Origin of the sequence: Agrobacterium genomosp. 2 str. CFBP 5494 (assembly GCF_900013495.1) — a bacterium.
Lineage (GTDB): Bacteria > Pseudomonadota > Alphaproteobacteria > Rhizobiales > Rhizobiaceae > Agrobacterium > Agrobacterium pusense.
Genome location: NZ_LT009720.1, coordinates 247,915 through 303,151 on the forward strand (window position 1 = coordinate 247,915; position 55,237 = coordinate 303,151).

Annotated in this window: 56 protein-coding genes and 4 pseudogenes; 22 read left to right on the top strand and 38 right to left on the bottom strand. The window is 58.2% G+C overall.

Annotated features, from left to right (window positions below):
- Nucleotides 1-935 (top strand): transposase (locus AGR2A_RS25655; RefSeq protein WP_080823516.1); only part of this gene is annotated, 935 nt, incomplete at its 5' end.
- Nucleotides 936-1,857: 922 nt separating this feature from the next.
- Nucleotides 1,858-2,751 carry an IS481 family transposase gene (locus AGR2A_RS25675; protein WP_107328055.1) on the top strand — a complete coding sequence of 298 codons (894 nt, stop codon included), beginning with the start codon at nt 1,858-1,860 and terminating at the stop codon, nt 2,749-2,751.
- Nucleotides 2,752-2,926: 175 nt separating this feature from the next.
- Here AGR2A_RS25675 and AGR2A_RS25680 read toward each other — a convergent pair whose 3' ends face one another.
- From AGR2A_RS25680 to AGR2A_RS25705, 6 genes and pseudogenes are all read right to left on the bottom strand, one after another.
- Complete coding sequence (locus tag AGR2A_RS25680; RefSeq protein ID WP_234825394.1) at nt 2,927-3,346, bottom strand: autoinducer binding domain-containing protein; 420 nt, start codon at nt 3,344-3,346, stop codon at nt 2,927-2,929.
- A 46-nt stretch (nt 3,347-3,392) separates the two neighbouring features.
- Nucleotides 3,393-4,739 (bottom strand): annotated as a pseudogene (locus AGR2A_RS25685) (ISL3 family transposase); the annotation flags it as partial.
- Between the two features lie 26 nt (nt 4,740-4,765).
- The gene (locus tag AGR2A_RS25690) at nt 4,766-5,746 is read right to left on the bottom strand and encodes a L,D-transpeptidase family protein (RefSeq protein ID WP_080823519.1); all 981 of its coding nucleotides are present in this window, start codon (nt 5,744-5,746) and stop codon (nt 4,766-4,768) included.
- 109 nt (nt 5,747-5,855) lie between these two features.
- Nucleotides 5,856-6,767, bottom strand: coding sequence for a PhnA-like protein (locus tag AGR2A_RS25695; protein WP_080823520.1), 912 nt, complete (start codon nt 6,765-6,767; stop codon nt 5,856-5,858).
- A 141-nt stretch (nt 6,768-6,908) separates the two neighbouring features.
- Entirely contained in the window at nt 6,909-7,763 is an 855-nt protein-coding gene (locus AGR2A_RS25700; RefSeq protein WP_080823521.1) for a YsnF/AvaK domain-containing protein, read from the bottom strand.
- A 32-nt stretch (nt 7,764-7,795) separates the two neighbouring features.
- A complete protein-coding gene (locus tag AGR2A_RS25705) occupies nt 7,796-8,167 on the bottom strand; it encodes a YsnF/AvaK domain-containing protein (RefSeq protein WP_080823586.1) in 372 nt (123 codons plus the stop codon).
- Nucleotides 8,168-8,222: 55 nt separating this feature from the next.
- On the opposite strand from AGR2A_RS25705, the gene AGR2A_RS25710 reads away from it, so the two are divergent.
- Nucleotides 8,223-8,717, top strand: coding sequence for a response regulator (locus AGR2A_RS25710; protein WP_107328122.1), 495 nt, complete (start codon nt 8,223-8,225; stop codon nt 8,715-8,717).
- Nucleotides 8,718-8,741: 24 nt separating this feature from the next.
- Here the strand turns inward: AGR2A_RS25710 and AGR2A_RS25715 are convergent, their stop codons facing one another.
- Nucleotides 8,742-8,984 carry a hypothetical protein gene (locus tag AGR2A_RS25715; protein ID WP_080823522.1) on the bottom strand — a complete coding sequence of 81 codons (243 nt, stop codon included), beginning with the start codon at nt 8,982-8,984 and terminating at the stop codon, nt 8,742-8,744.
- Between the two features lie 180 nt (nt 8,985-9,164).
- Nucleotides 9,165-9,293 (bottom strand): hypothetical protein, encoded by a 129-nt coding sequence (locus AGR2A_RS30215; protein ID WP_259030689.1) that lies wholly within the window; start codon nt 9,291-9,293, stop codon nt 9,165-9,167.
- 195 nt (nt 9,294-9,488) lie between these two features.
- On the opposite strand from AGR2A_RS30215, the gene AGR2A_RS25720 reads away from it, so the two are divergent.
- From AGR2A_RS25720 to AGR2A_RS25730, 3 genes are read left to right on the top strand one after another with little or no spacing between them, the layout of a single operon-like run.
- A complete protein-coding gene (locus tag AGR2A_RS25720; protein ID WP_080823523.1) occupies nt 9,489-9,815 on the top strand; it encodes a hypothetical protein in 327 nt (108 codons plus the stop codon).
- A gap of 14 nt (nt 9,816-9,829) precedes the next feature.
- Nucleotides 9,830-11,137, top strand: a complete 1,308-nt coding sequence (locus tag AGR2A_RS25725) for an Nramp family divalent metal transporter (protein ID WP_080823524.1) — start codon at nt 9,830-9,832, stop codon at nt 11,135-11,137.
- 54 nt (nt 11,138-11,191) lie between these two features.
- Nucleotides 11,192-11,623, top strand: a complete 432-nt coding sequence (locus tag AGR2A_RS25730) for a response regulator (protein WP_234797445.1) — start codon at nt 11,192-11,194, stop codon at nt 11,621-11,623.
- A 26-nt stretch (nt 11,624-11,649) separates the two neighbouring features.
- Here AGR2A_RS25730 and AGR2A_RS25735 read toward each other — a convergent pair whose 3' ends face one another.
- From AGR2A_RS25735 to AGR2A_RS30220, 5 genes are all read right to left on the bottom strand, one after another.
- Nucleotides 11,650-13,203, bottom strand: coding sequence for a response regulator (locus AGR2A_RS25735; protein ID WP_072495252.1), 1,554 nt, complete (start codon nt 13,201-13,203; stop codon nt 11,650-11,652).
- Nucleotides 13,200-13,772, bottom strand: coding sequence for a chemotaxis protein CheB (locus AGR2A_RS25740; protein ID WP_052821349.1), 573 nt, complete (start codon nt 13,770-13,772; stop codon nt 13,200-13,202). The genes AGR2A_RS25735 and AGR2A_RS25740 overlap by 4 nt, the downstream gene beginning before the upstream one ends.
- Entirely contained in the window at nt 13,769-14,602 is an 834-nt protein-coding gene (locus tag AGR2A_RS25745; protein ID WP_072495254.1) for a CheR family methyltransferase, read from the bottom strand. The genes AGR2A_RS25740 and AGR2A_RS25745 overlap by 4 nt, the downstream gene beginning before the upstream one ends.
- Entirely contained in the window at nt 14,599-18,033 is a 3,435-nt protein-coding gene (locus AGR2A_RS25750) for a response regulator (protein ID WP_072495255.1), read from the bottom strand. Before AGR2A_RS25750 ends, AGR2A_RS25745 begins: the two co-directional genes overlap by 4 nt.
- A gap of 339 nt (nt 18,034-18,372) precedes the next feature.
- The gene (locus tag AGR2A_RS30220; RefSeq protein ID WP_225246563.1) at nt 18,373-18,774 is read right to left on the bottom strand and encodes a hypothetical protein; all 402 of its coding nucleotides are present in this window, start codon (nt 18,772-18,774) and stop codon (nt 18,373-18,375) included.
- Between the two features lie 102 nt (nt 18,775-18,876).
- On the opposite strand from AGR2A_RS30220, the gene AGR2A_RS25760 reads away from it, so the two are divergent.
- The 3 genes from AGR2A_RS25760 to AGR2A_RS25770 all read left to right on the top strand — a co-directional run bounded on the left by AGR2A_RS25760 (nt 18,877) and on the right by AGR2A_RS25770 (nt 21,667).
- Nucleotides 18,877-19,230 carry a DUF1236 domain-containing protein gene (locus AGR2A_RS25760; protein ID WP_080823525.1) on the top strand — a complete coding sequence of 118 codons (354 nt, stop codon included), beginning with the start codon at nt 18,877-18,879 and terminating at the stop codon, nt 19,228-19,230.
- A 299-nt stretch (nt 19,231-19,529) separates the two neighbouring features.
- The gene (locus tag AGR2A_RS25765; RefSeq protein WP_072528631.1) at nt 19,530-20,537 is read left to right on the top strand and encodes a sensor histidine kinase; all 1,008 of its coding nucleotides are present in this window, start codon (nt 19,530-19,532) and stop codon (nt 20,535-20,537) included.
- A 92-nt stretch (nt 20,538-20,629) separates the two neighbouring features.
- Nucleotides 20,630-21,667, top strand: coding sequence for a sensor histidine kinase (locus tag AGR2A_RS25770; RefSeq protein ID WP_072495258.1), 1,038 nt, complete (start codon nt 20,630-20,632; stop codon nt 21,665-21,667).
- Between the two features lie 56 nt (nt 21,668-21,723).
- Here AGR2A_RS25770 and AGR2A_RS30405 read toward each other — a convergent pair whose 3' ends face one another.
- Complete coding sequence (locus tag AGR2A_RS30405) at nt 21,724-21,972, bottom strand: DUF982 domain-containing protein (RefSeq protein ID WP_080823526.1); 249 nt, start codon at nt 21,970-21,972, stop codon at nt 21,724-21,726.
- 53 nt (nt 21,973-22,025) lie between these two features.
- Nucleotides 22,026-22,316, bottom strand: a complete 291-nt coding sequence (locus tag AGR2A_RS25780) for a DUF3892 domain-containing protein (RefSeq protein ID WP_137067665.1) — start codon at nt 22,314-22,316, stop codon at nt 22,026-22,028.
- A 252-nt stretch (nt 22,317-22,568) separates the two neighbouring features.
- On the opposite strand from AGR2A_RS25780, the gene AGR2A_RS25785 reads away from it, so the two are divergent.
- A complete protein-coding gene (locus tag AGR2A_RS25785; protein WP_080823527.1) occupies nt 22,569-25,805 on the top strand; it encodes a hybrid sensor histidine kinase/response regulator in 3,237 nt (1,078 codons plus the stop codon).
- Between the two features lie 6 nt (nt 25,806-25,811).
- Here AGR2A_RS25785 and AGR2A_RS25790 read toward each other — a convergent pair whose 3' ends face one another.
- Nucleotides 25,812-26,024, bottom strand: coding sequence for a hypothetical protein (locus AGR2A_RS25790; protein WP_072495259.1), 213 nt, complete (start codon nt 26,022-26,024; stop codon nt 25,812-25,814).
- A 490-nt stretch (nt 26,025-26,514) separates the two neighbouring features.
- On the opposite strand from AGR2A_RS25790, the pseudogene AGR2A_RS30485 reads away from it, so the two are divergent.
- Nucleotides 26,515-26,930, top strand: a pseudogene (locus AGR2A_RS30485) (DJ-1/PfpI family protein); the annotation flags it as partial.
- A 16-nt stretch (nt 26,931-26,946) separates the two neighbouring features.
- On the opposite strand, the gene tnpC reads toward AGR2A_RS30485, so the two are convergent.
- The 3 genes from tnpC to AGR2A_RS25810 form a co-directional block, all read right to left on the bottom strand.
- Nucleotides 26,947-28,539 (bottom strand): IS66 family transposase, encoded by a 1,593-nt coding sequence (tnpC, locus tag AGR2A_RS25800; RefSeq protein ID WP_080823177.1) that lies wholly within the window; start codon nt 28,537-28,539, stop codon nt 26,947-26,949.
- 73 nt (nt 28,540-28,612) lie between these two features.
- On the bottom strand, nt 28,613-28,957 hold the full coding sequence (tnpB, locus tag AGR2A_RS25805; RefSeq protein WP_037095105.1) for an IS66 family insertion sequence element accessory protein TnpB: 345 nt from the start codon (nt 28,955-28,957) through the stop codon (nt 28,613-28,615).
- A complete protein-coding gene (locus AGR2A_RS25810) occupies nt 28,954-29,301 on the bottom strand; it encodes a transposase (RefSeq protein WP_107328138.1) in 348 nt (115 codons plus the stop codon). Before AGR2A_RS25810 ends, tnpB begins: the two co-directional genes overlap by 4 nt.
- A 437-nt stretch (nt 29,302-29,738) precedes the next feature.
- Between AGR2A_RS25810 and AGR2A_RS30415 the strand changes: the two genes are divergently transcribed.
- The gene (locus tag AGR2A_RS30415) at nt 29,739-30,041 is read left to right on the top strand and encodes a helix-turn-helix domain-containing protein (RefSeq protein WP_353615852.1); all 303 of its coding nucleotides are present in this window, start codon (nt 29,739-29,741) and stop codon (nt 30,039-30,041) included.
- Between the two features lie 380 nt (nt 30,042-30,421).
- Here AGR2A_RS30415 and speB read toward each other — a convergent pair whose 3' ends face one another.
- The 5 genes from speB to AGR2A_RS25840 are packed head-to-tail and all read right to left on the bottom strand — an operon-like array spanning nt 30,422 to nt 34,337.
- Nucleotides 30,422-31,375, bottom strand: coding sequence for an agmatinase (gene speB / locus AGR2A_RS25820; RefSeq protein ID WP_080823529.1), 954 nt, complete (start codon nt 31,373-31,375; stop codon nt 30,422-30,424).
- Between the two features lie 19 nt (nt 31,376-31,394).
- On the bottom strand, nt 31,395-32,174 hold the full coding sequence (locus tag AGR2A_RS25825; protein ID WP_072495363.1) for an amino acid ABC transporter ATP-binding protein: 780 nt from the start codon (nt 32,172-32,174) through the stop codon (nt 31,395-31,397).
- Nucleotide 32,175: 1 nt separating this feature from the next.
- Nucleotides 32,176-32,823, bottom strand: a complete 648-nt coding sequence (locus AGR2A_RS25830) for an amino acid ABC transporter permease (protein ID WP_072495362.1) — start codon at nt 32,821-32,823, stop codon at nt 32,176-32,178.
- Nucleotides 32,820-33,473 carry an amino acid ABC transporter permease gene (locus tag AGR2A_RS25835; protein ID WP_072495361.1) on the bottom strand — a complete coding sequence of 218 codons (654 nt, stop codon included), beginning with the start codon at nt 33,471-33,473 and terminating at the stop codon, nt 32,820-32,822. The genes AGR2A_RS25830 and AGR2A_RS25835 overlap by 4 nt, the downstream gene beginning before the upstream one ends.
- A gap of 18 nt (nt 33,474-33,491) precedes the next feature.
- Nucleotides 33,492-34,337 (bottom strand): transporter substrate-binding domain-containing protein, encoded by an 846-nt coding sequence (locus tag AGR2A_RS25840; RefSeq protein ID WP_072495360.1) that lies wholly within the window; start codon nt 34,335-34,337, stop codon nt 33,492-33,494.
- A 113-nt stretch (nt 34,338-34,450) separates the two neighbouring features.
- On the opposite strand from AGR2A_RS25840, the gene AGR2A_RS25845 reads away from it, so the two are divergent.
- The 4 genes and pseudogenes from AGR2A_RS25845 (at nt 34,451) to AGR2A_RS25865 (ending at nt 37,837) form a co-directional block, all read left to right on the top strand.
- Nucleotides 34,451-35,380, top strand: coding sequence for a LysR family transcriptional regulator (locus AGR2A_RS25845; RefSeq protein WP_072495375.1), 930 nt, complete (start codon nt 34,451-34,453; stop codon nt 35,378-35,380).
- 136 nt (nt 35,381-35,516) lie between these two features.
- Nucleotides 35,517-36,234 (top strand): annotated as a pseudogene (locus AGR2A_RS25850) (IS6 family transposase).
- A gap of 263 nt (nt 36,235-36,497) precedes the next feature.
- Nucleotides 36,498-37,163, top strand: coding sequence for an SOS response-associated peptidase family protein (locus AGR2A_RS25860; RefSeq protein ID WP_072495359.1), 666 nt, complete (start codon nt 36,498-36,500; stop codon nt 37,161-37,163).
- Nucleotides 37,164-37,192: 29 nt separating this feature from the next.
- A complete protein-coding gene (locus tag AGR2A_RS25865) occupies nt 37,193-37,837 on the top strand; it encodes an SOS response-associated peptidase (RefSeq protein WP_072495358.1) in 645 nt (214 codons plus the stop codon).
- Nucleotides 37,838-37,844: 7 nt separating this feature from the next.
- Here the strand turns inward: AGR2A_RS25865 and AGR2A_RS25870 are convergent, their stop codons facing one another.
- Nucleotides 37,845-38,201, bottom strand: coding sequence for a hypothetical protein (locus AGR2A_RS25870; protein ID WP_072495357.1), 357 nt, complete (start codon nt 38,199-38,201; stop codon nt 37,845-37,847).
- Between the two features lie 307 nt (nt 38,202-38,508).
- Nucleotides 38,509-41,478, bottom strand: coding sequence for a Tn3 family transposase (locus AGR2A_RS25875; protein ID WP_072495356.1), 2,970 nt, complete (start codon nt 41,476-41,478; stop codon nt 38,509-38,511).
- Between the two features lie 155 nt (nt 41,479-41,633).
- Here AGR2A_RS25875 and AGR2A_RS25880 point away from each other — a divergent pair, with 155 nt between their 5' ends.
- From AGR2A_RS25880 to AGR2A_RS29915, 3 genes are all read left to right on the top strand, one after another.
- A complete protein-coding gene (locus AGR2A_RS25880; RefSeq protein ID WP_072495355.1) occupies nt 41,634-42,227 on the top strand; it encodes a recombinase family protein in 594 nt (197 codons plus the stop codon).
- Nucleotides 42,228-42,451: 224 nt separating this feature from the next.
- On the top strand, nt 42,452-43,345 hold the full coding sequence (locus tag AGR2A_RS25885) for an IS481 family transposase (RefSeq protein ID WP_080823530.1): 894 nt from the start codon (nt 42,452-42,454) through the stop codon (nt 43,343-43,345).
- The gene (locus tag AGR2A_RS29915) at nt 43,305-43,598 is read left to right on the top strand and encodes a hypothetical protein (protein ID WP_072528628.1); all 294 of its coding nucleotides are present in this window, start codon (nt 43,305-43,307) and stop codon (nt 43,596-43,598) included. The genes AGR2A_RS25885 and AGR2A_RS29915 overlap by 41 nt, the downstream gene beginning before the upstream one ends.
- Nucleotides 43,599-43,721: 123 nt before the next feature.
- On the opposite strand, the gene AGR2A_RS25895 is transcribed toward AGR2A_RS29915, so the two are convergent.
- Nucleotides 43,722-45,089, bottom strand: coding sequence for an MFS transporter (locus tag AGR2A_RS25895; protein ID WP_080823532.1), 1,368 nt, complete (start codon nt 45,087-45,089; stop codon nt 43,722-43,724).
- A 26-nt stretch (nt 45,090-45,115) separates the two neighbouring features.
- Nucleotides 45,116-45,778: a flavin reductase family protein gene (locus AGR2A_RS25900; RefSeq protein WP_072495354.1), complete on the bottom strand. Its 663-nt coding sequence runs from the start codon at nt 45,776-45,778 to the stop codon at nt 45,116-45,118.
- A gap of 133 nt (nt 45,779-45,911) precedes the next feature.
- Between AGR2A_RS25900 and AGR2A_RS25905 the strand changes: the two genes are divergently transcribed.
- Complete coding sequence (locus AGR2A_RS25905) at nt 45,912-46,583, top strand: GntR family transcriptional regulator (protein ID WP_072495353.1); 672 nt, start codon at nt 45,912-45,914, stop codon at nt 46,581-46,583.
- A gap of 49 nt (nt 46,584-46,632) precedes the next feature.
- Here the strand turns inward: AGR2A_RS25905 and AGR2A_RS30225 are convergent, their stop codons facing one another.
- Genes AGR2A_RS30225 through AGR2A_RS25915 form a run of 3 tightly spaced genes read right to left on the bottom strand, consistent with a single transcriptional unit; the run spans nt 46,633 to nt 47,790 of the window.
- Nucleotides 46,633-47,025, bottom strand: coding sequence for an integrase core domain-containing protein (locus AGR2A_RS30225; protein WP_107327803.1), 393 nt, complete (start codon nt 47,023-47,025; stop codon nt 46,633-46,635).
- Nucleotides 47,015-47,431: an IS3 family transposase gene (locus tag AGR2A_RS29340; RefSeq protein WP_107327804.1), complete on the bottom strand. Its 417-nt coding sequence runs from the start codon at nt 47,429-47,431 to the stop codon at nt 47,015-47,017. Before AGR2A_RS29340 ends, AGR2A_RS30225 begins: the two co-directional genes overlap by 11 nt.
- A complete protein-coding gene (locus AGR2A_RS25915; RefSeq protein WP_072495352.1) occupies nt 47,428-47,790 on the bottom strand; it encodes a transposase in 363 nt (120 codons plus the stop codon). Before AGR2A_RS25915 ends, AGR2A_RS29340 begins: the two co-directional genes overlap by 4 nt.
- On the opposite strand from AGR2A_RS25915, the gene AGR2A_RS29775 reads away from it, so the two are divergent.
- Nucleotides 47,789-48,148, top strand: coding sequence for a hypothetical protein (locus tag AGR2A_RS29775; RefSeq protein WP_157952819.1), 360 nt, complete (start codon nt 47,789-47,791; stop codon nt 48,146-48,148). The genes AGR2A_RS25915 and AGR2A_RS29775 overlap by 2 nt on opposite strands.
- 73 nt (nt 48,149-48,221) lie before the next feature.
- On the opposite strand, the gene AGR2A_RS25925 is transcribed toward AGR2A_RS29775, so the two are convergent.
- The 4 genes and pseudogenes from AGR2A_RS25925 to AGR2A_RS30230 all read right to left on the bottom strand — a co-directional run.
- Nucleotides 48,222-48,440: an addiction module antidote protein gene (locus AGR2A_RS25925; RefSeq protein ID WP_272936978.1), complete on the bottom strand. Its 219-nt coding sequence runs from the start codon at nt 48,438-48,440 to the stop codon at nt 48,222-48,224.
- Between the two features lie 973 nt (nt 48,441-49,413).
- The gene (locus tag AGR2A_RS25930) at nt 49,414-50,013 is read right to left on the bottom strand and encodes a general stress protein (RefSeq protein ID WP_072495351.1); all 600 of its coding nucleotides are present in this window, start codon (nt 50,011-50,013) and stop codon (nt 49,414-49,416) included.
- A 16-nt stretch (nt 50,014-50,029) separates the two neighbouring features.
- Nucleotides 50,030-50,347 (bottom strand): PepSY domain-containing protein, encoded by a 318-nt coding sequence (locus AGR2A_RS25935; RefSeq protein WP_072495350.1) that lies wholly within the window; start codon nt 50,345-50,347, stop codon nt 50,030-50,032.
- 211 nt (nt 50,348-50,558) lie between these two features.
- Nucleotides 50,559-50,764 (bottom strand): annotated as a pseudogene (locus tag AGR2A_RS30230) (SOS response-associated peptidase); the annotation flags it as partial.
- A gap of 129 nt (nt 50,765-50,893) precedes the next feature.
- On the opposite strand from AGR2A_RS30230, the gene AGR2A_RS29780 reads away from it, so the two are divergent.
- Nucleotides 50,894-51,154: a DUF1236 domain-containing protein gene (locus AGR2A_RS29780; RefSeq protein WP_072495349.1), complete on the top strand. Its 261-nt coding sequence runs from the start codon at nt 50,894-50,896 to the stop codon at nt 51,152-51,154.
- 318 nt (nt 51,155-51,472) lie between these two features.
- Here AGR2A_RS29780 and AGR2A_RS25945 read toward each other — a convergent pair whose 3' ends face one another.
- The 3 genes from AGR2A_RS25945 to AGR2A_RS25960 all read right to left on the bottom strand — a co-directional run bounded on the left by AGR2A_RS25945 (nt 51,473) and on the right by AGR2A_RS25960 (nt 54,612).
- Nucleotides 51,473-52,051, bottom strand: coding sequence for a helix-turn-helix domain-containing protein (locus tag AGR2A_RS25945; RefSeq protein WP_234797450.1), 579 nt, complete (start codon nt 52,049-52,051; stop codon nt 51,473-51,475).
- Nucleotides 52,052-52,607: 556 nt separating this feature from the next.
- Nucleotides 52,608-53,246, bottom strand: a complete 639-nt coding sequence (fixJ, locus tag AGR2A_RS25955) for a response regulator FixJ (RefSeq protein ID WP_080823534.1) — start codon at nt 53,244-53,246, stop codon at nt 52,608-52,610.
- Nucleotides 53,233-54,612: a PAS domain-containing sensor histidine kinase gene (locus AGR2A_RS25960; protein ID WP_080823535.1), complete on the bottom strand. Its 1,380-nt coding sequence runs from the start codon at nt 54,610-54,612 to the stop codon at nt 53,233-53,235. The genes fixJ and AGR2A_RS25960 overlap by 14 nt, the downstream gene beginning before the upstream one ends.
- Nucleotides 54,613-55,237 lie beyond the last annotated feature (625 nt).

Consider the following 55,237-nt stretch of genomic DNA (forward strand, 5'->3'; position numbering starts at 1 on the left):
TCGTCGCAAGAGACCGCGGCGGCGGATATGCACAGGCCGCTGCGCAAGCCCTGCCACATGCCGAACAGGTCGCCGACCGCTGGCATCTCATGGAAAACGCTAGCCACGCCTTTCTTGACGCCGTTCGCAAGTCGATGCGGCAGGTGCGCATGGCAGTTGGAACAGCAACCGTAAACCCTAAGCTTCTGACTGCCGCCGAGCGTTTGCAATATGAGGGCTATCTCCGGCGTGAAGAGACAAACTCTGTCATTCGTGGGCTCGTCGGCGATGGCGTGTCCATCAAGGAAATCGTGCGCAGAACAGGACATAGTCGTAAGCTCGTTCGCAGTGTCATCTGTGGTCAAAGGACCGACATCTTCCGAGTCCGGCAAACTTCGCTCGAACCACACCTCCCGTGGCTCGAAGCGCAATGGGATGCCGGATTACGAAACGGCGCTGAACTTTGGCGGCAGCTTCGGCTGGCTGGTTTTGGCGGCGGTCTCCGCGTCGTCACGGAATGGGCAACACGACGAAGAAGGGGCGAAAAGGCCGAGAACGGGCTTGGCCACGCGCCGGCAGCACGCACCATCGTGCGCCTAATGACCCTTGAGCGCAACAATTTGACCAAGGCGCAAACGATGACGGTCGCTGCGATTGAGGAGCAGCTACCAGACCTTGTCGAGGCAAGAGATGTTGTGGAGAGCTTCCACGAAATGCTGCGGCGCAAGTCTAAAGATGATCTGGACACATGGATCAACCGCGCCGCAGCAAGCTTAATCTCGCCATTCGCGAACGGCGTTATCCGCGACAGAGCAGCGGTTCAAAATGCAATCACTTCAATTTGGTCGAACGGCCAGACAGAGGGCCAGATCACCAAGCTGAAACTCATCAAGCGCCAGATGTACGGGCGCGGGAAACTCGATTTGCTTGAGGCACGTATCGTCGGAGCACCCTGATGTCATCGAAATTGCGTCAGACCCCTTATTCCATGCCTTAATCACAACCGGGAGGGTATCGCCCGATCTAGTCAAACAGATCACCCCGCTCGGGTGGCGACACATCAGGCTCAGTGGCGATTACATTTGGACCTCGACGGAAAGCCTCGATCTCAGGCCGCTACGGCGCGAAACATCCATCCTCGCAGCGTGATCACCATACGTTCTCAAAAGTCGGACAGATTCAACACTTTCGTGTCGTGACGCCGCTTTGGCCTGGTGGTTCAAGCGGCCTTGTCTGATGGTGTCTTTGCATGAGACCTGCTCCGGCGGTTTCTTTTTGGCCGTTAACCCATCATTAACCGCAGTGCCACACTATGAGCGTGCGCGGGACCAGAAGACCGCGCTCCAACGTATGGTAGTGCATCGTGAGGGAACCCGCCGAGAATGGTGGGTTCCTTTGCTTGAAGCGAAGTAAAGTGGCAAGACCATGGCGCCCGAAGAGTTTCGCCGTTGCCTGTGCAATCTCCAGTGGTCACTTCCAGACTTGGCAGAAGTACTCCAATGCGATCTGTCAGTCGTGGAGGCAATGAGCCGAGGTAAAGCAAATGTCCCGCCGCTGCTGGCTATCTGGCTCAGGCTACTCTCAAAAAACACACTGGGGCTGGTGCAGACATACACTTACAACTAGGCCTTGGTGAAGGGCCAGTGAGGTAACGAAAAAATCCAGCTTCGCTCACGTTCGCGCCTTTACAACGACGAACGTAACAAAAAGTTGACTGACCAATGCCACGCTCAGTGCTTACTTGAATCAAAATAAATAAACAGGGATATGTGGAGAGCCGTATGACGGTGCACACCAGCCAAACGTTCATAGTATGTAGAAAAGTAGGGACCTTCGAGACATCCTTGTTTTTGACTTTCGATCACAAGGATAATCGCGATGATGACATTCCGACGGGAAGTTTCACATAAGCTGCGCGTTCTTCAACATGTCGAGCGTCACGGTGACGTATCGCAAACCTGCCGCTATTTCGGTATTGGCAGAGCCAGTTTCTATGGATGGAAATCGGCTTTCGAGCGCTATGGCGAGGCCGGGCTGGAGAACAGATCCTGCGCACCCAAAAATCCAGCCAACCAGAAGCCTGCAGAAGTCATCGAGAAAGTCTTGCATTTGCGCACCAGATATCATCTCGGTCCGATGCGCATTTCTTGGTATATGAGCAGGTACCATGCCGTCACCATCTCCGATGCCTGCATCTATCGAATCCTGAAACGAAATGGCCTCAGTCGGCTTCCCGGCGGTACGCGTGTTAGGAAAATCCATACCCAGAGATACGAGCAGCGGGTGCCGGGGCATCAGATACAGGTCGACGTAAAATTCCTGAAATTCGAAGGCGTTGACGGCAAGGTCGTCAAGCGCTTCCAATACACGGCAATCGACGATGCCACCCGCATCCGGGCCTTGAAGGTCTATGATCGCCACACCCAGGCCAACGCCATAGACTTCATCGACACCGTAATCGCCAAATTCCCGTTCCGCATTCGCGAAGTGCGCACCGATAATGGGCACGAGTTCCAGGCCAAATTCCACTGGCACGTCGAAGACCAGGGCATCCGGCACGCCTATATCAAGCCAGCGTCGCCCCAACTAAATGGAAAAGTCGAACGGTCACACCGCACTGATGATCAAGAGTTCTACCAGCTTTTGTCATATACAGACGACACCGACCTCGTTCAAAAGCTCAGCGAATGGGAGAGGTTCTACAACCTTGCAAGGCCGCATGGCGCTTTCAATGGAAAGGCACCTTACGAAATCCTCCGAGAACGCCTATAATCCAAACAAGGATGTCTCATCGCCCTTCAGAAGATTACACTGGTCAAACCGAGACTTGCCTGAGACAGACACGCCATCTCGCCTTTGGAGAGGCGCAAGTGTTCGGCTGCGAACTTTTCCATCAGCGGCTTCGTGACGACGGTGTGGATCGTTTCAGCAACCAGCGAGAGGAAGGTCAGTTCCTCGTCATCGAACGGCGTGGCCTGGTAACGCCAACCGCTCCGTATGTGACGCTCTCGCGCGCGATTGGGAAAAGAGTCCTATTGTGTACGCCGAATGTGCGCTGAAGATACAGCAAGCGCTGTGGCGGCGAGTGCTCGGCATAGACCTCGTGCTCGACCACCACCGATTTCGCCGCTTTGGCGGCCGCAACAAAAGGGTCCTCGGCGTATAAGCGGTCAGCGTGATAGGCTTCCACGTAACCAGGGGGAAGGTCCGTGTCGATCGAGAAGCCGTTTCCGAAGCGGTAGTGGTCGACGTAAAGACCAGAGATGAAGATGTAGTCAAACGGGACGGCACGGCGCAGTCTTTCGATAATGTCGTTCTTCCCGAAAAAGCGGTGATTGGGGAACAGAACGCAGGTCGATATTGTCAATCGGCATCGAAACGGGGCTCTGACGCAGTTTTGGTGGTGATGGATTTTATCCCGCGCCGATGACGCGGGCTTGGAGGAGATCAATTTTTCCGCGGCCGTACATCTGGCGTTTCACAAGTTTGAGCTTGGTGATCTGCTCCTCCGTCTGGCCGTTGGACCATGGTGAAGAGATCGCTGCGCTGACGGCTGCTCGGTCTCTGACGACACCGTTGGCGAAGGAGGCGACCAAGCCCGATCGAGCGCGTTCCAACCACGGATCGAGATCAGCGAGAGATTTCTTGCGGATCATGGCCTGGAAGGCGGCGATGACTTCCCGCGCCTCAACCAGCAGCGGCACGCCACCCTCAATCGCCGCAACCGTCACGGTCTCAGATTTGGAAAGGTCGTCGCGGCCGATGGTCATGAGACGTGCAATGGTCCTGGCCGAAGGCGCTCGGCTCAACGCGCCCGCATCGACCTTCTCTGCTTTTCGACGGCGTGTGGCCCACTCGGTGACAACTCGAAGACAGCCGCGGAACCCGTGGCTCTTGAGTTGCCGCCATAGCTCCGTTCCATTCCGGTGTCCGGCCGTCCATTGAGCGTCAAGCCAGGGCAGGTAGAGTTCAAGCGAGTTCTCACGGACGCGGAAGACATCCGAACGTTGACCACGCAGTACGCGTCGGACAAGGCCGCGACTGTATCCGGTCCGGCGCACGATCTCCTTGATTGTTGCTCCGGACTTGGCCATGTCGAGAATTGCGGCGTTGGTGTCTTCCCGTCGAAGATATCCCTCGTACTGGATCCTCTCGGCGGCCGTCAGCAGTTCGGGGTTGATCGTGGCCGCTCCGATCGCAGTTCGGATCTGGCGCATCGATTTGCGCACCGCATCGAGGAATGCCCGGCTGGCGTTCTCCATTAAGTGCCAGCGGTCAGCGACCTGGGTGGCGTGTTGCAACGCCTTGGCTGCAGCCGTCGCGTAACCACCGCCGAGGTCGCGAGCGACGATGCTGATCTGAGGTTGGTCCGAGAGCCAGGCCTGGGCCGTCGACGGCTCCCGATCCGGCAGGAGAGCAATGGTTTTGCGCCGTTCCAGATCGCAGATGATGGTCCCATAGCGTTGATTTCGTCGCCACGCCCAGTCGTCGATACCGATCACGGTGGGTGGGACAAAGCGCGGACTGCCGCGTCGCCGCACGACGCGCAGCAGCGTATCGTTGCTGACCGGCAACATCAGCCTTTTGGCAAAGGTGGCCGCTGGCCTGCCACCCAGTGCAAGTCCGAGATGATGGACGATGTGGTCGAGCCTGGCGGTTCGCCGCGCCGAAGGCGCGAAGCAACCCTTTCGGGACATCGAGCGAACCAGTCTTGCTTCGCTGATACGGGTTAACCAGCCGGGCCATCGATAATGGGCTCCGCTCTTCTAATGGCGGTGAGCTGGACCTACTCGATAAATTCGACCATGACGCCCGGCTTGACCATGCCGGCCAGTTCCTCGACGTCCCAGTTGGCCAGCCGAACACATCCATGCGATCCAACCTTGCCTATCAGTTCCGATTCAGGCGTGCCGTGTATGCCGTAGGTCGGCTCCGTCAGGTCGATCCACACGGTACCCACAGGACCGTTCGGCCCGCTCGGCAGCTCAAGGATTTTCTTGTTGTTGCCCTGCTGAAAATTGATCTTCGGGTTGTATGTGTATGTCGGCATCCGCGAGACGCCCTTGACTTTGTGCGTGCCGGTCGGTGAGGGCGAATCCTCACTGCCTATGGTCGCCGGATAAACCGCCAGCAGTGAGCCGTCTTCGGCAAAAGCGAAAACCTGCGCCAGTTTGCGATGAACCTCGATCCGCTTGACCGATCCGGTCCTGGCAGCGCCGGGAATGGCGACAGCGATCGTTTCGCCCGGCTTGAAGGCCGCCGTCGGATTGAGGGCCTTGATCAGCGCGATATGCATGTGGAACCGCTCGGCCAGCTTCTCCGCAATGCTGGTGTAGCCGAGATGCTCCATCCTGGCCTGTTCGGCATAGTCTTTCGGAATGCTCTCGACGATATCCTTGCTGTCTTCCTGAATGATGGCATAGGCCTGGATGGCCGGGGCATCATCGGTCAAGCGGCCCAATACGTCGGGATCGAGCTTCCCATCCACTGGCAGACGTTGAAGCGCCTCGAAGCCGGCGATCGCTTTCGTCAGGTTGTCGCCGAAATACCCGTCGATGACGCCCGGCGAAGAACCAGCCCGGTCGAGCAGGACCTGCAGGTGCACGATGACTGGATCAGGCTCAGTCTGTTTTTCCGCCGGCGCCTCGATCGGAAGGGAAGCGATCGCCGACGTATTGACGGCTTGTGCATCGATCGGCGCTGCCAAAGCCTGAGAACAGAGCGTCAGGGCGGCGGTCAGTGAAAGGTACCGAAGGGCATTTTGCATGAGGCTACCGATAAATTGAGGAGAGCCTCTCCATCGGTGGATGGAGAGGCTTCATTGGATAAAGGTCACAAAAGGAAGAAGGCCGTCGTTTCCGGCGCCCTTGATCTTGTTAAAGGGTGTGGCGAGTGGTGGTTTCTGCCAGCAGCAGAGCCTTCTTGGTGCCGAAGGAGCCACCGAACCAGGCTGCGACGGCGCCGAGCAGGAGGGCGAAGAAGCCAAGGATCGCGCCGGCTGACACTGCCTTGGTGGCCGTCTGGGCGGCATCGAGCGCCTGCTGCTTTGCGGCAGCGATGTTATCGCGGTAGGTCTTCTCGTACTGCTCGACCTGGGTGCGAGCCTGATCGACCGGGATGTTCTGCGCCTTGGCGATCGCATCAGCGGCGCGATTGCGGGCATCTTCGGCCTTTGCCTGATCACCGGTCACCGCGGCCTGGACCGCCGAAACGGCTGCATCACGCAGGGCTGCCGGATCGTTGCCGCCAGACGCGTCACGGATCTGTTGCTCGATCCCGGCCATCGGGTTTGCAGAAGTCGCAAGGGCAGGGGCTGCCGACGTGGCAGCGGTCGCGGCCGTCTGGCCGACACCGCCGACAATGCTCGACAGACCGCTGAACGCGCCGCCGATGAGGGCACCGACCGACGTGGTCAGCAGGTAGAGGATGACAAGAGTGGTGACAGCCCAGGTGGTTACGCCCTGATACCCGCCGGTCGAGCGGCTCGGACGTCCGGAAAGGCGGCTGGCGGCATAACCGCCGACGAAGGAAGCAATGATACCGGCCACAACGAACCACGCGCCACCGGCAATGGAGAAGGTGCTCGCATTCGGGTTGTCGTAGGTTGCCGGATCGATCACGGCGGCGCCAATGCCCACGCCTAGAAGATTGAGGAGAAACTGGACGGCAAGTGCCAGAACGACGCCGGCGAAGATCGCACCCCATGACACCTTATGCAAAGTGGCCGTAAGGGAGGGGTCGACATAGGCCGCTTCGCGCGACACGTGGACGGAGACAGGTTCGGTCATGGTGCATCCTCTTGATCACGGGAACGTGAGTGCCACACTAACGCGGCAATTGCCTTTCGGTTCCCGTACCACAAGAAACAAAAAAGACCGGCGATGGGATCGCCGGTCTCTGCTGCAGTTACATCAAACGAAGAGCCTTGATTAGTCCTTGCGGACGGCGCGGTCGGACCGCTCGTCTTCGACTTCCACCTCGGTACGGCGGACGCTAGCGTTGATGGTCTCCTCGCGCTGCTCGGCGGTCTTGCGCAGCGCGATCTCTTCGACAACGCGCGCATCCTTCGAGACGACAGCCTCTTCATGGTGCTCTTCTGCCTCGATCGTGCGGTCGACGAACGCGTTTTCCGTTCCCGATACAGGGCGGTCGACCGTGCGACGCTCGATGCTGACGTTCTCGTCGCGCAGCGATACCTGTTCGCTGACAGGATTTTCGACCACGTAGGAACGGACACGGACGCGGCCATGGTTGAGGTCGCGCTTGCCGACACGAAGCTCTTCCTCGACCACCGGGATAACCTCTTCACGGCCGGCATCCAGGGCTGCCGTTCCGGTTGCGCCGGCACGATTGGCGGAGGCGCCATACGACCTCACGGTCTCCTGCTGGTTCCAGCCTTCCGAGCGCCAGCTCTCAGCGCGCTGATCGAGATCGATGCTGCCCTCGTCATCGAGGATATCGATAACCTTGTCATAAGAGGCGGCGGTGACGTTGCTGACAGTTACTAGATAACCACCGCGGCGAAGGCCTTCGGAATACACGGCGCGATCCTCGTCGGGAAAGAAGAAGTCTTCCAGCTTCTCCCAGAAGCCCTTGTGCTCGGAGGCAACCTCAGTCGAGGTAGTAGACTCCTTGCCGGCGACGACGCGAATGCCGTCGCGGGCAATCCCGGCTTCGGCAAGGCGTTCGACGGCGGCATCCGCATCGCTGCGGTTTTCGAAGAAGGCCGTCACCGTGTTAGACGAAGAGGCGCCGTGGGACGATGTGGTTTCGCTATAGGTCATGAGTTTCTCCTTTTCTCGGATTAATAATTGGCTTAGGGGTCGTCGCGCTCGATCGTGGCACGTTGCTTGCGCAGTTCGACCGGAATGGTAACGTCCTCGGTGGTGGCGACGCGGCGGATGTGGATCTCTTCGACCAGCATCAGACGCTTCTCGACAACGAGAACCTCCTCCATCACAGGCACGATGGTCACGTCACCGTCCGTGCGAACGGCCGGCGCTTCTGACACTTCACGTCCGATTGCCACACGCGTCACCTCGACATTCTCGCTGTCGAGGCGCGCCTCCGCTGCTTCTGTAACAAACTCGGTTTTGGTGCTGACGCGGACGCTGCCGTCGCGCACGGCGCGCTTGTCGATGACAAGCTGTTCTTCGATCAGCGAGAGTTTCTCGTCAGGCTTGGTCATCCGCATTCCAGATTGTTGCGACCAGCATTGAACGAGCGGAATCCAACTTTGTTCCTTGGAAAAGGTCGCACGTCACCAGCTGCGCAAAAATCGCCCAAGGCCGGAACAAAGTATTGACGCAGTGATTTTGCCGCTCACGAAGAAAGGTTGGATAAGCATGATGAATATCCTGATCGTCGAAGACCAATGGCTGTTATCGAGCGCGGTCGAAGAGGCAGTGTTGTCGCTTGGGCATGAGGCCATCGGGACGGCAACCACGGCAAAGGAAGCGTACGAGCTTGCCGACAAGGCAGAAGTTGCATTTGTCGATGTCAATCTCATCGATGGTGCGACCGGACCGGAAATCGGCCGACGCCTGGCGGCAGACGGCGTCACCGTCGTCTTCATGACCGGCAACCCGGAACAGCTTGGCTCAGGCGTCGATGGCGCCCTCGGGGTGATCTCAAAGCCGGTGATGGACCTTGAATTGGTCGAGGCGATCCAGTTCGCAACGGATCGTCACGCCGGGCGGGACTGTATCGCTCCAAAGCGGTTTATTGCGTTTCATTGACGACGACTACTCGGCGAGACCGTTCTATTCGTCGAGCTCGTTTCGTGTGACGCTCGCCAACTCGTGGAGCCCCTCGGCGCGGCCTGGCTCCTCGTCAGCGGCCAGAATAACCGTGTAGAAGGCGGCCCGAGATATTTCTTTTTTGGACGCAGCAGCGTGTTTCTTTCTGACCGCGTCTACGAGATCCTTCGGTCGCATTCCCGGGAGAGCGAGTTCGGCGATCGTCCGCGCGATATCCTCAATGTCTGATGCCAGTTCTCTTGCCATCACCTTCTCCATTCGAAGATGAGATAGCGAAGGGAGATGACAGCGCGATGTCAGAACGCGTCTGGTCCGCTCAAAGTCGGATTTGCATTCTCAGGCGCGTTTCCGGATGCGTCAGGTCAGGCCTTGCCCCAACGATACGTTTCGCCGCTCAAGCGAGAGTGTGTAGGCGGGTAAATTCCGTCAACTTCCCGACTGAAGCCGCATCTTGCGCAAGCGCTCGGTCTTCAGCCGCCGCTCCTCCGCCTCCGCCTTGATTGACGCCATGGCGCTGTCATGCGTTGCGTCGAAGCGTTGCTTCCTGTCCGCCAAGGAGCTCTTCTCGCGGTTTCGTTTTTGTGGAATGTCGTCATCTTTCCATCACGATGAACTAATGCTCAGCAAAACAGCGACAAGTAGAGGGGGACGTCAACAAGAAGAATGTACGACAGGGTACGGTGCTGATGCACCATCGGAACTTATCGTTTCGGGATGACGTTATCTGGCACCTCATCCTGGAGAGCCCCGATGGCCGACGATCCCAAATCTTCTTCACCCGCAGTTCAGGCTTACGAGTTGGAGAAGGCACGACAGCGGCAAGAGGAGGACAAGGGCGATCTCGATAAAGGCCTCGAAGATACCTTTCCCGCGTCGGATCCTGTTTCTCACACGATCACCTCCGTCCCGGCAGGCCGCACCGATCCACAAGAGGCTGAGCGCGTCAAAGCCAGTGCTCATGAGAACCAGCAAAGCGACGGTTTTGCAAACAGCGTTCGCGGCTGGATCAAGGAAAACCCGCTCACTGCCGTAGCCCTCACAGCTGCGGTCGCCTGGATCTTTGGCGCGACCCGCTAACCGGGACGACGGATGTGAACACCTCAATTGACGGCCCGCTACCCGCTGCCCCTTCCGGGCATGCCACGTCGCGTCCGACATCAGGCTCGGTTCTGAAGAAGCTTGGCCCTGGCCTAATCACTGGAGCCGCCGACGACGATCCAAGTGGGATCGCAACCTACTCCCAGGCCGGCGCGCAGTTCGGCTTCAACATGCTTTGGACCATGTTGCTGTCTTATCCGCTGATGTCGGCAATCCAGCTTGTCAGCGCCAGAATTGGCCGCGTGACCGGATCGGGGCTGGCGGTCAACATGGGTGCCATCTGGCCGAAATGGCTCGTCACCGGGTTGGTCTGTCTGCTATTCGTTGCCAACTGCATCAATATTGGCGCGAACCTCGCGGCGATGGGTGCGTCGGTCGAGCTCGCCACGGGAATGCCGAGCCTGCCGATCACCATCTTCTTCGCCTTTCTGTCCTTGGGGCTGCAGATGTTCATTCCCTATGAGCGATATGCCAACATCCTGAAGTGGCTGACGCTGGTCCTGTTCGCCTACATTGCCGTCCTGTTCGTGGTGAAGATCGACTGGATGGCGACGTTGAAAGGATTTGTCTGGCCAACCTTCGCCTTGAACAGCGACAGTTTCACCGTGGTCGTTGCGATCCTCGGCACGACAATCAGTCCTTATCTATTCTTCTGGCAGTCGAGTCAGGAGGTCGAGGAGATCGATCGCAAGGAGGAAGCCAAGCCGCTTGAGGAGGCACCGCGACAGGCGCCGAAAGAGCTGAACCGGATCGAGCTTGATACCCTCGCGGGTATGGCGGTTTCCACCATCGTCGCTGTCGCGATCATGATGTGCGCGGCCGCCACGCTTCACGCCAATGGCAAGACGGATATCAACTCGGCCGCAGATGTCGCCGAAGCGCTGAAGCCGATCGCCGGCAATTTTGCCTTTGTCCTGTTCAGCCTCGGCATCGTTGGAACCGGATTGCTGTCGATCCCGGTCCTGGCTGGCTCTGCGGCATATGCCTTCGCCGAAACGCAGGACTGGAAGGCGGGTCTGGATCGCAAACCGTGGGAAGCCGTGGGCTTCTATGGCGTTATCGTGGCGGCGACCCTGTTCGGACTCAGCCTCGAATTCGTGCCGCTCGATCCGGTCAAGGCGCTGTTCTGGAGTGCCGTCATCAACGGCTTTGTCGCCGTGCCGATCATGATCGCGATGATGATGGTCGTCAGCAGCAAAAAGCAGATGAAGGAGTTCACGGCTCCCATCGCCATGAAGATCTGCGGATGGGCGGCGACCGGGGTGATGGGTATTGCCGCGGTCGCAATGCTCATCGCCTGATGCACGAGCTGCCGGAGTAATTGGCATTTTATTAATATTGTCGGCATCTAATACATGCACGCGCTGATCGTTTTGCGCTTTATTGCGTTTCGCTTGCAGAACGAGGATATCGAGATGCCGAACTCAGGTGATACCGTGCTTGTCGTCGAAGACGACGCTCTCATCCGCTGGAACATCGTCGATGCCCTGGAAGAGGCCGGTTTCGAGGTCCTCGAAGCCAGCAATGTCGTTGAAGCCGTAGCGATCCTTGGCGCGGTCCCCCACATCAAGGCGGTGTTCACCGATGTTGACATGCCAGGCCCGAAAGACGGGTTGGATCTCGCGCAGGTGGTGAGTAGCGACCGACCCCACGTCAAAATCCTCGTCGCCTCCGGACACCATCGCCCCGCGAATAACGATCTTCCCGCAGAGAGCCGTTTCTTCGCCAAACCCTATAGCTGCGCGAACGTCATCGCCAGCCTGCACGAGATGCTCTCGGCTGCATAGCAAGTAGCTAACACAACACGCCCCCTTCAGTCTCTGGGCGTTATGCACGAAAGTATCCGCTGAAGATCCGCAAGAGGCACAGGCTTGGTGAGGTGGAAATCGAACCCGGCCTCCTTAGCCAGCTGCTTGTCCTTGTCCTGACCCCAGCCTGTCTGGGCGATGATGGTGGTGTGTTCGAACATGTTGTCTTGCCTCAGCAGGCGGCAAACCTCGTAGCCATCCATGCCGGGTAGGCCGATATCGAGGAGGATCGCATCTGGCCTATAGTCGCGAGCAGCTTCGAGAGCTTCTCGTCCATCGTGGACCGCCTCGAATTCATGGCCGATGTCCTCCAGCAACATCCCCATCGTGTCGGCGATGATCGGGTTGTCATCGATGACGAGGACTTTCAGCCTCTGGGATGGCTTCTCCGTTGGTTTGGCGGACTGTTCCGCAGTTGTGATTTCCTCCGGGGCTGCGGTTAACGGGATCTGGACAGTGAAGACGCTTCCTCGATCAGTCCCCTCGCTTGATGCGCTGACCGAGCCGCCGTGCAGTTCGACCAATTGCTTGACGAGGGCCAGGCCGATACCGAGGCCACCTTGCGAACGCTCTCGATGACCACCGACCTGCGCAAACAGCCGGAAGACGTCGCTCTGCATCTCGGCCGGAATGCCTACTCCATTGTCGCGGATGGTGATGACAGCTTTGCCGCCGTCCGCGGTCACCGACAGTTTGATCGTTCCGCCGGATGGCGTGTATTTTGCTGCGTTGGTCAGCAGGTTGGCGATGACCTGCGACACGCGGGCCGGGTCCGCATCGATCCAAAGATCTGCGGTGGGGATATCGAGCTCGAAGGTGTGTGCTGCGCGATCGATAAGCGGGCGGCTGGCCTCGGCCGCTGAATGAACGACGTCCGCGACCCTGACCTTCTCATGGCGCAGCTCGATCTTTCCTTGGCTGACACGCGAAACATCAAGGAGATCGTCGATCAGCCTAACCAGGTGGTCCAACTGACGGTCCATCATCTCGCGAAGCTCGTAAGCCCTCACATCGTCGGGATCGCGCCGCAGGATATCGAGACCATTGCGAAGCGGTGCAAGTGGGTTGCGAAGCTCATGGGCAAGAGTGGCCAGGAACTCGTCCTTGCGGCGGTCCGCTTCCTTCAGCGCCTCGGCCTGGGTCTGAAGCTGGTCCCGCTGCTGCTCGATGTGTTGGCGCTGACGATAGAGTTCGAAAAAGACCTCTGCCTTATGGCGCAGCACATCGGGCTCGATCGGCTTCTGGATAAAATCCACGGCTCCCGCTTCATATCCCTCGAAGCGGCGGCGCTCGCTCGTGCTGCCGGCGGTAACAAAGATGATCGGGATGCGGCGGGTTCGCTCATTGCCGCGCATCAGTTCGGCAAGCTCAAAACCGTTGAGGCCAGGCATCTGGACGTCTATCAAGGCGAGCGCGACATCATCCTCAAGGAGGATTTCGAGCGCCTGGTCGCCGGAGCGGGCTTTCAGAAGATACAGGTCGTCGCGACGAAGCAGCGCTTCGAGAGACAGGAGGTTTTCTTCGAGATCGTCGACCAGCAAAAATTTGACGGGGTTCATGGCTCAACCTTTTGCAGATAAGTAGCTATCGAAGCAAGTGACAAAATATCGGCTTTCGCAACGGCTTTAATCGCAGCCTCTGGCATGGCGTCCTGAAACGCCGTGTCTGGTTCCTGAACAATTGCGATGCCGCCTGCGTCGGCGATCGCTTTGAGGCCCAAAGCCCCATCCTGGTTGGCGCCGGTCAGAACAATACCAATCAGGCCGGGACCGTAAATGTCTGCAGCCGATTCAAACAGGACATCGATCGACGGACGGGAAAACAGCACGGGCTCATCGGCGGATAGCGCAAGTGACCTGTCTGTTTCGACAAGCAGATGGTAGTCTGGCGGCGCGAAGTAGATAGTCCCTGCTTCGAGCGGAACCTTGTCCTCTGCCTCAACGACATTAAGGGCGCATTTTGCGGCAAAGAGCTCGGCAAGAACGCTGCGTTTGTCCGGAGGTATATGAACCACCACCATGATCGGTAATCCGAAGTCGGCAGGAAGCGCTGGCAGGATAACGGATAGCGCCTCAAGGGCACCAGCCGATGTACCGATCACGACAGCCTCTGGACTGGAGGTGCTCATCGGCCCGCCTTCTGGTAGATCTTCTCTTCGCGAACGACGTCTGTGAACGCATTGGCATGCGCCGAGAACCGAAGGCTTTCCTTCGCGCCGATCCCCAAAAAGCCTTTCCGCGCGAGCGATTCCTTGAACAGGCCGATGGTCCGATCCTGAAGTGGCCGATCGAAGTAAATCATCACATTGCGACAGGAGATCAGATTCATCTCGCCGAAGACCGCGTCTGTCACAAGGCTATGGTCGGAAAAAACGACACGCTCCCTGAGGCTGCGGTCGAATGTCGCCCGGCCATAACCGGTGGTGTAATAATCTGACAAAGACGACTTGCCGCCTGACGCTCGGTGGTTTTGCGTGAAGAGCTGCATGCGATCGAGATCATAGACACCGGCTTCGGCGATCCTCAACGCTTCCTGGTTGATATCGGTGGCATAGAAGATCGTCCTGTCCTCCAGACCCTCCTCGCGGAACAGGATCACAAAGGAATAAAGTTCCTCCCCGCCGCTGCAGCCAGCGATCCAAATCTTAAGCGATGGATAGGTCTTAAGATGCGGCACCACCTTCTCGCGAATGGCGCGAAAGTAGCTCGGATCGCGAAACATCTCGCTCACCTGCACGGTCAGATAGCCAAGCAACCGCGGCAGCATCGCCTCGTCGTGCAAGACGCTTTCCTGGATGGCCGAAATAGTCGGAAACCCCAGTTGCTCACGGGCCTGACGCAGGCGTCGCTTCACCGATGCCATCGCGTAATTGCGGAAGTCATAGTGGTAGCGGACGTAGAGCGCCTCCAGCAGCAGCCGGATCTCGATGTCCTCGATCTTGTCGAATGTCTCGCTCATCGCGGCATCCAGACGCGGACGAGCGATAGCAGCTTTTCGACGTCGAGTGGTTTGGCCATATAATCGTTGGCGCCGGCATCGATGCAGCGCTGCTGATCGTCGGGCATCGCCTTGGCCGTCAGAGTGATGATCGGCAGCTTTTTCCAGTCAGGATTTTTTCGGATCGCCCGCGTTGCTGTCAGGCCATCCATCACCGGCATCATTACATCCATCAGCACCAGATCGATCTTGGACACGTCATCGGCGCTGGATTTCTCCAGGGCGTCGAGCGCCTCCTGGCCATTGCGGGCTATCTGAATGAGCGCGCCACGGGGCTCCAGAATATTCGTGAGGGCGTAGACATTACGCACGTCGTCTTCAACAATGAGGATCCGGCGTCCCTCAAGCAGGGCGTCGCGGTGACGCGCCTTGCGGATCATCTTCTGCTGCTCGTCCGGCAGCTCCGAGACGACCTGGTGCAGGAACAGCGACACCTCGTCCAGCAGCCGCTCCGGCGACTTTGCCCCTTTGATGATGATCGACTTCGAATAGCGACGAAGTTTTTCCTCCTCGTCGGATGCGAGCACGCGACCGGTGTAGACGATCACCGGTGGGAAGGAATGCGTGTCGTCCTGGCTGATGGTTTCAAGCAGCGAGTACCCCGACGCGTCCGGAAGTGAAAGGTCAAGAACCATGCAATCAAATGTCTGGTCCTTCAGCAGTGCCAAGGTTTCCGCTGCTGTCCCGGCGCTGACCGTCTCGACGTCGTGTGACGTGAGAAGCTTGGCGACGGCCTCTCGTTGAACCTCGTTGTCTTCAACGATCAGAACACGGCGCACGCCTTGCGTAAGCTTTGCTTCAAGCTTGTGCAGCACTTCGACCAGTTGCTCGCGCTGCACCGGCTTCAGCATGTAGCCAACAGCCCCGAGCGACAGGGCAGTCTCCGTATAGTCGTCGCCCGAGACGATATGGATCGGAATATGCCGGGTGCGGACATCCCGCTTCAGACGATCGAGGACGGAGAGGCCGGACTGATCGGGTAAGCCAACATCGAGGACGATGGCGCTCGGCATGAACTGCTGCGCGAGGTTAAGGGCGTCCTGGGCGGTGCCTGCTACGAGCGAGCGGAAGCCCATCTCGCGGGCGAGGTCACGCAAGATCGCCGCGAAGGTCTGATCATCTTCGACGACAAGCAGAATTCGTCGCTCGTCCGAGGGCATAGCGCGGTCGTCCTCCACAATCGCTCGCGGCAGTAGCGCCGTCGGTTGACTTGGTGCTGCTGAAGCAGCGGGTGCGAGGGGTACGGCATTGCCGACCGGAGCTCTCGGCGCGACGATGGCAGGATCGTAGGCGAGCGGGAGCGTGACCGTTAAGGTGCTGCCTTTCCCTTCCTGGCTTCTGATATGGATCGTACCACCGAGCAGGCGCACGAGTTCACGGGAAATAGACAGGCCTAATCCCGTGCCGCCAAACTTGCGGCTGATCGTTCCATCCGCTTGATGGAAGGCCTCGAAAATCCGTTTTTGCTGCTCCGGCGCGATGCCGATCCCCGTGTCCGTCACCCCAAAGGCGACCTGGCCGTCGCCCGTTCGGCTCATCGAAAGCGTAACCTTGCCTTTCTCGGTGAACTTGAAAGCGTTAGACAGCAGGTTTTTGAGGATCTGTTCGATCCGCTGCAGATCGGTCTCGATGACTGCGGGGCATTCCGGCGAGATGTCGATCTCGAAACCGAGCGACTTGTTTTTGGCAATTGGTTCGAAGACTTGACGCAGGTTGTTGGATAGACGCTCGACGGAGACGGGTTCGGGCCGGATGTCGACATGGCCCGCCTCGATTTTGGAAAGATCAAGAATGTCGTTGATCAGGTTGAGAAGATCGTTACCTGAAGACTGGATGGTCTGGGCATACTTGACCTGCTCGGCCGTCAGGTTGTCGTCGGGATTGTCCGCCAGCAGTTTCGCCAGGATCAACGACGAGTTCAGCGGCGTGCGCAGCTCATGCGACATGTTGGCCAGGAAGTCGGACTTGTATCGGCTGGCCTGCTCCAGCTCGCGGGCTTTCAGCTGAGTTGAGGCGTTGGAGCGCTCCAAGTCGTCTTTTTGCGATTCCAGCTGTTGCGCCTGCTCCTCAAGCTGAGAGTTCGTCTGCTCCAGTTCGACCTGCTGCTGTTCGAGCCGCGCTTGCGACTCCTTCAAGGCCCGACCCTGTTCCTCGAGTTCTTCGTTCGAGACCCGCAGTTCCTCGCTCTGCACCTGCAGCTCTTCCGATTGTCGCTGGGTTTCCTCCAGAAGGTTCTGCAACTCACTTCGATAGTTCGCCGAACGAATGGCGGTGGCGATCGTGCCGGATGCCTCTTTAAGGAACGCGAGGACGCGTTCATCCACAGGCCGCAGGAAGCCGAGCTCGATCACAGTGTTCACGTTGTTTTCGATCGCCGCCGGGGCAAGAACCAGGTGCCGCGGCTTATCCCGGCCAAGCGCCGAGCCGAACTCCAGATAGTTTTCCGGCACGTCGTTGACGATGACGGGTTTGCCCTCGACCGCCACCTGTCCGAGCAGACCTTCACGGGGCCTGACCAAATCCGGAAGCTTTGCATCGGCGGGGACGCCGTAGGTCGATGAACGCTTGTAGGCATCTGACCCACCCACGAAGATTGCCCCGGCGACGGCCCCGACGTGGTTTGCTAGGTAAGTCAGAATGCTGCCGCCAAGTTGCTCGGTGCGCTGGTCGCCCATCATCGCGGATGCCAGTCCAAGATTACCCGCCTGCAGCCATTCTTCGCGGCGACGGGCGAGGGTAGAACGGCGGATCAAAACGCCGATGGCGATGGTCAGGAGAATGCCGAGGATGCCGGCAAGTACGCCGCTCAAAAGCGCAGTACCATAGGCATCGTTCATTTCCTCGAGGCGCTTTGCCCGCAATACCGCTTCTTCTCGGCTCATCGCCGAGAGCTGTCCGCGCACGGCATCCATAGCCACCTTGCCGCGATCGGAGTTGACGACTGCCAGTGCCGCGTCCAAACCTTGGCTGCGACGAAGATCGATCGTCTGCTTCAACTCCGCCAGCTTGGCATCGACATGCTGCTTGAGTATGGGCAGGCGCCGGACCTGGGCCGGATTATCGCTGGTGAGCTCGCCAATTTCCTGGATCTTGGCCGGGATCGTATCAAGGGCCGTGTTGTACGGATCGAGGTACCGTTCGTTGTTCGTGAGTAGGAAGCCGCGCTGGCCGGTTTCCGCGTCCTGCGTGCTCGACAGCAACTCGTCCAATGTGATGATCACCTCGTGCGAATGGACGATCGCCTCTGTATTCTCCCGCAGCGTCTTCAGGTTGATGTAGGCAAACGCGCCGCTGATCAGGAAGAAAACAATCGCGCCGGCGAGGCTGAGGGCGACGACGGGGTCGAGACCGAGACCACGGCGGGTCAGGTCTTGAGAAGCGGTCTGTGGCATGTGTCTGTTCCTGAACAAGGCGAGGCAAGGTCGTGGCGGAGTATATGGGCGAGCTACTTCTAGCTAGTGCAACAGCCGCCGTCATCAATATTCTGCTATTATTCCTCCGACGGGCTGTTGCCGACAGGCCCATAACAGGCGAACCATCACTTGCTTGTGTGCGGTCGGCTGAAGCCTGCGGACGACCCATGCGCGCCGGCGTTCCTGCCGAAGGCAAATGGCCTCGCGGAAAGAAGATCCGGAAATGGGTATCCAACGCAATGATGCAGAACTTGACCGGTACAAAACGCGTTTCGCACGTTGCGGGAAATCTTGCATGAGCGTCACTCATACAAAAGCCTAGTTCTCGGCGTCCACGTCTGGAGCACGGATGGGAGCTACGAACTCAAAGTCGTGCAGGGAATAATGCTGATCCGAACCAAGCACTGCGACGCTCCAATAGTCGCGTGCGTGCCCGAACACGGTGCTGATCTGGACGACCTCGCATTCGTCGCCTTCCGCATCTTGCGTCTTTCTCCGTGCCCAATAGACGGACAATGGTTCAACCGAGAGCGGATCAATCATGTTTACTCCACGCATGTTTTGATCGATCGGTAGGACGATTCGCAGGCGTTCGTCATGCTCTTCTCCTAATGTAGCGACCGTTCTCCACTCCTCTGTGAGCTGTGTGAGCGGCTCAAAGGATAGCTTGAATCCGGAATTGAGAATGATCGTTTTGCCGGCTTGTTCGATGACCTGCACGCCGTAACTGTTTCAAATTGTTGTATTTCGTGACGTGACGTTGGGAACCAAAAGTCTCGAAAAGGCTTCTTTTGTCGTTGGTAACCGAACAGGAGAAAACCAATGCGTCGAACAATTCTCGCCTCTACTGCGGTAATCGCAGTCCTACTCGGAAGCAGCGCTGGTGCGCTTGCCCAGGATGGAACGGTTAAAGGTGCCGCTGGCGGCGCCGTGACAGGCGCCATTGTTGGGACCGCAATCGATCCACCGCCACAGGAAGTGGTAACCTATGTTCAGGAGCAACCCGCCCCGGCTCCGGTGACCGTGAGCCAGGAGATCGTCGTGGGTAAGCCCGTTCCCGAAACGGTCGTGTTGACGCCTGTTCCGAGCAACGAGCATTACGCATACGCGGTGGTTAATGACCAGCGTGTGATCATTGACCCTCGCACCCATACCGTGGTGCAGGTCGTCCGATAGTCCCGGGCCAATCACCCGTTTCAAACGAGCCGGAAGCTGCCACGCAGCATTCCGGCTTTTTGTTGCAATGAGCCCGCGGCCGTTTATGGCCGGGGTACAGGCTCCCAAGCCTTATGCCTGTCCCATAAGCGGGACGCCAGGAATCAGGAGTTGAATTGTCTTGTCGATGAAGGCGCTTTGCGCTTGTGGCACGCCGACTTGCCTCAATGCGATAAAAAATTGTCTTCGCCGATGACTTGATCTCTGAGACCGGCACCTAAATGTCCCGGCAGCAGCCTCAACAGTGAAACTCATCGGACATGGAAAAACATACCGAAGAACGCCTTGGGGCCATTGTCGAGTCGTCGTTCGACACGATCATCAGCAAGGATCTCTCCGGCACGATCGTCAGCTGGAATAAGGCCGCCGAGCGAATGTTCGGCTACTGCGAGGCGGAAGCTGTTGAACAATCGATCTACTTGATCGTCCCGGACGACAAGCGGGATGAGGAGGCAGAGATCCTTCGCCGCCTGAAAGTCGGCGAGCGACCCGAGACGTTCGAGACCACGCGGCGCCATCGTAACGGGCGACTGGTTCCGATTTCTATCACGATTTCACCGATCAAAAGCCGGGACGGGCAGCTCATGGGGGCGTCGAGCATCGCCCGCGACGTCACGCAGATGCGAGAGAGCGAGCGCCGGCTTCGCCTGCTGATGCGCGAGATCAATCACCGCGACAAAAACCAGTATGCCGTGATACTTGCGGTGATACGCCAAACGGCGGGACGGTCCGGATCGATCGAGGATTTCGAGAAGCGGATCCGCGAACGCATCATGGCGCTCTCCCACTCGCATGATCTCCTCTCCCAGGTCGATTGGGCCGGCGTCAGCCTCGCCGACCTCATCGCGCATCAGCTCAAACCCTTTAAAGATGTCTATCCTGTCCAGGCACCTGGACCGGAGATCGCCCTTGATGCCAATGCCGTAGTCAATATCGGCATGGCGCTCCACGAATTGATCATGAACGCGATGCACTTCGGTTTGACAGAGAGCGAGGGTATATCGGTGAGCTGGAAGCTATCATCGGCTGAGGACGGTAACCCGGTCGAATTCGAGCTGAGTTGGTCCGAACCAGCGCTGCAATACGCTGACCTCTTGGCGCAAGACGAAGGGTTTGGCAGGCTGGTTCTTTGTCGGCTGGTGCCGTCCGCTCTTTCGGGACACGCAGCCTGGAGCCTCGCAGACGGCAGGGTCGTCTGGAGGCTGACGGCACCTCTGTCACGCATCCAGGTTGGCTTGCGCGATCCGTTCTCGGAATGGTCTTGTTAAGCTGTTGCTTGAGAAGGCGTTGACGCCTTGATTTTACCTGTATTAACCTGTGATAGAGCGGTGGACGCAAGGACGGGGCTTAGGGCAAAGTGATGGATCAACCAATCGAGCGAAACGGCAAGAGGGCATCGGCGCGCGAACGCTTCCTCGAGGCCGTACTGCACAGCGCTATCGATTATGCCATCGTCTCGATGGATCTCGACGGACTTGTGACGATCTGGAACGAAGGTGCATCCCGCATCCTGGGGTGGAACGAGGAAGAAATGCTAGGCAAGCCGGCGGCGATTTTCTTCACCACTGAGGATCGGCGGGCCGGTATCCCGCAAGCTGAGATGAAGTCTTCCCTTGAGCAGGGCCGCGGCGCCGACGAGCGTTGGCACCTGCGCAAGGACGGCACGCAATTCTGGGCCTCTGGCGAGATGATGGTTCTGCGCTCGGAAAACGGATCGGCGGAAGGCTTTCTCAAAATCCTTCGTGATCGCACGGAGGAGCGGCAGGCCGTCGAGCGGCAAAAGCTGCTGATGCATGAGCTCAATCATCGGCTGAAGAACTCTCTTGCTGTCGTCCAGTCGATCATCACGCAGTCTCTTCGAAACGCCGGCTCGATCGAGGAGGGCGGTGCGGCCCTGCAATCGCGTATCGCAGCCTATTCCAGGGCACATGACATCCTGCTGCATGAGAACTGGACGAGCACCACGGTCGCCGCAGTCGTCGAAGCTTCCGCTGTCAGCCTGGGTCTGGAAGGTAGCCCGAGGTTGCGGTTCGAGGGATCGCCGGTGCTGCTCGGGCCGCAGGCCGCTCTCTCACTGTCTCTCGTTCTGCATGAACTCGGCACCAATGCCACGAAGTATGGTGCTCTGTCCGGGGCTGAGGGTCAGGTTTCCGTCACCTGGTCGGTTGCCGATGAAGACGGTGCGCAGCAGTTCACGTTCAGGTGGGAGGAGTCCGGCGGCCCTGAAGTCGAGCAGCCAACGCGGACCGGGTTCGGATCGCGGCTGGTCGTATCCAGCCTGAAGGCTTACGGCGATGTTTCCCTAGACTACCAGCCGTCTGGGGTGATGATGAGGTTTCAGGCGCCACTCTCAAAGCTGCAGCATGGTGAGACGGAGGGCGCGGCAACAAGCGCCTGACGTGCAAGCACGTTGACTGAAACAGCGGGCTTGCACCAAATCGTTGATCATAGCTGTCACCGTGTTGCGACGATCTCGATGGATGGACTGCTTTCGATCAGTTCGACAAACGCATCTCTTGCTTTAGTCGGTGACTGCCGTTCATCGAAGACTTCGGCAAAGCATCGCATGGCGGTGTCATAGACTGGCCCGGATTCTTCGGGGCAGCAACTGAAGACACAGTCGGCGGCATCCATGGTGCTCGCGCTATCGCGTGTATCTCCGTTGAACATGACTTTGACAGGCGTTTCCCAACTGTCTCGCATCACGCAGGTCTCAAGTAAAGAAGTCTAATCATGGAAAATTGTTCCCGGAGTTCTTAACTGTCGAAGCAAGATGGCAGGTTCAAAAGAGTCTTGGGCTGGTCGAAGTCAGCGAGGGTCATCAGGTATTTTTTCTTCCCCGGGCCGACTGCAACAAACAGATCGACTTCGTCGCCGATCGGCCGCTGGACGTAAAACTCGCGTTCTCCCGCCTCTATCTGCCGGATAACCTCTTCCACGGGCAATTTCCAATGCGTCGCGCCGGCGCCGCCGAGGTGAGTGATCTGACTGCAGACGTCGTCGGTCGCACGTCTCATGACCGTTTGAACCCGGACCCGATAAGCCACCTGCTTCTCCTCGAACAAGTATGTTGTTTGAACAGCTAATACTAATGTAGGTGGCGGATGGAAAAGTGCAGGGACAAGCGGTCCGAGTGGAGGACCCCTCCGTTGTTCGACTTCAAGCTCTGGCGGGCATGGCTTGGCAACAGGGGGTTGTCCCGGCGTATTCTACAGCCACGCGGACAGGCAGTGGAGAGTGATTCACATTTTTGCCGCAGTCTGATATGAGCTCGGGACAGAAACTGTTTGCCGAGCACCATGAACGAACAAAATTCAAAAAGAAAACACCACCGATCCGGTGGGTTTGCGACCCATATCGACAATCTGGATTGGAGCTTCACGCCCCTTGGGCCACGGATCGCGTGGCCACCGGTCCTGGAGCAGACGCTCAGTCTGGTGATGAGCGCCGGCGTGCCGATGGCGATACTTTGGGGAACCGACGGCGTCATGCTTTACAATGACGCCTACGCCGCCTTCGCCGGTCAACGCCATCCGGATTTCCTGGGTCGTCCGATTTCCGAGGCATGGCCTGAGCTTGCGACGTTCAATTCCCGGGTTGTCAGGATCGTGCTCGACGGCCGCACCCTGTCGTTTCGCGACCGGCATGCTGTCATCGAGCGCAATGGCGAGCTTCAGGATGTCTGGCTGAACCTCGACTTCAGCCCGGTCCGGGATCATGACGGCGTGCCCCTTGGCGTGCTGGCGATCCTGAAGGACACAACCCATCGCGTCCGCACCGAGCAGCGCCTGGCGATTGCCCAGCAGGCCGGTGGTGTCGGCACCTTCGAGTGGTATCCGGAAACGGGCGAGCTAGATCTTTCCGACGAATATCGAAGAATCTGGGGGCTTGATGCCGATACGACGGTGACCGACACCTTGCTGGTAAGCCTGCTTCATCCCGACGACCGGGCAATATCAGGCCCCTCGAGGCTCGCTAACAGCAATCCGCTGGACTACGCCGAATATCGACGGATCGACCAGGTTACCGGAGAGGTTCGCTGGATTGCACGGCGCGGACAGGTGGTATCGAGCGAGCGGACCGGCAAGCGCCGCTTCGTCGGCATCGCCTTCGACATCACCGCGCGCAAGCAAGCCGAGGTCACGCTTCAACAGAGCGAAGAACGCTGGCGCGGCCTGTTCGAGCAGATGCACGAGGGCTTCTTCACCGCCGATATCATGCGTGACGATGCCGGCAAGATAATCGATTTCGTGTTCATCGATATCAACCCGGCATTTGAACGGCAGACAGGCCTCGTCGCTGCAGAAACCGTCGGGAAACCGGTTACTCAGGCAATCCCCGGCATCCAGAGCGACCTGATCGCCACCTATGGTGAAGTCGTCGAAACAGGAACAGCTCGGCAGTTCGAGGTTCATGTCCCGGCCTTGGGGAACCGCTGGTATGAAGCGCATGCTCGAAAGGTGGGCCCTGACCGTTTCGCCGTCCTCTTTCTCGACATCACCATCCGCAAGGCAGCGGAAGAGCGCATGCGCCAGAGCGAGGAGCGGTTCCGGACGTTGTCGCAATCCATGCCCAACCATGTCTGGACAGCTGGCGCCGACGGGTTGCTGGACTGGTTCAACGACCAGGTCCTTGCCTATAGCGGGATGACGAGTGAGGAACTCGGTGGGAGCGGCTGGGCCGGGATGGTCCATCCGGACGATATCGAAGCTGCATCCGAAGCATGGAATGCTGCGAGAACGTCAGCCCAGACCTATCAGACCGAGTTTCGGCTGCGCCGGAATGATGGCACCTATCGCTGGCATATCGCTCGCGCCGTTCCCGTTCTGGCGCAAAACGGCGGCGTTCTGCACTGGATCGGCACCAATACCGATATCGACGATCAGAAACAGGCGGAGGTGGCTCTCGCCGACAGCGCCGCCTATCTCGAGGCGCGCGTCGAGGAGCGAACCGCACAGCTCTTCGAAATGCAGAAGGCTTTGCAACAGTCCCAGAAGATGGAGACGATCGGCAAGCTGACCGGCGGTGTCGCCCACGACTTCAACAACCTGCTGCAGGTCGTTTCCGGCAACATCAATCTCCTGGCAAAAGATGTCGTAGGAAACGAGAAGGCGGAGCGCAGGATCACCAATGCGCTCGCGGGTGTCGGCCGCGGCGCTAAGCTCGCAAGCCAGCTGCTGGCGTTTGGCCGCCGCCAGCCGCTTGAGCCGAAGGTGGTGCATCTCGGCAAGCTTCTTACCGGAATGGACGATCTTTTGCGCCGGTCGATCGGCGAGGCGATTGAAGTCGAAACGATCGTCTCCGGCGGTTTGTGGAATACTTCCATCGATCCGAGCCAGCTCGAAAACGCCGTCCTCAATCTTGCGATCAACGCCCGTGACGCGATGGCCGGCGCCGGTAAGCTGACCATAGAAGTCGGCAACGCCTTCCTCGACGAAGCCTATGCGCGCAATCACCTGGAGGTCGAGGCGGGGCAGTATGTCATGCTGGCGGTGACGGACACGGGGGCAGGGATCGCGCCTGACGTCCTCGAACAGGTGTTTGAGCCATTCTTCTCGACCAAGGAAGAAGGAAAAGGCAGCGGTCTCGGTCTGTCCATGGTCTACGGCTTCGTCAAGCAGTCGAACGGTCACGTGAAGATCTATAGTGAAGTCAGGCAGGGAACGACCGTCAAGCTCTACCTGCCACGAGCCCTGGCAACCGAGGATGCCGAAGTCCGACAGGATTTTGGACCGGTGGCCGGGGGCACGGAAACCGTGCTCGTGGTCGAAGATGACGATCATGTTCGCGATACCGCCATCGATCTGTTGACCGACCTCGGTTATCGCGTTCTGAAAGCCTCGGACGCCCAAAGCGCTCTGGCGATCGTCGAAAGCGGTATCGCGATCGATCTCCTCTTCACCGACGTCGTTATGCCCGGATCGCTGACAAGCCCAGAGCTTGCGAGAAAGGCAAAGCAGCGCCTGCCGCGTCTCGCGGTACTGTTTACCTCCGGCTATACGGAGAATTCCATCGTCCATCATGGCCGGCTGGACGCCGGCGTCGAGCTTCTATCGAAGCCATATACGCGCGAGGCGATGGCACGCAAAATTCGTCAGGTTCTCGGAAATCAGTCGCGATCTGATGCCGCTTCGCCACAGACTATGCTGCCGACGAAGCCGGCGCCAGACGTCACGCCAGAGACAATCAGGGTTCTGGTCGTTGAGGACGACGCGCTCATCCGCCTGGACATGGTCGATATGCTGTTATCGGCCGGCTATGAGATCGAGGAGGCTGGCAGCGGTGAGGATGCTCTTGATCTGATCACGCGACAGCGCTTCGATGTGCTTGTCACGGACCTTGGCCTACCCGGAATGAGCGGCGCTGAGCTTGCGAATGCCGCGAGGTTGATCAATCCGGAGCTTGGTATCGTCGTCGCAAGCGGCCAGAGTGGCCTTCCAGACAATATACCGGAAGGTGCACGATTGCTGTCGAAGCCATTCGATCCGGAGCAACTGAAGGCTATAGTTGCTGAGGTGGCAGGCGATACAAGCTGACCGGCCTCAGCGCGCTTCGACCATGTTGTCGATCACCAGCCTCAAGGTCGCCTTGTCGAGGCGGCCTTTCTGAAGCTGACGCACCAGGATCAGCGCCAGGGCTGCGGCGTCTTCGCTCGATTTAAGAATTCGGTGGCTGTCGCAGGCGTCGTCGAAGACGTGCTGGATAAGGCTGAGGTCTTCCGGCAGAACCGGCTCTCGAACGGTCAATGCGGGCATGCGTTGTAACCTTCTTCGTGCGGACGTATGACGACAGACAAACTCTTCGAATTGGAAGACCGCATGCAGTTGCGCCTTGAAGGTCGAAGGAACATTATCGTGAATGCCACACTTGCGTTACATCCTGGATCTATCGCATTGATGACGGAAAGTGCCAATTCTTCAGGGAACATGCTGAATGGATAGATTCAGATCTGTCGGTTACGACGGAACGACTGTGGGATACAAGTTAGGACCGAAAATGAGATGGTGTTGACCACGCGCCTTGCAGCGCCAACACTGGGAGATGTCAGACTCGGCCCGTTGGCTCGGACGTGGCTATTTGCAGGCCGCCGTCAGCGGGGACGCTTGTTCCTGAAGCGTGAAGTCGAGAGGACTATGACTTGAGATGCCATTTTAGATATGATGCTCATAGCATCGGACTGAACGTCGAGACCGGTTTATCGCTATGACGGGAAGCGCTACTCCCCCCTCTGGAGGGACATTAAATGTGGAGGGCCCCAAGCGGGAGAGGTCGGCTGGCACAAGACGCCGCTTGCGATTTGGTTTCATCCTAAGCCGTTCGTTCACGCTTTCGGCGTTTTCTCTTTTCGTCGATACACTTCGCCTTGCTGGAGATCAGTTGGATCGCTCCCGGCGACTATAGTGATAAGCAGCACTGGCCACTTCATCAAATCCAGTTGCGGTATCAGCATCATACCTACCGTAGGGCTCGTCGAACCTGATGAGTTCGACATGATAGTTGTTGTCGGTGGCCTTCTCTCCGAAGAGATCGCCTGTGACCACGCGACCCTTAAATATATTCAATTGGCGGCGCGGAAGCGAATTCCGCTGATTGGAGTCTGCACAGGATCTTTCGTCCTCGCCGAGGCTGGATTGTTGGGACGGCACGAAACTTGCGTAAGCGGCAAGCTGAGACCGTTCAGCGCGTGTAATTCCAGGGCATGAGTGCATCGAGATCGCTGCTGGGCCAACCATTGGCTATGCGCTCGAGTGTTTGGGTGAGCCAGGCCTGCGGATCGACATTGTTCATTTTCGCTGTTTGAAGGAGCGTGGCGATTGTTGCCCAAGTCCTTCCACCGCCATCGCTGCCGGCGAAGAGGCTATTCTTTCTGGTAATTGTCTGGGGCCGGATTGCACGCTCGACTATGTTGTTATCGAGCTCGATGCGGCCGTCGGTGAGAAAGCGCTCGAAGATGGAGCGACGCGAGGTGGCATAGCGGATCGCCTCGGCCAGCTTCGACTTGCCAGAGATCCGCGGTAGGGTCTTCTGCCAGAGGGAGAAGAGCTCCGTGACAACCGCAGCAGATGTCGCCTGGCGCGCGGCGACACGGGCGTCAGGGCTTTGCCCGCGAGCCGTTTCTTCCACCTGCCAGAGCTTCGCCATCAGTTCCACCGTCTCGGTGGCGATCTTGGAGCTGTCTGAGGCGTGGAGCTCGTAGAACTTGCGCCTGCTATGGGACCAGCAGTAGGCCAGCATCACGCCGTCATTGCCTCCGTCAGATCTGGCAAGCTTGTTATAGGCACCATGTCCGTCAACCTGCAGAATACCGCGATAGCCACTCAGATGCCGGGCGACCCGATCGCCAGCACGGCTATCTTCGAAGCGATAGGCAACCATCGGCGGGCTACTGCCACCGAAGGGTCTGTCATCGCGGGCATAAGCCCAAAGCCAGGCCGTCTTGGCCGATCCGGATCCGGGCGCGAGTGTGGGCAACGTCGTCTCGTCAGCGAAGATACGCTCAGCCTTCTTGATCTCGGCGAGAATGTAGTCGGCCAGGATATCAAGTTCAAAGCCAAGCTTACCCATCCATTGAGCCATCAGCTTCCGGTCAAGCTCGACCTTGTCGCGGGCATAGATTGCCTCCTGCCGATAGAGCGGAAGGCCATCGGCATACTTCGAGACGGCGATCTGCGCGAGAAGCGCTTCCGTCGGAATGCCCGCCTCGATAATGTGCGCGGGTGCGGCGGCCTGAATGACGCCGTCTTCATTTTTGAAGGCATACTTCGGCCGGCGTGTGACGATGACGCGGAACTTCGCCGGCACGACGTCAAGTCGCTCCGAGACGTCTTCTCCGATCAGCACCTTCTGTTTGCCGGCGTGTTCGGGCAGTTCATCCGGCTCGATCACCACTTCGACCCGTTCCAGATGCGGTGCGAAGCCTTTGCGCGGCCGCGGCGGACGTTTGCTGTCGGGATGGGTTGCGCCCTTGTTGACCTGGGCTCGGATCGCAGCGATGCCGGTCTCGATTTCCTCGAAGACAAAGGCCTGCTGCTCATCATCGATGCCTGGAGAGCCGAGTTTTTCTGATCGCCGGCCAAAGCGGGCACGATCAAAGGCTTTCAGGATCTGGGTCAGTCGTCCGATGCGTTCATCAGCATCGGCGTTTCTGGCTTTCAGGTCTGCGACCTCGCTCTCAAGAGCATCGGTGCGCGCTGCCTTCTCGGCCATGGCAAGGACCATAGCTTTCAGGGTCTCCATATCATCCGGGAGCTGCAGATCGGGCGGCGTCATGACGTCTACTAGAGCATATTTTGCTCCGGTTTTCCTGCCCTTTCAGGCGGTTGATTCACTTTGCCGCAGGCATTTACCCAACAATCTCCGGCGGCTTCACCGCCACCGAACGCACCCGTTTCCAGTCCATGCCTTCAACGAGCGCCATGAGTTGGGCATGGTTGAGCTGGACTCGGTTGTGGCCTATCCGCGGCCAGCAAAACTGCGCCTTCTCCAGCCGCTTGGCGTAAAGGCAAACCCCGGATCCATCCCACCAGACGATCTTGATCCGGTCGGCCCGTTTGGCCCGGAAGACATAAAGCGAGCCGTTGAACGGATCACTGCCAGCATCCCGCACCAGCGACAGCAGGCTGTCCGGCCCTTTGCGGAAGTCGATGGGATGGCTGGCCAGGAAGACCTTTACACCTGCGGGGATCATGCTGAGCGAACCGCTCGGATGACACGCTGCAGATGCGCTTCTTCAACATGCCGGCCGACCCGCACGACGATACCGTCAATGTCGATTTCGACGACGGGGTCGGGGTCAGGTGCGACTCTCTGCGGATCAACTGGTGCTGCTAGTCCAGACTCATCACTGCCCAACAGTTCTCTACGCCAGCGGTAGAGTTGGGACGGCAAGATACCGATCTGCCGCGCCACGGCAGACATGTTCACACCGGGCTGACAGGCCTGCTCAACCGCTGTGGCCTTGAATTCGTCGGACCAGAACCGCCGCAACTGTCGCGGCGACCCGTCAAGGCGATCGGGCACCGCCTCGATCATTCGCATCAACCCAAGGCTAGCCGCAGGTCTAGACATAGATCCTCACATTCAGAGAACTCGTATGCCCGACATACCCTACTCAGCATCAGCCGCGCCAGATGGGGTCTCCTTGCCGCTTACAAACTTGCGTGAGTAGGCTCCACTATAACGAATTTCGCGAGCGATATCCTTCCTTGAAGGTCCGACCCGATCGTCTCTTCAATTTCGATGGCTACTTCGGTTCCTGTGCCGGTGGTGCAAGTGCTGCTGACCTCGCCGCGTCCATCGTTCGTTCAAAGCTTGGTCGCGATGCTGAACAAAACGCCCTAGACATCCTTCAAATCAGTAAACCACGTGATAATTGGGATAGCCAAACGAGGGTGCCCATCCAGCCGCCGATTGCCGAAGGTGAACGGGAGAGTGCCCTAGACGCCAGGGTAAATGCGACTTTGATCCTAATGGAGCAGCGGTTGGCAGATCCCATTGTGATCGAACATCTTGCAAGCGCTGTAAGCCTTTCGCGGAGACAGCTTGAGCGGCTGTTTTACAAGGACTTACGCATGTCGCCTGCAGAGGCATATTGCCTCTTGCGGTTGCGTCGCGCAAAGCAACTTGTCACGAGTACATCGCGGCCATTCGTCAACATTGCTGCTGATGTCGGTTTTGGCAGCGCATCGCATATGGCTCGCTCATTTCGCCGTGTCTACGGTCACTCGCCCTCACGCTTGAGGACTGATTGCCTCCAGGTGGACCACGCGTGAAGTCTTCTGCCTGGGTTACGAACGGGAACGTTCTGATTATCCGCGCATATGAGTGGCATGTATACGGCAATTCAAGCGGCATATAATGCGACGGCAAACGCCGTCAGCACGACGATATAAAAACTAGATAACTTCCACACTACCCGAAATTGAGATGGTGACGTCATCTTTTCTTGCTGCTTAGAGACCAGAAATCCTATCGCGCGCTCGATCAAGCTGATGTCCTTGGAGTGTGAAGTGGGAAGAGCTTCTAAGTTTCGATCTGGATTAAAGAGTTTTGGCTGGTTGACCAAACCGTCCTCATTTCTCGCCCATTAAACAAAGCCCTTTCGAAAGGCGAGAGGGTCACGCTCCCGCCTCTGCTTGCGCGACCTACACTTTCATTTGCTATTGTTTATAAATATTCGACCAATCGTATTGAGCAATAGCTGAGCGGCGAGTATCGCCGTCGAACCGGTATGATCGTAATCCGGTGCCACTTCGACGAGATCGACACCGACTATTCTCCCGCGCTTGGCAAGGCCGGCGATCAGCTCAAGGACTTCGTAATAGATAAAGCCGCCATGGCTCGGGGTGCCGGTACCAGGCGCGATCGAGGGATCGAAACCGTCGATATCGATCGTCAGGTAATAGCGCTTGCCGGCCGGAATGCGCTCTAGGACGGCATCGAGGCCAAGCTTGCGGATCTGGCGAACCGAGAGGATGTCGGAGCCTTGCGCGCGGGCATAGTCATAGCCCTCCTTGGCGGTGGAGGAGACGTTGCGGATGCCGAGCTGCGTCATGCCCGTGACCCACGGCTTTTCCGAGGCGCGGCGCAGCGGGCTGCCGTGACCGAAGCGGACGCCATGACGTTCGTCGACGAAATCGAGATGCGCGTCGAACTGCACCACATGGATCGGCTCCTGCTCGCTGAAGGCGTTGATGCAGGGGATGTTGATCGAATGGTCGCCACCGAGAATGACCGGCAGTGCGCCGGCTGCGAGGATCTTGCGAACACCATATTCGATATTGGCGTGGCTCTTCATTGTGTCGGTATGAACGATATCGGCATCACCCAGATCGACGATGCGGACGCCTTCCAGATAGGTGACGTCGTCTTCATGATCGTAGGCACCGGCATGGCCGAAAGCAAAAAGAGTCGATGCCTCGCGGATACCGCGTGGCCCGAAACGGGCGCCCGAACGCCATTGCGTGCCGAAGTCGAAGGGCGCGCCGAGGATAGCGACATCTGCGTCGATCTGGTCCCAGTTTTCCACATAGGGGCTCTTGGCGAAGGTCGAAATGCCGACGAAGGGCAGGTTGAGCCTTCCGTTGTCATAGCCGTGGGTCGTCATAGTCATTCCTTTTCAGGCACTAGAGCGCGCGTTCGCGCCAGGTTTGCAGAAACTGGGAGAGGCGGTCGCTTTCCGGGGTGCTGAAAAGCACCTGCGGGGCGCCCTCTTCGACGATCTGGCCGGCATCCATGAAGACGACCCGATTGGCTGCATGGGAAGCAAAGCCCATTTCATGGGTGACGATGACCATGGTCATGCCTTCGGCCGCCAGCGCCTTCATCACAGAGAGGACTTCGCCGACAAGTTCCGGGTCGAGGGCCGATGTCGGCTCGTCGAAAAGCATGACCTTCGGCCTGACCGCCAGCGCTCTGGCAATTGCCACGCGCTGCTTCTGGCCGCCGGACAGGCTTTCCGGCCGGCGTTCGGCAAAGGCGGCAAGGCCGACCTTGCCCAGCATTTCGCGCCCGGTCTCTTCGGCTGCTGCGCGCGAGAAACCGTGCACCAGCCGCAATGCGAGAGTGATATTCTCCAGAACGCTCATATGCGGCCAAAGATGGAAATGCTGGAAGACCATGCCGATGGGGCTGCGGGCCTCGTTCAGTTCCCTGTTGCCGGCCCGTTCGCGGCCAAGCAGCGTGTCGCGCCATCCGAGCATCTTGCCGAAAATGCGGATCTCTCCGGCGTCATAGGCATCGAGAAAGGCGAGCGAGCGCAGCAATGTGCTCTTGCCGGAGCCGGAGGGCCCGATGATGCAGGTGACGTCGCCGCTGTGAATGTCGAGATCGATGCCGCGCAATACGGTCTTGTCGCCGAAGCGTTTTTCAAGTCCGCGTACGGAAATCGCCGCCGGTAGCGTCATGTCAGGAGCCTTTCACGGCGAAGCGGCGCTCAAGAACGCGCCCGAGCCTCGACAGAATTTCAACGAGTGCCCAGTAGAGGAGGGCGATGGTGAGGTAGGGCGTGACGACCGCGAAGGTGATCGAGCTGATCGTACCGGCCACTTTGGTCAGTTCGCCGAGCGTGATGACGGAAAGCACGGCACTCTCCTTCAGGAGGGCGATCGCCTGCCCGACGCACGGGGGAAGGGTGAGCCGCAGTGCCTGCGGCAGTTCCACATGAAGGAAACACTGTCCCCGCGTCAGGCCCAGCATCTCTGCCGCTTCACGCTCTCCCTTCGGCACGGCATTGAGCCCGGCCCGGAAGATCTCGGCGAACGGACCGGCGCCATAGACGCCGAGCCCGACGATGCCCGCGACGTAAGGGCTGAGCAGCAGCCCGAATTGCGGGCCGCCGTAATAAAGAAGGAAGAGCACGAGTGCGAGCGGTGCCCCCCGAGCGAATTCGACATAGGCACGAACGGCAAGCGACAGCAGCCGAAACCGGCTGCGTAGCGCGCAAGCGAGTACGATGCCGAGAAGAATGGCGATGATGATGCCGCAGATCGATACCGTAACGGTGGTCGAGAGGCCCGCAAGGTAGAGCGGAGCGTCGTTCAGGAAGCCGGTCATTGGCCTTCGCTCCGATGCGAGAGACGTCGTTCGATCAGCAGGCCCACTGCGGCAAGGAGCATGCCGACCACGACATAGAGAAGCAGTGCGGAGGCATAGGCTTCCAGCGGCCGGAACGTGGAGGCCGCCACCTGCTGGGCGCAACGCGTCAGGTCCGTGACCGCAATGACGGAGACGAGCGAGGAATTCTTCACCAGAGCCTGCATTTCACCCACCAGCGCCGGCAGCATGGTGCGGAAAGCCTGCGGTGCCTCGATATGCAGGAAGATCCGGCCGGGCGAGAGGCCGAGCATTCGGGCCGCCTCGATCTCGCCTTTCGGGATCGCCTGAAGGCCGGCCCGGTAGATTTCCGACTGGAAGGCCGCGGTATTCAGCGCCAGCGCCACGGTTGCCGCGACGACAGGTTCCAATTCCAGCCCGACAAAGGGAAGAATGTAGAAAATCACAAGCAACTGGACGAGGATCGGCGTTCCGCGCCAGAAGGAGAGATAGATCCCGGCCAGCGCCTTGACCCATGGACCGCTCCGGCCGGCCGCGGCCAGCAGGAGGGCGAGCGGCGCTCCGAGAAGAAGCGCCGCCAGGCTGATCGTTAGCGTGGTGATCAGGCCATCGAGAAGCGCCGGCCAAATATGTGCGACTGTCTTTTCCATGACCTGCCTGTGCCTGCCTTATTCAGCGGCGGGGAGAGCTTCCGGAAGTTCCATCGGAGCGCCGAACCACTTCTTCTGAAGCTCGGCCAGCTTGCCGGACTTGTTCAGCTTGACCAGTTCGCCGTCGATCAGCGTGTTCAGCGCAGCGCTGTCTGCATCGTTACGGCCGGCCCAAGCGAAATAGGTCTTCGGACCGAATGTCGGCAGAACCACCTCGAACGCGTCAGGGCGCTGGCGTGCCGCTTCCAGGAGGTTCGGAAGCGAGTTGACGACAGCCTCGATACGGCCGGCGCCGAGATCAGCATAGGCTTCCGAGAAGTCGGTGTAGGTGGAAACCGTCACGGCCTGCTTGCCGCCGTCCTTCAACTTTCCAGCAAAGGTTTCGAGCGCCGCCAGCTGCGCCGAACCCGCCTGCGAGCCGACTGCCTTGCCGGCGATGTCTTCCGGGGTGGTGATCGCAGCGTCACCCTTGCGCTTGAGAATGGCCATGGTCGCATCCGCAATCGGGGCCGAGAGGTGGTAGGCCTTCATGCGTTCCGGGGTGACGGTGACCGACGTAACGACATAGTCGAAACGGCCGGCCGCGAGACCCGGCAGAATGCCCTGCCAGGGCAGGTCCAGCCGCTTCAGGGTGACATTCGGCAATGCCTTCATGACCTCAGCCATGATGTCGGCCGAGTAGCCGACGATCTTGCCGTCTTCGACGAATTCGAAAGGTGCAAAGCGCGCTTCGGTGGCGACGGTAAATACCTTGTCGGACTTCACCTTTTCCAGAACGTCTGCGGCCTGCGCGGTGGAGGTCGTCAGCGCGGCCACGAGCGCTGTGCCAATGAGAAGAGCTTTGGTTGTCGATAGACGCTTCATGATTCCGTTCCCCGTTTTCAGTGTTGCGGGAAACAGGAAACCATGGACAACAGCGCAAAAAAATAGGAAAAATATGAAGTTCACATCAGAAATTATGATGTAAGGTGTCGCTCATGCTTCTGGCTCAATCCGACCTCCGGTCCCTAAGCGTTTTCCGTGCCGTGGTGGAGCATAAAAGCTTCCTCGGCGCACAGATCACGCTCGGGCTCAGCCAGTCGGCGGTGAGTTTTCATATCAAGGCGCTCGAAGACAGGCTCGGCTTCAAGCTCTGTCGTCGCGGAAGGGGCGGCTTCGAGCTGACTGATCGCGGCGCGATCGTCCATGAACAGTCGAAGTCGGTATTTCTGGCGCTCAATGCCTTTGAGAGTGATCTGGGGAGCCTGAAGAACCGCATTACGGGAGCGCTGAGGCTTGGTCTCGTAGACAACACGATCACCGATGCCGATCTCCCCATCCACCGCATCATCGCCCGAATAAGCGACAGGGCGCCGGAAGCGCGACTGGAACTGGTCATCGATTCGCCCGATGCGCTGCTGTCGGAAATTGCCAATGGCGGCCTCGACATCGCCATTCTGCCGGAAACCGAACCCTATCAGGGATTGAAGCTATCGCGCCTGCGCGACGAGACCCATTCCCTGTACTGTGCAAAGGGGCATCCGCTTTTCACCCTGGAGGAAGACGAGATCTCGGTGGAGCGGGTGGAGGGGTTCGATTTTGTCGTGCGGCCTTATGCGAATATGCGGGAACTGCAATATTTCCCGAAGGCGCGGGCGCGGGCATCGGCCTCCAATATGGAGGCGCAGGCGATGTTCGTCATGTCGGGCCGCTATCTCGGATATCTGCCGGATCACTATGCGGCCGACTGGGTGCAGAAGGGCATTTTCCGTTCGGTTCTGGCGAGACACGCGCAGATCAAGTCGCCTTTCATCATAGCCACCCGCCTCGGGGAGAAGCCGTCTACTGTACTCGACTTCTTTATTCGAGAACTCGTCGGGTTTGCCTCTGAAGTTCTGCATCGGACCCCTCATACTGGGAAGGGGTGATGCTGGCATCGACGCGCCGGCTTCTCTACCTAGGTGTTTAGTCCGACAGGGCCGTTCCTGCTTAACGATGTGCGACCCCGAGGCCTGATCTGGCCGGACGGCGTTGTCACGTTGTTCGTGGCTTAACGGTTGACGGATAACCGGACGTGATGAGCACGCCGACCATCAGCTACAAGAACCACCGTTTCCCACCGCATATCATCGCCCATGCCGTCTGGCTGTATTTCCGGTTCCCGTTAAGCCTGCGGCTGGTGGAAGAAATGCTGCTGGAGCGCGGCATCGTCGTGTCCTACGAAACGATCCGGCGCTGGGGCCGGAAATTCGGTGCGGCCTACGCAAAGCGACTGCGCAGAAAGACGCCGTCGTGAGAGGATATCTGGCATCTGGACGAAGTGGTCGTGACGATCGGCGGGCGAAAGCATTGGCTTTGGCGAGCCGTCGACCAGGACGGATATGTTCTCGACGAGATCGTGCAGACCCGTCGAGACACCAAGGCTGCCAAGCGATTGCTGATCAGGCTGCTGAAGAAGCAAGGCCTCGCGCCAAAGAGGATTGTCACCGATAAACTGCGTTCATACGGGGCGGCAAAGCGAGATGTGATGCCGGCCATTGAACATAGATCACACAAGGGCCTTAACAACCGTGCGGAAAATTCCCATCTGCCGCTGCGAAAACGAGAACGGGTGATGCAGGGCTTCCGATCCGTCGGCAGTCTGCAACAATTTGTCCGCGTGTTTTCAGCGGTTAGAAATCATTTCGTCCCGTCGCATCAAAAACACTCCGCCCTCGCCACACACATTCATCGGATCCGTGCCATGGCGCACCGGAAGGCCGTGACCGACGCAACTGCCTGAGTTTAACTGAAAGCGCTTCGTCCGGCCTCAGTCGAACAACGTGATAACGCCCTCGACCGACCTCGCAAGCGTCGGGAACCGGGACGGCGGCCTCGGTGACTTCCCGCTTCCCCATGGGTGCGGCGACCAGGTCAAGCATGGAGGAGGACCGGATCCACGGGATGATCCAAAGCCTGTCGTGCAGGCGCGAGAGATCTATATACCGGATCTCCATATCGATAATTTGAAAATCAAATCCAGAAACTTCCACTGAGGAGACCGGTGTGTCGCGCCTGTTTGCAGTCACCAAAAGCCTGGAGGAGATTGTCGCCCACTTCGCGGTCGACATGGCGCCGGCGCTTGAGGTGCCAAGCGAAACGGTCGAAGGCACGAACGGGCTGATCGTGTTGGAGAAGGACGGACTGCGGCTGCTGAAGTCGATCCCATGGGGTTTTCCGCGACAGACACGCGATATGCGACGGGAAGGCGAGCCCCCGAGCCGAATAGGCCTTGTTGCCGATCTCACCAATCCGCTTTGGGATCGAATCGTCGTTCATCCCAGATATCGCTGCCTGATCCCTTTGACACACTTCGCCAACCCCGACGGTGTCAAAGGGGCAAAAACCGGATCGTGGTTTTCGAGGAACCGCCAACCTTTGATGGCCTGGGCTGGGTTCTGCAAGAACACGCCCGACTTCGGCCCCGTCTTCGCCGGCATGACCATGACCGCGAACGAGAAGATCAGGCCGTTCAACGACCGCATGCCGGTTCTGCTCAAGCCAGATGAATACGATCAATGGCTTCACGGTTCGATCGAGGACGTGATCGCCTTCCAGTTTCGCGAGGCGCCGTCAGTGGATGATTTTGAAATCCTGCATACGCGCGATCGCTGGCAAAGTGGCGTTTCGCCCTCCAAGGCTTCACCGCGTCGGGACAACATGCTTATGTAACCAAGGTTTTCAGTCGAAAGGTCTGCAGAATGTGTAACTTGTACACCGTCCGTCTGTCCGCCGCGGAAGTGGCCGCGCACTTCCGCGTACCAAACCCGATGCAGTCCAACGCACCGGAGGAAGTATATCCGGGCACTCCCGGCATGGTGGTGATGGAGACCGAAGGCGTTCGCGAACTTCGCTCGATGGTCTGGGGATTCCCTTTGCGCCTGAAAGGCATGAAGCCGGAAGCGAAGCCGAAGCCGGTCAACAACATCGCGGATCTTGCGAAAGGCATGTGGATCGGCCTCGCCCGAAAGCCGCAATGGCGGAGTCTGATCCCCGTGACGGGATTTGCAGAAGCGGAGGGTGAGAAGGGCAGGATGACCCGGACCTGGTTCTCTCTGAAAGACCAACCGGTCTTCGCCTGGGAGGGGTTGTGGCGGATCAGCGATGAATGGGGGCCGGTTTACTCCGGCGTCATGACGGACGCGAACGAAGCGACACAGCCCGTGCACAATCGCATGCCGGTCCTGCTGCATCCCGACGAGTACGAACAGTGGCTCCACGGTAGCTTCGACGATGCGCTCGCATTCCAGAAGCGGACATTTCCGCCCGAGTTGGTGACGATGGAGCGGACAAGCGAGCTGTGGGCGAAAAAGAAAACGGCACCCGAGGCGCCGTTGCTGCTTTAACGCCGGCCTAGCAGTGTTCAAGGCTGGCGAACCACTCGGCATGAGGCGTGTTCTTGGCCATGTGTCGATTATAATCCGGCGCGCCGTCATTCCACCATGGAGCACCGCGCTCGCCGAGAGCAACCTTGGAATCATCAACGAGACGTCGCGCTTTTGCAAGTGCATCAGGGTCGCCCCTGGCGTCGCGAACGGCCCTTCTTGCCGACATCAACTCTCTGACCAATCTTTCCGGCGTGGCTTCTTTGAGCCTGGGATCGCTCTTGCGCCATAGCCTGCCACGAACGACGAAATATCGCCCATCAGGTGTGCCGGGATATCGGTCCGACGTTCTCCTGGCTTCTGCGTTTGTTGCCTGGTCGGTCATCAGCTCTGTTCCAGGTCGAATTTCATGTCAGCTACAGCTAGGCTTTTACAGCGGCGTATTTTCATGTAACCCTTCGGTGCTGGATCTTCGCGTCGCATCGGGAAACGGATGAACAGGAAGTGGGAGTGATGCAAGGCGCGCCTCCGTCTCCGGCGTCACATGACAGCGAAGCCCCGAGACTGGCACGATGCCATACCGTGCAAAGTGGGGCCTTATGAGGTCGTAGCCACGCTGGTCGCCTGACTGAAAGGGGTCGGAACAAGGTCTGTTCAAAATCCTGCGCTAAGCTCGAACGAACCCTGAACATTCACGCTGCGCGAAGGATTTTTCCGGGAAGCCGCAGGGGCCTGAAGCCCTCGAACATCTGCTGCTCGGTGTCCCAGGAATAGATGCCGGTGAGATTTATGTGCTCCCAACTGAGGGGCGAGGCGTGTTTCAGCAACTCGTCGGGGATAATTCGGCCTTGCTGGCGCAGATGAGCCGTTGCCCGGCTGAGATAGACGGTGTTCCAATGGACGATAGCGCTGACCACCAGGTTGAGGCCTGAAGCCCGGAATGCCTGACTGTCAAAGGAGCGATCACGGATCTCGCCGCGCTCGTGGAAAAAGACGGCGCGTTTGAGCTTGTGAGCGGCCTCGCCCTTGTTGAGCCCGGCTTGGCAACGCCGGCGTAGCGCCGGGCTGGAATACCACTCGATCATGAACAGGGTGCGCTCGATGCGGCCGAGTTCACGCAACGCTTTGGCCAGATCGCTGGATTTCGACGACGCGGAGAACTTCTTGAGGATCGCCGACGGCGCGACGGTGCGCGTCGTGATCGAGGCGGCAAGGCGCAGGAGTTCGTCCCAATGTTCCATGATGAGGGCGGTGTTGATCGGCACGCCGATATGATTTGCCAGCGCCGGATAGCTATCGGCCTTCTCGAAGGTGTGCAGTTTCCGGTCCTTGATATTGCGAAGGCGCGGCGCGAAGCGCTTGCCGATCAGGCAGAACAGCGCAAAAACATGATCGCTGGCGCCGCCGGTATCGGTGAACAGCTCCTCGATCTCCAGAACCGTGTCATGGTCGAACAGGCCGTCGAGCACATAGACGGCCTCGCTTTCGGTCGGGCTGATCGGCAGGATGCTGTCGTATTGGTCGGAAAGCCCACTATAGAATTTTGAGCCCGGCTCACTGCCATAGTGCAGGTTGATATCGCTGCGCCTAGCGGCCCGGTCACTGGCGCGGAAGAACTGCCCATCGGATGAGGCTGTCGTTCCGTCGCCCCAGATCTGCGAATGCGGATGGCGCGTATGGGCATCGGTAACGCAGGCCTGCGCGGCCCGATAGGTTTCGGAGCGGGCATGGAAGCTGCGCATCCAGCCGATCTGGTGGGCGCTGATCCCCTTCGACGCCCCCGCCATGCGTTTCGGGCCGAGATTCGTGCCATCGGCAAGCACGCCGGCCAGCATGGCAGCGATGTTCTGCGGTGCATCTCCCGTCCGGACATGGGTGAACTGGTCGGCAAACCCCGTCCACTCATGCACTTCCCGCAGAAGATCGGGCACCTCGACCAGAGGATACATCTGCGTGATTTCGGTATTGATGACTTCCGCCGCGGCGGGAACATCGCCGGTCAGCGGCGTCACGATCAGCGTGCCGTTTTCCATCCTGACGCCATCGAGCTTGCCGAAACGGGCTCGCCAGGCCAGCCGTTTGAGGTTGACGTCCATCATCTCCCGGACGTCCGCGAGCCAGGCAGCGCAGTCGGTCTGGACACCAAGGCCAAGCTGATCTTTGTCCTTCAGGGCGACAAAGGTTGGCTTCGGCATGAGATCTTCGTCTATCGGCCGGAATGACCGGCTGCCCTCGACCCACACATCGCGCGAATGCAGCCGGTCCCGTAGATGAGCGAAGGTGGCGATTTCATAAAGCCGCCGATCCGGCTTGCTATCCTCGAAGACCAGTTTTCTTTCGTTCGCACCCAGATGGCCGACCGGAACGCGATCCGGTAGGATACGACGCCCTTCCGCATAAAGCATTTTCAGGGTCGCGACCGCCGCAAGCAGCGGATCGTGCCGGCGACGCGAGCGGAACGTGAATGCCTGAAGGAACGCGCCGGCGAACCTGCGGATGTTTCCATGTTGCTCGGCCGCCAGCACCAACGGCGAAGCGTTGGCGCTCTCCACCATCGCCTCAAGGCCGGGTTTGATCTGCAGCAGCCGATGCCAGCCGACTTGCCGGTTTACCGTCTCGATCGCATCTTCATCGGCATCATTGGCGGCCTGCAAGGCAACGATCGTATCGAGGAACAGCCGCAGCGCCTTGGACGTTTCCATGCGGGCGCTCATGTGACGCTGCTTCTTCCGGTTGTTCGCCTGGGAGAACAGCCGGCCCATCAGTTTGATGAACATGGTCATTGCATCGTCGGTGAGCTTCTGGCCAAGCTTGATGATCTGCACCACGATCGTCGCACGCCGGCGGCTGGCGCCAAATTCGCCGGTGAGCCAGGCCGGTGCTGCATCACCTTCCCGGACCATCTGGTCCCATCGTCCGGAGGGGATGCGGGCCTGCAAGCGCGGATCGATCCCGAGCGAACGCAGGAACATGATACGCTCCGTCAAACCGACCAGATTCCCCGCTCCCGGAGCATCGGGAGCGGAACGCAGCCAATGGAAGCGCGTCTGCCCGATTGCAGGATCAACAGCCAATAGGGCATCGAGGGCTTCGAGCTTGTCCGGATCGAGATCCGAGATCAGCGCGGCCTCGGCACGGCGGCGGGCGATTGCGCGCGCTGCCAACCCCATGCGCTCGATCATGGTCACTGCCGCCAGCAGAACCCGGCGCTCCCGATACGTGGCAATGATTGCATTTGCGATCATCGCTCCCTTGTCTGTCGTTGAAGCTGTGTCGATAGCTGCCAGGAGCGCTGCGCGTCGATCCTCGCCTGTAGGGCTTCTCATTTCGAGATAGCCCAACAGGCGTGCGGCGTGGTTCATGCGTGTTTCTTCGCGGCGAGCATACAATTCGAATGACGCTGGATCGGCTCCGACTTGCTCAGCAACATGGTTGAGCATCGGCATGGGAAGGGCTTCGTTGGCGATAAGCGCACGGCCGGGATAACGCATCAGGCAGAGCTGCAGCGCAAAGCCGAGCCGGTTATGCTCGCGACGACGAACCTCGATTTCCAGCCGATCGGCCGACGACAGGGAATAATGACGGATCAGACTGTCTTCATCAGTTGGAATGCCGAAAAGCTCTTGTCGATCATGAGGCTTGAGAAGAGTCCTCCGGGCCACCGTTGTTACTCCTTACTATATGCGCTGGTGGCCAAACCTCTGTCCGGAAACGGACGTTTGCGTACAGGGCCGGAACACACTGTCCACAAATTATCTTGACAGGCTTATGAACAGAGGCGATATTTTGGACACCCTATTCGGACAAAATTGCCCTCATGCCGCGCACCTTTGCCTATGTCCGCGTCTCCACGACAGGACAGACCACCGAAAACCAGCTTCAGGAAATCGGAGCCGCCGGCTTCCAGGTCGAACCGCGCCGGATTGTCACCGAGACGGTTTCCGGCAGCACCGCCATCGCGCAGCGCCGCGGCTTTTCCCGGCTCATGGACAAGCTGGAGTCCGGCGACATTCTGATCGTGACAAAGCTCGACCGCCTCGGCCGTGATGCGATCGACGTCAGCACCACCGTCAGAACGCTGGCCGAAATGGGTGTGCGCGTCTATTGCCTCGCGCTCGGCGGAGCCGACCTCACCAGCTCGTCCGGCACCATGACCATGAACGTGCTCAATGCCGTTGCGCAGTTCGAGCGGGATTTGCTGATCGAGCGGACACAATCCGGTCTCAAGCGCGCCAAGTCGGAAGGCAAGACCCTCGGCCGGCCCTTCACGCTCAACGATGAACAGAAGCAGGGTGTCCGCAACGATCTCGCGATGGGCATGAGCGTTTCGGCGATCGCCAGAAAATTCGCGACCAGCCGGCAGACCATTATGCGGGTTCGCGACGAGGGTTCACGCTCCGTTCGACCTTAGCGCAGGATTTTGAACAGACCTTGTTCCGACCCCACCTTGCGACGAAATGCACGTCTGATTGGCATCACGCGATTTATCTGAGGCGCATAGGAGGCTGGCGATGTCATCCAGTCTGCGCCGATCTAGGTTTGAGTCATTTTGCTCTAAGCAAATCACGGACCTGTAGAAAAGTAGGGACCTTCGAGACATCCTGTTTTTGACTTTCGATCACAAGGATAATCGCGATGATGACATTCCGACGGGAAGTTTCACATAAGCTGCGCGTTCTTCAACATGCCGACCGTCACGGTGACGTTTCGCAAACCTGCCGCTATTTCGGTATTGGCAGAGCCAGCTTTTATCGATGGAAATCGGCTTTCGAGCGCTTTGGCGAGGCCGGGCTTGAGAACCGATCCTGCGCACCAAAAAACCCCGCTAACCAGAAGCCTGCAGAAATCATCGAGAAAGTCTTGCATCTGCGCACCAGATATCATCTCGGCCCGATGCGCATTTCCTGGTATATGAGCAGGTACCATGCCATCACCATCTCCGACGCCTGCATCTATCGAATTCTGAAGCGGAACGGGCTCAGTCGGCTTCCCGGCGGTACACGTGTCAGGAAAATCCATACTCAGAGATACGAGCAGCGTGTGCCGGGGCATCAGATACAGGTCGATGTAAAATTCCTGAAATTTGAAGGCGTTGACGGCAAGATCGTCAAGCGTTTCCAATACACGGCAATCGACGATGCAACCCGCATCAGAGCCTTGAAGGTCTATGATCGCCACACCCAGGCCAACGCGATAGACTTCATCGACACCGTAATCGCCAAATTCCCGTTCCGCATTCGCGAAGTGCGCACCGATAATGGGCACGAGTTCCAGGCCAAATTCCACTGGCACGTCGAAGACCAGGGCATTCGGCACGCCTATATCAAGCCAGCCTCGCCCCAACTAAACGGGAAAGTCGAACGGTCACACCGTACCGATGATCAAGAATTTTATCAGCTTATGTCATACACAGATGACACCGACCTCGTTCAAAAGCTTAGCGAATGGGAGAGGTTCTACAACCTTGCAAGGCCGCATGGCGCTTTCAATGGCAAGGCACCTTACGAAATCCTTCGCGAACGCCTATAATCAACACCAGGATGTCTCATCGCCCTTCAGAAGATTACATGGCCAGCCGCCGGGCGATTTCATCACGCTGGACCAAGAGGACTGGCAAAGGCTTCTCGACGTCAACCTGCGCGGCGTCGCCTTCGGGTTGCGGCACGGCCTGCCGCCGATGCTGGAACGGGGATATCTTTGTTCGCTGGGTCTGGCGCATGCTCTGCTCGCCGGCGGCGGCAATCACCTTCGGCCAGCCTCGGGCGTTCATCTCAAGGAATGAGGCATAGTTCGCTGAGACAAACTTCCTGGGGAGCTGATGGCGATTCCGATGAGCAGAACGATCGAATTGGCCTGCGGAAACCCAGTAAAGCCGCTGCAATTCGCAGCGGCTCTATAATTCTCGTTACTGCAAATTGGTCTTGTCGTTTCGCAGTAGCCCGGTGTCACGCCGATCGAGCGCTAGGTCTTTCGTCTCCGGAATGAGCAAGCCGGTTAACAGGGTGATCCCGGCAACGCCCATCAAGTAAAAGAGAAACCATTGGTGATGTCCCGTCTGGGACAGGTAAGTATTCACATAGGGCGCGGTCCCACCGAAGATGGCAGTAGCGAGGGAAAGTGGCCCGCTTACGCCCGTGGCCCTGATATTGGTAGGGAAGACCTCTGTCCACACCGCAGTATTGACCCCGAAGAGGCAGGCGACGATGAGGAGTGCGATGATCATCGCCGTCAAAAGGCCACCGAGGGTGTTGTCGATAAGGCCGTCAAGATAAAGCGTTAGCGCGATAAAGCCCAAACCGAAGAGAATGACGAAGAGCCGACGCCCATACTTGTCAGCCAGCCACCCGACCAGCGGGATCGCAATGAGAAAGACGCACTGCGCGAGAAGGCTGGCTGTCAGGGCCGACTGGGGATCCAGGCCGCGGGCGATCTGGGCATAGGTCGGGCTATAGATCAGCCAAGTGTAGAACATGATCGAACCGCCCGCCGACAGGCCGAATACGGTGGCGATGCCGCGCCAGTTGCGGATCAGCGCCTGGGTTTTGCCGCCCGATGCTTTGTGCTGTGCTTGGATGTTTTCGAACACGTCTGTTTCGGTAAGCCTGCGTCGAAGATAGAGACCGTAGAGGCCAAGGATACCGCCGAGAGCAAAGGGAATGCGCCAGGCCCATTCCTCAATTTGGGCACGTTCGAGGTTGCCGCTGATGAGAAGGCCGGTGATCGTGGCGAGCATGGTGCCAAACACCACGCTGACCCACGACGTGCTACCGAACAGAGCCCGTCGGTTTCGCGGCGCGCGTTCAACGAGATACGTTACGGACGTTCCCATCTCGCCGCCATGAGAGACGCCTTGAGCAAGCCTTGCCACGAGCAGGATGACCGAAGCAAAAATGCCGATGCTCTCGAAGGTCGGAGAGGCTGCGATGACGAGGCTTCCTCCGGCAGTGATCAGCATTGCAAGTGTGAGGCTTTTTTTTCGGCCGACCTTGTCTGCATAAAGGCCAAAGACGAAGCCGCCGAGTGGACGGGTGAGAAAGCCCGCCGCAAAGACCGCGAGTGCGGCAAGAAGCGCGGCCGCTGGGTCGGTTGATGGAAAGAACTGAATAGCAAAGTAGGGTGCAAAGATCGTGTAGATCGTCCAGTCGAACCATTCGAGGGTGTTGCCGAAATTGACGGCAAACAGATCGCGAAGTCGGCTTTGTTCCGGTTCTTTTGTTTCTCGGATATAGGTGGCTGTAGTCATATCGTTCCCCTTTTTTTGCAGGGTGGTCATTCCGACCACTCCCGTGCACCTTGACGTCATTTAAAGATTGCGCGCCCCTCCAGGCCGTACTTTGCATCCTCGTCTGATCCTGGCACGCGCATCTCGAACGTGTTGTCGATGACGGCGTAGTCGAAGTAACCGAGCCGAGCGATGGGCCGGATCTTTTCAATGTCGAGCCGACCGTCGGACCGGATCACAGCGTCATCGATGTGGATTTTCTCCACGCGCGCAAAAACGATATCGATCGAGCCAACGGGGGAGTTACCTTTGAGGCGATGCGTGCTCAGGTAGCGGCATTCGAACTTCACTGGGCTTTCTTTGACCATCGGAACTGCGGCGTTGTCGGCGTACTCTTTTGTGACGCTCAACCTGTCGAATTCACTCTCGTGCGGCGGCAACGCCATTGCGCTAACGTTGACTGCTTCACGCAGGGCATAGGTCGCCATGTTCCAGACGAACCACCCGGTTTCCTCGGCATTGATGACTGTGTCTTTACGGCGACCGTCCGCATATTGGTTGGCTGAGAACATCACCATCGGCGGGTCAAAGGTCAGATTTTGCCACTGGCTGTAGGGCGCGATGTTTTCCACCCCTTCCGTACTGACACTCGACAACCAGCCGATCGGACGGGGGATGGTACAGCTCTTGAATGGTGAGAACGGCAACGGGCTAGGTTCGAGATGTGGAGAGTATTTCAATGCTCAGCTCCTGAAGCGTGTGATTGAAGTATCGGTGGCATATAATCGATATATCGGTTGAATGGCAAGGGTGTTTCGGCGATATAGTGGTAAGCCATTTTTTAAAAACGCGGTGGATTGAGTGGAGGGATGAATGAGCGTGATGAGCCAAGTCGAACAGGCGGTGGAGGTCTTGCAGGGGCTTATCGAGCGAGGCGATCTGAAACCGGGCTCGATGGTCTCCGAGCGCGGGTTGATGGAGCTAGTGGGAATCGGCCGTACGCCGGTCCGTGAAGCGATACAGCGGTTGGCCCTCAACCGAATGCTGCGAATTCATCCGAGTCGCGGCATCGAAGTCCCGCCAATCTCGATCGAAGAGCAGTTGTGCGGTCTAGAGGTGCGCCGAGCGACCGAACTGTTGGCAGTGACGCTGGCATGCGAGCGGGCTACATCCGAGGATCTAAGAGACATCCAATCTCTTGCCACGGTGCTCGACGGCGATTTCTCCTTGAAAAGCTATACGCAAACGGTTCGCCAGACCCACGCGCTTATCATAAGAGCGGCTGCCAACCCCTATCTCGAAGACCTGATGTCATCACTTCAGGCCCTATCTAGGCGTTTTTGGCTAATGCATATCCAGGACGAGGCTAAGGAGATCAACATCGGGAAGGCTCTCCATCAGCGGATACTGAAGGCGATCAGTATTCGGGATGCTGCAGCGGCGGGGCAGGCGTCCTTGGAGTTGAACGATTATTTGGTGAAGTTCTCTGTGGGCGTGATTTCCAGTAGGGTGAGACGCAGCGGCTCTACGCCTTCCGATGTTTGACGTTGCAGTGGAGTGAACCCCTCTAGCTGGACCAGCGAGGCTCTTCAAACTAAGCCACCTGCTGGGCGAGTTGGGTTTCAAATTCTGCTGGCGACATGTAGCCAAGGGCCGAGTGCAGCCGCCTGGCATTGTAGATCTCCTCAATAAACCTGGGCAAACGTTCGGCCACATCTGCGAAGGTCTCGTAGCCGGCGACGTAGACGTCTTCGACTTTCAGGGTCTTCATGAAGCTCTCTGCCTGAGCATTGTGATAAGGATTGCCGACGGCGCTCATGGAACCCTGCAGACCGGCGGCATCGAGCGCTCGTCGATAGGTCTCACTTGCGTATTGGGCATCCGCGGTCCGTGTGGTGGATGCAGCCGGGTGGAGGTTTTCTGTTCTCGATCGCCGAACGCAATGCTGCCAAAGCCAGTGGCGTATCCAGGCGTTTTCACAGGCCATAGCCTACGACTTTCCGGCTGCAGGCGTCGAGAATAACAGCGAGATAGCAGAAGCAAGCGGCGATGCGGATGTACGTGAAGTCGGCCACCCATACCATATCGGGTCGCGCCGGGATCACATTGCGATAGAGGTTCGGGTAAATCGGCGAATCGTGGTTGCTATCCGTCGTGCGAACATACCGCTTGCGAGGCTTGATACCGAGGCCATTGGCCCGCATAACGCGGGCGACACGCTTGTGATTTACGAGGTAGCCTCTTCGCTGAAGCTCGTGTGTTACGCGCCGGTATCCGTAACAGGGCAACTCGTCCTGGATGTCCTCGATGATTGCAACGAGTTCGCTGTCGCCGAGGTTCAAGGCTCTCGCGGTTGATCGGTAATAGTAGGTGCTTCTCGGGAGATCGATCATTTTGCACCCTCGTCGGATGGAGCAAGACGAGGACCGGTGATGATGGAGGAGCTCGCGCTGTCCCCGACGATCGGCTGACGCGGAGTTTTTTTAACCAGGTCCAGCTCCATGGTGAGCTGGCCAACCTTGCGTTCGAGCGCCGCAATGTGGGCCTCGTACTCGGCAATGACGCTGGCCTCTGCCTCCTCGTCGTTCAGGTCGCCGCGATCGAACTGCGTCAGCCCTAGCTGTATAAGGTTTGCCGAAACACCATATGTCCGCTGCGCGTCGCGCCGTCCGATGACGCCGTTTTGGATATCCTGGCAAAGCTGCAACTTGAACGGCGTCGAATGCCGGCGATAGGGACCTCGGGACTTCATGAGCCTTCTCCGATTGAGGCCCGCAGAGCGTATCAGTTTTTCCGTATCGCGTGGTCCAGTTCGAGGGGTTCACTCCAGTCCAGCGGGAGGAAGCTCCCACCATTCCAGAGCCGAACGGCGATCTCTCATCCGCGAACTGACCGAAGAAGAGGCTGCTGGCTATCGGCTGGCTCCCGACAATGCGCTCGACTGGTCGGACCATCCGACGGCGGCGCATGACGAAGGCATCTTGGAGCGCTGGGAGAATCAGCTCGACTGGCTGGAACTGGATGAACCCCGGCCCGCAGCGCCCTCCGAGGAAGGCGAATGCTCAGAGGATCCTCGAGGGCATCGAGATGCTCGAGAAGTCGTTCTCTGATCGCATCATTCCGATTGATGGGCCAGTTGTCAATATTTAGGCAACTGTTCGGACGCGCAACCCATCCTTGGGGTTACGCGTTGCTTTGCATCTTTGCTTCAAGCGTGAGGCCCAGCGCGGAAATGACCTTGAGAATTGTCATCAGTTCCGGATTGCCATCTTTTCCTAGCGCCCTGTAAAGGCTTTCTCTCGCTAACCCCGTTTCTTTTGCGATCTGCGTCATCCCACCCTTTTTCGCACGGGCAAGTCGGCCCAACGCGTCGATAAATGAGGAGGCGTCGCCAGACGCCAACGAGACACCATCAGACTACGCCGCTTGAAACACCACGCCAAAGCGGCTTAAATCAACCCGCAAACCGAGCCGGAAACTCCATTCTTCCAGAGCCCAAAAAGTCTCAAATCATTCGACGACGGACACCTTCCGCTCATGTCGTTCACTTCGTTCGGCGAGGTCGGGACGCCGTAAGATTATCACCCAACTTGAATCATCGGCAACGACGGCAGTCCTGCACCATGCCCGGGTTGAGCGGAGGCTCTCGAGATCTTAAATGCAGCCGCGGGGAAGATTTTCTATCATTGACAGGAGAGCGGCAGCGCGAAATCAGTGTCGTTTCAGGCCGCCGCTGGCGTGGTGCGTTTTTGAGGATGTACTCGCATTCTGCGCGTCATGATGAAGCCATTCGAAGTACGCTTAGACGGACATGAAAATGACAAGCAGGGTGAGGATTGAAACGAGCATCTGAATTGGACGTTCGTGACGAAAAATCCGACCTGAACCCGTGCATACCTGCGCGACGCAATATGACCATCGCAGTTAGAGTTTATTAATTGTGCCAGGGGCGAGCGATATTTCGCTGTCCGAACTTGCGATCCAGTTTGTCTGCGCTGCAATTACTGTGATCAGCGTGGCCGCAAATATTGTAGACAAGGTGACGATCAGAAAAAGTATAATCTTTCGAAAATTTCAGTGCCTCCGGCGCGGACGCGCGGACGCTGTACAAGCCGCGCCACATTATAATTGACGGCAATTATTAAAACTTGGTTTGCAATATTCCTTGCGTGAACGGACGGTACCGAAAGGGGGTCCGGGCGGAACTGCAAGGTTTTTGCATGCCGAGAGATTTCACGAAGGGGCAAGTGCCACTTACGGCCGGCGGGCTGTCGCGCTTACGAATTCTGCATACTAATTAGAACGGGTGGAATAACAAAGGCTGTATCAGGCGTCACTGAAGGGGGCGCCACCGTGGCGCCCCCTCCTGAAACTATCACGTACCATTGCCGCGATAGCGAAGCCGTTCCTGCTCGATCTGTTCGGCCTCGTAGGGTGAGAGCGTTTCGTCGAAATGCGTCCATCCTTGCTTCTCGTAGGCGGCGCGACGTTCTGTCGGATCCACCCAATTCGAGCGTTTGAGAATGGCTTCAGCCTGCGGCGCCATGGCGTCATCCACCTTTGCGGTGACGAGGGTGCCACCCCGGCGGACGCCTTCCGCGTAGAAGTGGGCATCTCGTTCCGGGACGTCGGAGCTCGTCAGTGCGCCGATAATCCCGCCAGCGGCCCCACCTGCAACCGCACCGGCTGCCGCGCCGGCTGCAGTCGCAGCAAGCCAACCGGCCGCGACGACCGGACCGACGCCCGGAATGGCCATCAAGCCAAGGCCGGTGAGCAGGCCGCCCGCGCCGCCGACGACCGCGCCGATCCCCGCGCCAGTTCCAGCCCCTTCTGCGGCATTCGACTCTTCGTGCCGCCGATCGGCGTTATTGGAAACGATACTGATATCGCTGGATGGTACGCCCAGAGTTTCGAGTTCACTGACGGCGGAACTTGCGTCTGCGTAATCGTCAAAAAGTCCGGTAACAGTTCTCATAACATCCTCCTAGGGGTTACTTGGCAACAACATTGCCCTGATAATCGAGAGCGATCGAAACAGTTTTGCCGTCCTTCATGCCGGTAGCATTCCAAACGCCCCTGTCGTCTTTCTTGAGATCCTTCAACCCCGTATAACCCGCTTTTTCGATCCGATCCTTTGCCTGGTCCTCAGTAAAACTGTTGGCGCCCTCTACCGGGGCCGTCGGGTTTTTCGTATCGGGGGTCGCAATTGCCGGCGTGTTTCCGTCGCTGTTGGCCGCGGGCGCACCTTGAGCATGTGCTGTAAGGGCCGAGACACAAATGAAGGCGGCTGTGAGAATAGTGTTTTTCATGGTTTTCTCCCTAGCTCGGATCTGCGTAGATTGATCCACGTGATTAACCCTTTGATGTTCTTTTGGTTCCAGCATCGGAGGCAAAGTGCTCAACAAGCATGGCGGCACGTCGGGCATACGAGCGACCATGCAAGGGTCTGGACAGTGGCGCAGGCGAACGGCGGAATAAGAGGGAGGTAGCAACTGAAGCGGTGGAGCGCCCGGAAAGCTACACGAGGCGATTGGCATCGGTAGTCAGGAAACCATAGAGATCGTCGATCGTGATCCCGTTGCGAACCTTCCGGACCTTTTTCATTTTGGCACGTGGATAGGGCAGAATATCGGCGATTTCGTCTCATCGCGGGCAAACCAGGCGTTAGGCACAGAGCCGCGTTCCTGTTTGTTCGTCGGATCCCGTTCGGCAGAGCTGATAACCGGACCACGAAAAGCACGGATACCTGGTTCTTCCAAAACCACGACGGAAAGACAGGCACTGCTGGTGCGACCAACGGCGATGTCTCAGGGTCGCCATCTGCGGCGACAAAAGAGCAGAAGGCCGGTTCGCAAGTGAACGTCGATGTCACGATCGAGCAGCGCACCGAAATCCGAAATGTCATTATCGAAAACAAGGTAGAACCCGTCCGCCCGATATTCAGCATTTTCGTTGGAACCGCGGTTCCAAGAACCGTTAGGCTTCACAGGCTCCCAGCGCGCGTGATCCAGATCGTTCCGCAGTACCGTAATTACGAATATATCGTTCTTGCTGACGAACGGATCATCGTCATCGATCCTGCGACCTACGAGATCGTCTACGTTCTCGCGATCTGACGACCCTCGTTGCCATTCATCCTGTTGGTCGCACCGTGCGACCAACAGTTTGACCGGTTGTGTGTGTGCTGAGCCGCGCAAAATTTTCCCCGCCAAGCGGGGCATGCAGTGCCGTTTCGCGCGCCGATGACAGCGACCGACCTTACAGGGTTCAATGACCCCCGCCGCGAATAACCGCGTCCGCGGTGTCCGGCCAGGGCTCCATACAGCTCCTGCACCACCTGACAAAACCAAGGAGAAGAAGGCGGAGTGTGCCAGACCGAGGTCGGGTGGTGGCAGGTTCTGCATGCACTCCCCCTCACTCGGGCCGGGAGCGGATTACTCGCTGATCGCCTGGAGTTTGTCGCGTCTGACTATTTCGATACAGCGGGCGTTCTTCAGGCGAACAATTCCCTTCTCGCGAAGCCTGGACATGCTCCGCGATACCGTCTCAACCGTCATCCCGAGATAATCGCCGATATCCGTTCGCGTCATCGGCAGATCGATAATTCCCACATCGCCTTGTCGACGATCAAGGTCAACAAGGAACACCGCAAGTTTCTCGAGGGCGCTTTGGCGGCCAACCACGAGCAGATGCTCCTGGGCCCGAATCATGCTTCGCAAGGCGAGCGCCATCAGTTCGCCGCGGTGAATTTCGTTTCCTTCTGCCTCGATCGACGTCAATCCGGTTGGCACGATCGCCTCGGCGTAGAAGCTCCGACACCCCCACGCCTCAAAACCGAATGTTTCCCCTTGCACATGGAACGCGACAACCTGCCTGCGGCCGTCTGTAAGCAGACGGTAGATGCGCACAGCCCCGGACTCGATCCTGTACAGAGATCCAGACTTTTCGCCCTGCGCATAAATCTCACTACCGGATGCATGGAAAGTGACAGGGCGCGGGCGGACAACCGCCATTGGTAGACCGGGTGACGGAGACGAACCACGGGAGGAATAACTGGCGGAAGCCGTAGCGAGCATGTGAGCTGACCCTCAATTGGAATGCCCAGACTATGCCGCAGAGCGACGCCTGCCAAAATTCGTTCGTTCCACTAAGGGTTTTTACCTAGCCGCATCAGCGCACTCACGATATCCGTGCCCGTTAGCGGCTTGTGAAGGATTTGTATGCTTGGCCTCTCGTTGCTGAACGTCTCGTCTTCTGCAAGAAAAAGGACAGGCGTCTTTACGGGGAGGGTTGCGAGGCATGCTTCCCGCTCGCATTCTGGAAGGGAGCCGTCGAGAATAACACAAATCGCTCCACCGACCGATTCTCCGGCATGCTTCCAGGACCGGAATGACGCCACGTCATATCCGTACGCGCGCAGGGCGAACGCCAAGCCGCGCGACAGTGCGGGGTCCTTCACAATCGAAGTTATATGTCGTGTAGTCGGCAAATTGACACCGGGAACATTACAATAACGCGACAAGCAGGGCCAGTTGAACAGCCTCTTGACCTTGCGCGCCTTGTTCTGGATCAATTTCCGTCGGAGTTTCCAAAGTCCGCGATTTCAATCGAAAGTGACATGCGGACCAGCTCGGGAAGGCTTCGAGCTTTCATTTTTCCCATGACGTTAGCTCTGTGGACCTCCACGGTTCGCGGGCTTATGTCGAGATTGAAGGCTATGGACTTGTTCGGGTGCCCCGCCACCACCCCCGCAAGAACCTGCCGCTCGCGTTCGCTCAGCGTCTCCAGTCTTTTGCGTACTTCTTCCACCGATTCCGTTTCGGGAGCACGGGGATCCAGACGGGTAGCCGCACGGTGGATCGCGTCGATGATGACCGTATCGGCAAATGGCTTTTCAATGAAGTCAACGGCTCCGGCCTTCATTGCCTCCACCGCCATAGGCACATCGCCATGGCCGGTAATCACTATCGACGGTATACGCACCCCCTCTGAGCGGATCCGTCGGATCAGCTCAACACCACTTATGTCCGGCATGCGCAAATCAGTCACCAGCACAGCGCGGTGAAGTCTGGGTGCAAGCGATGCGAAGGCGGTGGCCGTATCATGCACTCTCACGCCAAGACCGCTCATGCTGAGCATAAAGGCGAGCGATTTCCTGACAGCTTCCTCGTCATCAACGACGTGCACAGTGAAATCATCGTTCGCCATTTTCTTCCCCATCATAGGCTGGCAGTGTGAATGTAAATCTTGCTCCTCCGAGCTCGCTACGTGACACGGTTATCTCTCCGCCGTGAGCCTCGATGATGCGCTTCGATATGGACAGCCCGATTCCCATTCCGCCAGCCTTAGTCGTGACAAAAGGCCTGAACAACTGGTCGGAAATCTCATTGGGAATGCCGGCGCCCGAATCTTCGACTATCACTGCGGCTTTGCCGCTTTCAGCAGCCTTGATGCTCACCCGAAGGTCTTTCTTTAGGGACTCGCCCATCGCCTCGACTGCATTGCGCATCAAGTTCGTGAGTACCTGCTGTATCTGAATTCGGTCGACCATGACCATATCGTCGCTAGCAGCAAAGTCAAAGACGGATCGCACACCTTTTTCTCTTGAACCCATCAGCGCCAGTGCACCCGCCTCCTCAACCAGATGCCGGAGTTTGTGAGGCAGCTTCTCAGTCTCACCCTTAGTAACGAATTCTCGGAGATGGCGAATGATTTGACCTGCCCTGACACTTTGTTCACCTGCTTCCCTCAGGGCTTCGTGCAATTGCCTGTCCCTTTCGCTTTCGGAGCCCTGTAGCAAGCGTGCGCAACCATGAACATAGTTGGCAATCGCCGAAAGCGGTTGGTTCAGCTCGTGGGCCAGGGTAGATGCCATCTCTCCCATTTCGTTCAGCCGTGCCAATCTTGCCAGTTCAGTCTGAATCTCCTGTAGGCGGGCTGCTGATTCCTCTCTTTCGGTAAGATCTCTCACGAAACCGGTGAAAAACCGTTTGCCCCCCCGATGCGTTTCTCCTACCGCGAGCTTCATGGGAAATGTCGATCCGTCCTTGCGCTGGCCCACCACGACCCTATCGGTTCCGATAATGCGTTTTTCGCCGGTCGCTAGATAGCGCTGGAGGTAGCCGTCGTGCTCGTGCCGATAAGGTTGTGGCATCAGCATTCGAAGATTTTGTCCAATTGCTTCGTCCTCAGAGTACCCGAACTGCCTGACGGCAGCTGCATTGAAAGAGACAATCGTGCCATCCTGCTGGCTGACGATCGTGGCGTCGAGCACAGTATCGAGGATAGACCTTAGGTGTGCCTCGCGCGTGTTCAGCGCTTCTTCTGCCGCCTTATATTGATGCCTCAGGCGTTTGAGCGACCCGCCGAGGTACGCAATTGCAATGCCGACCGCTCCGAAAACCATCAACTCGGGGACCTGGGCGCCGCCGGGGGTAAGCGATCTCAGATAGCTTGCCGAGCAAAACGCCAGGAAAAATGCGAGCAGTCCAAGCCGCAAACCTCCGGTTATTGCGGCCAGGAGAATTGGGGGAACAAACAGTATGTAGATAGCAGGGGCGTCGAGTAGATCCATGAGAAACACTCAAAATTAACCGAACGAAAACGGATGAAGCTGCGACCGAATTCCCCTGCGTTTGTTGCAAAGCGAGCGCAACTTGCCATTGGATCTTTTCCGGTCCCTGATCGGCATCATTCTTTTCGCGTCCGCCATCGAGGTGCCCATCCTGTCGCTAACCATATGTCACATTGGCATAGCGCGCTGGCCGGCGACGGGCAATTGCTTCATGTGTCGGGAGATCACGCCCAACTTACGGACCACAGACGGCCGTAGAAAGTGATATACCGTTCAGCGGCGACGGGACGAACTACCAGAGCTTGCCATGCCTGGATAAGTCTGCGCTCGCTTTGCGCACGAGGTTGCGATGAGGACGGCTTCATGCGTGACGGACACGTCGCGATCAACATGTCGGCGGCGCCAATCTTGAACATGCAGACTGACGTCTCGACTTTGATGTTATTGCCACCCAGTCCAAGGCCTTCGATCAGGCCAGGGCGATCCACATGGTTGCGCACATCAGGGTGACTAGGGTGTCGGCGAGTTACGCGCTGCTCGAGTCCCGGCAAGCTGAAGATTCAAATTGTTTCGAGATTCTTAGGTCGACGTAAGGAGCCGGCAGACGATATCCTTTTCCACGGTG

Excerpts from the sequence above, each read along its gene's own strand:
- AGR2A_RS25675 (WP_107328055.1), top strand. The coding sequence starts at position 1,858 with ATGATGACATTCCGACGGGAAGTTTCACATAAGCTGCGCGTTCTTCAA.
- AGR2A_RS25690 (WP_080823519.1), bottom strand. The coding sequence starts at position 5,746 with ATGCAAAATGCCCTTCGGTACCTTTCACTGACCGCCGCCCTGACGCTC.
- AGR2A_RS25695 (WP_080823520.1), bottom strand. The coding sequence starts at position 6,767 with ATGACCGAACCTGTCTCCGTCCACGTGTCGCGCGAAGCGGCCTATGTC.
- AGR2A_RS25700 (WP_080823521.1), bottom strand. The coding sequence starts at position 7,763 with ATGACCTATAGCGAAACCACATCGTCCCACGGCGCCTCTTCGTCTAAC.
- AGR2A_RS25705 (WP_080823586.1), bottom strand. The coding sequence starts at position 8,167 with ATGACCAAGCCTGACGAGAAACTCTCGCTGATCGAAGAACAGCTTGTC.
- AGR2A_RS25715 (WP_080823522.1), bottom strand. The coding sequence starts at position 8,984 with ATGGCAAGAGAACTGGCATCAGACATTGAGGATATCGCGCGGACGATC.
- AGR2A_RS25720 (WP_080823523.1), top strand. The coding sequence starts at position 9,489 with ATGGCCGACGATCCCAAATCTTCTTCACCCGCAGTTCAGGCTTACGAG.
- AGR2A_RS25730 (WP_234797445.1), top strand. The coding sequence starts at position 11,192 with ATGCACGCGCTGATCGTTTTGCGCTTTATTGCGTTTCGCTTGCAGAAC.
- AGR2A_RS25735 (WP_072495252.1), bottom strand. The coding sequence starts at position 13,203 with ATGAACCCCGTCAAATTTTTGCTGGTCGACGATCTCGAAGAAAACCTC.
- AGR2A_RS25740 (WP_052821349.1), bottom strand. The coding sequence starts at position 13,772 with ATGAGCACCTCCAGTCCAGAGGCTGTCGTGATCGGTACATCGGCTGGT.
- AGR2A_RS25745 (WP_072495254.1), bottom strand. The coding sequence starts at position 14,602 with ATGAGCGAGACATTCGACAAGATCGAGGACATCGAGATCCGGCTGCTG.
- AGR2A_RS25750 (WP_072495255.1), bottom strand. The coding sequence starts at position 18,033 with ATGCCACAGACCGCTTCTCAAGACCTGACCCGCCGTGGTCTCGGTCTC.
- AGR2A_RS25760 (WP_080823525.1), top strand. The coding sequence starts at position 18,877 with ATGCGTCGAACAATTCTCGCCTCTACTGCGGTAATCGCAGTCCTACTC.
- AGR2A_RS25765 (WP_072528631.1), top strand. The coding sequence starts at position 19,530 with ATGGAAAAACATACCGAAGAACGCCTTGGGGCCATTGTCGAGTCGTCG.
- AGR2A_RS25770 (WP_072495258.1), top strand. The coding sequence starts at position 20,630 with ATGGATCAACCAATCGAGCGAAACGGCAAGAGGGCATCGGCGCGCGAA.
- AGR2A_RS30405 (WP_080823526.1), bottom strand. The coding sequence starts at position 21,972 with ATGCGAGACAGTTGGGAAACGCCTGTCAAAGTCATGTTCAACGGAGAT.
- AGR2A_RS25785 (WP_080823527.1), top strand. The coding sequence starts at position 22,569 with ATGAACGAACAAAATTCAAAAAGAAAACACCACCGATCCGGTGGGTTT.
- AGR2A_RS25790 (WP_072495259.1), bottom strand. The coding sequence starts at position 26,024 with ATGCCCGCATTGACCGTTCGAGAGCCGGTTCTGCCGGAAGACCTCAGC.
- tnpC (WP_080823177.1), bottom strand. The coding sequence starts at position 28,539 with ATGACGCCGCCCGATCTGCAGCTCCCGGATGATATGGAGACCCTGAAA.
- tnpB (WP_037095105.1), bottom strand. The coding sequence starts at position 28,957 with ATGATCCCCGCAGGTGTAAAGGTCTTCCTGGCCAGCCATCCCATCGAC.
- AGR2A_RS25810 (WP_107328138.1), bottom strand. The coding sequence starts at position 29,301 with ATGATCGAGGCGGTGCCCGATCGCCTTGACGGGTCGCCGCGACAGTTG.
- AGR2A_RS30415 (WP_353615852.1), top strand. The coding sequence starts at position 29,739 with ATGGAGCAGCGGTTGGCAGATCCCATTGTGATCGAACATCTTGCAAGC.
- speB (WP_080823529.1), bottom strand. The coding sequence starts at position 31,375 with ATGACGACCCACGGCTATGACAACGGAAGGCTCAACCTGCCCTTCGTC.
- AGR2A_RS25825 (WP_072495363.1), bottom strand. The coding sequence starts at position 32,174 with ATGACGCTACCGGCGGCGATTTCCGTACGCGGACTTGAAAAACGCTTC.
- AGR2A_RS25830 (WP_072495362.1), bottom strand. The coding sequence starts at position 32,823 with ATGACCGGCTTCCTGAACGACGCTCCGCTCTACCTTGCGGGCCTCTCG.
- AGR2A_RS25835 (WP_072495361.1), bottom strand. The coding sequence starts at position 33,473 with ATGGAAAAGACAGTCGCACATATTTGGCCGGCGCTTCTCGATGGCCTG.
- AGR2A_RS25840 (WP_072495360.1), bottom strand. The coding sequence starts at position 34,337 with ATGAAGCGTCTATCGACAACCAAAGCTCTTCTCATTGGCACAGCGCTC.
- AGR2A_RS25845 (WP_072495375.1), top strand. The coding sequence starts at position 34,451 with ATGCTTCTGGCTCAATCCGACCTCCGGTCCCTAAGCGTTTTCCGTGCC.
- AGR2A_RS25865 (WP_072495358.1), top strand. The coding sequence starts at position 37,193 with ATGTGTAACTTGTACACCGTCCGTCTGTCCGCCGCGGAAGTGGCCGCG.
- AGR2A_RS25870 (WP_072495357.1), bottom strand. The coding sequence starts at position 38,201 with ATGACCGACCAGGCAACAAACGCAGAAGCCAGGAGAACGTCGGACCGA.
- AGR2A_RS25880 (WP_072495355.1), top strand. The coding sequence starts at position 41,634 with ATGCCGCGCACCTTTGCCTATGTCCGCGTCTCCACGACAGGACAGACC.
- AGR2A_RS25885 (WP_080823530.1), top strand. The coding sequence starts at position 42,452 with ATGATGACATTCCGACGGGAAGTTTCACATAAGCTGCGCGTTCTTCAA.
- AGR2A_RS29915 (WP_072528628.1), top strand. The coding sequence starts at position 43,305 with ATGGCAAGGCACCTTACGAAATCCTTCGCGAACGCCTATAATCAACAC.
- AGR2A_RS25895 (WP_080823532.1), bottom strand. The coding sequence starts at position 45,089 with ATGACCACCCTGCAAAAAAAGGGGAACGATATGACTACAGCCACCTAT.
- AGR2A_RS25905 (WP_072495353.1), top strand. The coding sequence starts at position 45,912 with ATGAGCGTGATGAGCCAAGTCGAACAGGCGGTGGAGGTCTTGCAGGGG.
- AGR2A_RS30225 (WP_107327803.1), bottom strand. The coding sequence starts at position 47,025 with ATGGCCTGTGAAAACGCCTGGATACGCCACTGGCTTTGGCAGCATTGC.
- AGR2A_RS29340 (WP_107327804.1), bottom strand. The coding sequence starts at position 47,431 with ATGATCGATCTCCCGAGAAGCACCTACTATTACCGATCAACCGCGAGA.
- AGR2A_RS29775 (WP_157952819.1), top strand. The coding sequence starts at position 47,789 with ATGAGCCTTCTCCGATTGAGGCCCGCAGAGCGTATCAGTTTTTCCGTA.
- AGR2A_RS25915 (WP_072495352.1), bottom strand. The coding sequence starts at position 47,790 with ATGAAGTCCCGAGGTCCCTATCGCCGGCATTCGACGCCGTTCAAGTTG.
- AGR2A_RS25930 (WP_072495351.1), bottom strand. The coding sequence starts at position 50,013 with ATGAGAACTGTTACCGGACTTTTTGACGATTACGCAGACGCAAGTTCC.
- AGR2A_RS25935 (WP_072495350.1), bottom strand. The coding sequence starts at position 50,347 with ATGAAAAACACTATTCTCACAGCCGCCTTCATTTGTGTCTCGGCCCTT.
- AGR2A_RS25945 (WP_234797450.1), bottom strand. The coding sequence starts at position 52,051 with ATGGCGGTTGTCCGCCCGCGCCCTGTCACTTTCCATGCATCCGGTAGT.
- fixJ (WP_080823534.1), bottom strand. The coding sequence starts at position 53,246 with ATGGCGAACGATGATTTCACTGTGCACGTCGTTGATGACGAGGAAGCT.
- AGR2A_RS25960 (WP_080823535.1), bottom strand. The coding sequence starts at position 54,612 with ATGGATCTACTCGACGCCCCTGCTATCTACATACTGTTTGTTCCCCCA.